This is a genomic window from Bradyrhizobium sp. SZCCHNR1017, from assembly GCF_032381375.1.
Lineage (GTDB): Bacteria > Pseudomonadota > Alphaproteobacteria > Rhizobiales > Xanthobacteraceae > Bradyrhizobium.
Genome location: NZ_JAUHIR010000019.1, coordinates 55,824 through 113,494, shown reverse-complemented (window position 1 = coordinate 113,494; position 57,671 = coordinate 55,824). Strand labels below are relative to the sequence as shown.

At 65.5% G+C, this 57,671-nt stretch carries 45 protein-coding genes (2 of these 45 cut by a window edge); 16 read left to right on the top strand and 29 right to left on the bottom strand.

The annotated features are described in order from the left end of the window. Positions 1-4,675, top strand: partial view of a hypothetical protein gene (locus QW863_RS31605; protein WP_315769688.1) — the 3' portion only. The gene continues 866 nt to the left of window position 1, outside the view; the window shows 4,675 of its 5,541 coding nt (coding positions 867-5,541); its start codon lies beyond the left edge, outside the window; the stop codon is at positions 4,673-4,675. A gap of 308 nt (positions 4,676-4,983) precedes the next feature. On the opposite strand, the gene QW863_RS31600 is transcribed toward QW863_RS31605, so the two are convergent. Next, positions 4,984-5,487, bottom strand: a complete 504-nt coding sequence (locus QW863_RS31600) for a hypothetical protein (protein ID WP_315769686.1) — start codon at positions 5,485-5,487, stop codon at positions 4,984-4,986. Between the two features lie 141 nt (positions 5,488-5,628). Between QW863_RS31600 and QW863_RS31595 the strand changes: the two genes are divergently transcribed. Then, entirely contained in the window at positions 5,629-5,859 is a 231-nt protein-coding gene (locus tag QW863_RS31595; RefSeq protein WP_315769684.1) for a helix-turn-helix transcriptional regulator, read from the top strand. A 158-nt stretch (positions 5,860-6,017) separates the two neighbouring features. On the opposite strand, the gene QW863_RS31590 is transcribed toward QW863_RS31595, so the two are convergent. From QW863_RS31590 to QW863_RS31575, 4 genes are all read right to left on the bottom strand, one after another. Beyond that, positions 6,018-7,259, bottom strand: coding sequence for a tyrosine-type recombinase/integrase (locus tag QW863_RS31590; protein WP_315769682.1), 1,242 nt, complete (start codon positions 7,257-7,259; stop codon positions 6,018-6,020). A gap of 120 nt (positions 7,260-7,379) precedes the next feature. Continuing rightward, positions 7,380-7,982 (bottom strand): RadC family protein, encoded by a 603-nt coding sequence (locus QW863_RS31585; protein ID WP_315769707.1) that lies wholly within the window; start codon positions 7,980-7,982, stop codon positions 7,380-7,382. A 70-nt stretch (positions 7,983-8,052) separates the two neighbouring features. Next, positions 8,053-8,220 carry a hypothetical protein gene (locus QW863_RS31580; RefSeq protein ID WP_315715306.1) on the bottom strand — a complete coding sequence of 56 codons (168 nt, stop codon included), beginning with the start codon at positions 8,218-8,220 and terminating at the stop codon, positions 8,053-8,055. Between the two features lie 36 nt (positions 8,221-8,256). Further along, the gene (locus QW863_RS31575) at positions 8,257-9,807 is read right to left on the bottom strand and encodes an alpha/beta fold hydrolase (RefSeq protein WP_315715307.1); all 1,551 of its coding nucleotides are present in this window, start codon (positions 9,805-9,807) and stop codon (positions 8,257-8,259) included. 148 nt (positions 9,808-9,955) lie between these two features. Between QW863_RS31575 and mddA the strand changes: the two genes are divergently transcribed. Together mddA and QW863_RS31565 are read left to right on the top strand one after the other, a co-directional pair. After that, positions 9,956-10,735: a methanethiol S-methyltransferase gene (gene mddA, locus QW863_RS31570; protein ID WP_315715308.1), complete on the top strand. Its 780-nt coding sequence runs from the start codon at positions 9,956-9,958 to the stop codon at positions 10,733-10,735. Positions 10,736-10,945: 210 nt separating this feature from the next. After that, positions 10,946-12,136, top strand: a complete 1,191-nt coding sequence (locus tag QW863_RS31565) for an MFS transporter (protein ID WP_315715309.1) — start codon at positions 10,946-10,948, stop codon at positions 12,134-12,136. Here the strand turns inward: QW863_RS31565 and QW863_RS31560 are convergent, their stop codons facing one another. The 3 genes from QW863_RS31560 to QW863_RS31550 form a co-directional block, all read right to left on the bottom strand. Next, complete coding sequence (locus QW863_RS31560) at positions 12,137-12,940, bottom strand: intradiol ring-cleavage dioxygenase (protein WP_315715435.1); 804 nt, start codon at positions 12,938-12,940, stop codon at positions 12,137-12,139. It lies immediately after the preceding gene. Positions 12,941-13,036: 96 nt separating this feature from the next. Continuing rightward, positions 13,037-13,861 (bottom strand): type I methionyl aminopeptidase, encoded by an 825-nt coding sequence (gene map, locus QW863_RS31555; protein WP_315715310.1) that lies wholly within the window; start codon positions 13,859-13,861, stop codon positions 13,037-13,039. Between the two features lie 97 nt (positions 13,862-13,958). Then, positions 13,959-15,278 carry a mechanosensitive ion channel family protein gene (locus tag QW863_RS31550; protein WP_315715311.1) on the bottom strand — a complete coding sequence of 440 codons (1,320 nt, stop codon included), beginning with the start codon at positions 15,276-15,278 and terminating at the stop codon, positions 13,959-13,961. 209 nt (positions 15,279-15,487) lie between these two features. Between QW863_RS31550 and QW863_RS31545 the strand changes: the two genes are divergently transcribed. Further along, positions 15,488-17,281 (top strand): potassium/proton antiporter, encoded by a 1,794-nt coding sequence (locus QW863_RS31545; protein WP_315715312.1) that lies wholly within the window; start codon positions 15,488-15,490, stop codon positions 17,279-17,281. A 3-nt stretch (positions 17,282-17,284) separates the two neighbouring features. Here the strand turns inward: QW863_RS31545 and QW863_RS31540 are convergent, their stop codons facing one another. Both QW863_RS31540 and mepA read right to left on the bottom strand, forming a co-directional pair. Then, positions 17,285-17,803: a hypothetical protein gene (locus QW863_RS31540; RefSeq protein ID WP_315715313.1), complete on the bottom strand. Its 519-nt coding sequence runs from the start codon at positions 17,801-17,803 to the stop codon at positions 17,285-17,287. A gap of 173 nt (positions 17,804-17,976) precedes the next feature. After that, positions 17,977-18,918: a penicillin-insensitive murein endopeptidase gene (gene mepA / locus QW863_RS31535; RefSeq protein ID WP_315715314.1), complete on the bottom strand. Its 942-nt coding sequence runs from the start codon at positions 18,916-18,918 to the stop codon at positions 17,977-17,979. 394 nt (positions 18,919-19,312) lie between these two features. Between mepA and QW863_RS31530 the strand changes: the two genes are divergently transcribed. Further along, complete coding sequence (locus tag QW863_RS31530; protein WP_315715315.1) at positions 19,313-21,532, top strand: putative bifunctional diguanylate cyclase/phosphodiesterase; 2,220 nt, start codon at positions 19,313-19,315, stop codon at positions 21,530-21,532. Here QW863_RS31530 and ftrA read toward each other — a convergent pair. After that, a complete protein-coding gene (gene ftrA / locus QW863_RS31525) occupies positions 21,506-22,537 on the bottom strand; it encodes a transcriptional regulator FtrA (RefSeq protein WP_315715316.1) in 1,032 nt (343 codons plus the stop codon). The two genes, QW863_RS31530 and ftrA, sit on opposite strands and share 27 nt — an antisense overlap. A gap of 99 nt (positions 22,538-22,636) precedes the next feature. On the opposite strand from ftrA, the gene QW863_RS31520 reads away from it, so the two are divergent. After that, the gene (locus QW863_RS31520) at positions 22,637-23,035 is read left to right on the top strand and encodes a rhodanese-like domain-containing protein (protein ID WP_315715317.1); all 399 of its coding nucleotides are present in this window, start codon (positions 22,637-22,639) and stop codon (positions 23,033-23,035) included. A gap of 125 nt (positions 23,036-23,160) precedes the next feature. Here the strand turns inward: QW863_RS31520 and QW863_RS31515 are convergent, their stop codons facing one another. Together QW863_RS31515 and lepA are read right to left on the bottom strand one after the other, a co-directional pair. Beyond that, on the bottom strand, positions 23,161-25,128 hold the full coding sequence (locus QW863_RS31515; RefSeq protein WP_315715318.1) for a methyl-accepting chemotaxis protein: 1,968 nt from the start codon (positions 25,126-25,128) through the stop codon (positions 23,161-23,163). A gap of 151 nt (positions 25,129-25,279) precedes the next feature. Then, on the bottom strand, positions 25,280-27,091 hold the full coding sequence (gene lepA / locus QW863_RS31510; protein ID WP_315715319.1) for a translation elongation factor 4: 1,812 nt from the start codon (positions 27,089-27,091) through the stop codon (positions 25,280-25,282). Positions 27,092-27,207: 116 nt separating this feature from the next. Between lepA and QW863_RS31505 the strand changes: the two genes are divergently transcribed. Then, entirely contained in the window at positions 27,208-28,812 is a 1,605-nt protein-coding gene (locus QW863_RS31505; RefSeq protein ID WP_315769676.1) for a glycosyltransferase family 39 protein, read from the top strand. Between the two features lie 47 nt (positions 28,813-28,859). On the opposite strand, the gene QW863_RS36050 is transcribed toward QW863_RS31505, so the two are convergent. The 6 genes from QW863_RS36050 to QW863_RS31480 all read right to left on the bottom strand — a co-directional run bounded on the left by QW863_RS36050 (position 28,860) and on the right by QW863_RS31480 (position 33,593). Next, positions 28,860-29,393 (bottom strand): putative immunity protein, encoded by a 534-nt coding sequence (locus QW863_RS36050; protein WP_409998353.1) that lies wholly within the window; start codon positions 29,391-29,393, stop codon positions 28,860-28,862. Between the two features lie 89 nt (positions 29,394-29,482). Further along, positions 29,483-29,812 (bottom strand): HPr family phosphocarrier protein, encoded by a 330-nt coding sequence (locus QW863_RS31500; protein WP_315715321.1) that lies wholly within the window; start codon positions 29,810-29,812, stop codon positions 29,483-29,485. Continuing rightward, positions 29,809-30,210, bottom strand: a complete 402-nt coding sequence (locus QW863_RS31495; protein ID WP_006611446.1) for a PTS sugar transporter subunit IIA — start codon at positions 30,208-30,210, stop codon at positions 29,809-29,811. The genes QW863_RS31500 and QW863_RS31495 overlap by 4 nt, the downstream gene beginning before the upstream one ends. Before the next feature lie 195 nt (positions 30,211-30,405). Beyond that, positions 30,406-30,867 (bottom strand): HPr kinase/phosphatase C-terminal domain-containing protein, encoded by a 462-nt coding sequence (locus tag QW863_RS31490; protein ID WP_315715322.1) that lies wholly within the window; start codon positions 30,865-30,867, stop codon positions 30,406-30,408. Next, positions 30,864-32,669 (bottom strand): sensor histidine kinase, encoded by a 1,806-nt coding sequence (locus QW863_RS31485; protein WP_315715323.1) that lies wholly within the window; start codon positions 32,667-32,669, stop codon positions 30,864-30,866. The genes QW863_RS31490 and QW863_RS31485 overlap by 4 nt, the downstream gene beginning before the upstream one ends. Positions 32,670-32,891: 222 nt before the next feature. Further along, positions 32,892-33,593, bottom strand: coding sequence for a response regulator transcription factor (locus QW863_RS31480; RefSeq protein ID WP_006611449.1), 702 nt, complete (start codon positions 33,591-33,593; stop codon positions 32,892-32,894). Between the two features lie 217 nt (positions 33,594-33,810). Between QW863_RS31480 and QW863_RS31475 the strand changes: the two genes are divergently transcribed. Next, positions 33,811-34,536 carry a HugZ family protein gene (locus QW863_RS31475; RefSeq protein WP_315715324.1) on the top strand — a complete coding sequence of 242 codons (726 nt, stop codon included), beginning with the start codon at positions 33,811-33,813 and terminating at the stop codon, positions 34,534-34,536. Between the two features lie 680 nt (positions 34,537-35,216). Beyond that, entirely contained in the window at positions 35,217-36,830 is a 1,614-nt protein-coding gene (locus tag QW863_RS31470; RefSeq protein WP_315715325.1) for a phosphoenolpyruvate carboxykinase, read from the top strand. A gap of 254 nt (positions 36,831-37,084) precedes the next feature. Here the strand turns inward: QW863_RS31470 and QW863_RS31465 are convergent, their stop codons facing one another. The 3 genes from QW863_RS31465 to QW863_RS31455 all read right to left on the bottom strand — a co-directional run bounded on the left by QW863_RS31465 (position 37,085) and on the right by QW863_RS31455 (position 40,983). Beyond that, complete coding sequence (locus QW863_RS31465; protein WP_315715326.1) at positions 37,085-37,903, bottom strand: thioesterase family protein; 819 nt, start codon at positions 37,901-37,903, stop codon at positions 37,085-37,087. 105 nt (positions 37,904-38,008) lie between these two features. Beyond that, positions 38,009-40,516 (bottom strand): glycogen/starch/alpha-glucan phosphorylase, encoded by a 2,508-nt coding sequence (locus tag QW863_RS31460; RefSeq protein WP_315715327.1) that lies wholly within the window; start codon positions 40,514-40,516, stop codon positions 38,009-38,011. A gap of 218 nt (positions 40,517-40,734) precedes the next feature. Next, on the bottom strand, positions 40,735-40,983 hold the full coding sequence (locus tag QW863_RS31455) for a hypothetical protein (protein ID WP_315715328.1): 249 nt from the start codon (positions 40,981-40,983) through the stop codon (positions 40,735-40,737). Between the two features lie 139 nt (positions 40,984-41,122). Here QW863_RS31455 and QW863_RS31450 point away from each other — a divergent pair, with 139 nt between their 5' ends. Then, complete coding sequence (locus QW863_RS31450) at positions 41,123-41,554, top strand: hypothetical protein (RefSeq protein ID WP_315715329.1); 432 nt, start codon at positions 41,123-41,125, stop codon at positions 41,552-41,554. Between the two features lie 95 nt (positions 41,555-41,649). On the opposite strand, the gene QW863_RS31445 is transcribed toward QW863_RS31450, so the two are convergent. Together QW863_RS31445 and pyrE are read right to left on the bottom strand one after the other, a co-directional pair. Beyond that, positions 41,650-42,471, bottom strand: a complete 822-nt coding sequence (locus tag QW863_RS31445) for a DUF2865 domain-containing protein (protein WP_315715330.1) — start codon at positions 42,469-42,471, stop codon at positions 41,650-41,652. 188 nt (positions 42,472-42,659) lie between these two features. After that, entirely contained in the window at positions 42,660-43,217 is a 558-nt protein-coding gene (gene pyrE, locus QW863_RS31440) for an orotate phosphoribosyltransferase (protein WP_315715331.1), read from the bottom strand. A 168-nt stretch (positions 43,218-43,385) separates the two neighbouring features. Here pyrE and QW863_RS31435 point away from each other — a divergent pair, with 168 nt between their 5' ends. Continuing rightward, complete coding sequence (locus QW863_RS31435; protein WP_315715332.1) at positions 43,386-44,012, top strand: glutathione S-transferase family protein; 627 nt, start codon at positions 43,386-43,388, stop codon at positions 44,010-44,012. A gap of 129 nt (positions 44,013-44,141) precedes the next feature. On the opposite strand, the gene QW863_RS31430 is transcribed toward QW863_RS31435, so the two are convergent. The 4 genes from QW863_RS31430 to QW863_RS31415 all read right to left on the bottom strand — a co-directional run bounded on the left by QW863_RS31430 (position 44,142) and on the right by QW863_RS31415 (position 51,058). After that, positions 44,142-44,777 carry a LysE family translocator gene (locus tag QW863_RS31430; protein ID WP_315715333.1) on the bottom strand — a complete coding sequence of 212 codons (636 nt, stop codon included), beginning with the start codon at positions 44,775-44,777 and terminating at the stop codon, positions 44,142-44,144. Between the two features lie 84 nt (positions 44,778-44,861). Further along, on the bottom strand, positions 44,862-46,061 hold the full coding sequence (locus tag QW863_RS31425; RefSeq protein ID WP_315715334.1) for a glycosyltransferase family 87 protein: 1,200 nt from the start codon (positions 46,059-46,061) through the stop codon (positions 44,862-44,864). A 1,004-nt stretch (positions 46,062-47,065) separates the two neighbouring features. After that, complete coding sequence (gene polA / locus QW863_RS31420) at positions 47,066-50,134, bottom strand: DNA polymerase I (protein WP_315769671.1); 3,069 nt, start codon at positions 50,132-50,134, stop codon at positions 47,066-47,068. Positions 50,135-50,206: 72 nt separating this feature from the next. Next, positions 50,207-51,058 (bottom strand): LysR family transcriptional regulator, encoded by an 852-nt coding sequence (locus tag QW863_RS31415; RefSeq protein WP_315715336.1) that lies wholly within the window; start codon positions 51,056-51,058, stop codon positions 50,207-50,209. A 99-nt stretch (positions 51,059-51,157) separates the two neighbouring features. Between QW863_RS31415 and QW863_RS31410 the strand changes: the two genes are divergently transcribed. Next, positions 51,158-52,126 carry a quinone oxidoreductase gene (locus QW863_RS31410; RefSeq protein WP_315715337.1) on the top strand — a complete coding sequence of 323 codons (969 nt, stop codon included), beginning with the start codon at positions 51,158-51,160 and terminating at the stop codon, positions 52,124-52,126. A gap of 8 nt (positions 52,127-52,134) precedes the next feature. Here the strand turns inward: QW863_RS31410 and QW863_RS31405 are convergent, their stop codons facing one another. Next, positions 52,135-53,187 (bottom strand): acyltransferase family protein, encoded by a 1,053-nt coding sequence (locus QW863_RS31405; protein WP_315715338.1) that lies wholly within the window; start codon positions 53,185-53,187, stop codon positions 52,135-52,137. Between the two features lie 151 nt (positions 53,188-53,338). On the opposite strand from QW863_RS31405, the gene QW863_RS31400 reads away from it, so the two are divergent. The 3 genes from QW863_RS31400 to QW863_RS31390 all read left to right on the top strand — a co-directional run. Continuing rightward, positions 53,339-54,658: a UDP-glucose/GDP-mannose dehydrogenase family protein gene (locus tag QW863_RS31400; protein ID WP_315715339.1), complete on the top strand. Its 1,320-nt coding sequence runs from the start codon at positions 53,339-53,341 to the stop codon at positions 54,656-54,658. 116 nt (positions 54,659-54,774) lie between these two features. Further along, positions 54,775-57,249 carry an ATP-dependent helicase HrpB gene (gene hrpB / locus QW863_RS31395; RefSeq protein ID WP_315715340.1) on the top strand — a complete coding sequence of 825 codons (2,475 nt, stop codon included), beginning with the start codon at positions 54,775-54,777 and terminating at the stop codon, positions 57,247-57,249. A gap of 161 nt (positions 57,250-57,410) precedes the next feature. Next, a protein-coding gene (locus tag QW863_RS31390) for a TIGR02281 family clan AA aspartic protease (protein WP_315715436.1) crosses the window boundary here: on the top strand, positions 57,411-57,671 show its 5' portion. It continues 240 nt past the right edge of the window; only the first 261 of its 501 coding nucleotides appear in the window; the start codon lies at positions 57,411-57,413; the stop codon falls past the right edge of the window.

The following is a 57,671-nucleotide window of genomic DNA, read 5'->3' as shown; positions in this document are numbered from 1 at the left end:
TCGCCACACGGTCTACGAATTTCGACGCTCGCCCAATTGGGTAAGAAGAAAGAGCTCGAGAGATGGCGCTCGCGGCCTAAACATGTCTCTTGAGCGAGCGCTGGGCGCCGACCGCCCAACGCGTGTCCTAGTTCTTGCGGAAGCCGGAAATGTCATCGACAAACGGACCGGTGGCCCAGCACGTTGGCTGACCGACTACGACTTGCCGACCCCAATCGTGCTGACACCAAACCGGACAGAAAACTGGGGTGCCGCCGAGGCATCGGCTACCCGAGCCGGCATCCTGGTGCTTCCGGCGGATCCGGACGGGCTTACGAGCCTAGCGCATCGTGTGCAGCTCGACGACCCCGGCCCGACGTCGGTCTCGTCAGCGAAGGAGATTCAGTTCGAACGGTGGCAGGCTGAGCGATTTACCTGGCTGTCTCAGACCAAGCCCGAGCCCGCTGCTCGTGCGGAGCTTCTGAGGATCATCAGATCCCTACTCGCACCGAAGGAATTCCGTCTGCTTGTCGGGGTCGCGGCGTTCCCAGAAGTGCGTCTCGACTTGATGTCGACTCTCGATCGTTACCTCCATCCGGTAGACCTTGCGAGCGAGCAGCGTTCCCGCCTCCTCGCTATTGGTCGACTGGTTTGGTTGAAGGAAAGCTTTATCCCGGACTGGCTCCGTGAAGATCTCATGGGTGCTTCGTCGGCTCGCGAGATGCGCGGTCTCCGCGAGGCCTGGACGGCCCTGCTTACGAAGATCCCGGCACCTGACGAGCAACGATCGACGTTGGAAATACATTTCGCCGCAGATGGGCTCGCGTCAGGCGCACGGGCCGACGGCTTGTTTCTCGATTTTATGCGAGGCAAGTACGATCTTCCAGCGCCACTCAGATGGGGAGGTCTCGCTGCTCTGTGGCGGGCTCCCGATCGGACTGAGCTTCTGGTCGCGGCTCTCGGCGTGCTTCTGGTGATTGGCGCACTGTTCGCTGAGGTGGAGGTTGGTGCGTACCTCGAGCTTGCGCTACGTGGTTGGTACCGCTTCATTGCCCGAGCCAAGGACCTTCTTCCCTGGTCAACCGCATGGCTTATATCGGCCGCTTCTCTGCCGGTCGTCTCGGCCACAGTGTGGTTCGGCATTGTACTTCGTGGGAATGTGAAACCAAGCGGATTTCCACGTCACGCCCTCGCCGCTACTATTGCAGGGCTGCTGACGTTGGCAGCTGGTTGGTTAACCGTCGGCTCTGCGACGGACTTTCGCCTCTCCAGCGCTATATTGGACTTCGCAGGTCCCCTCGTCCTTGCGGTATCGGTTGTGCTGCTGATCCTGCGGCCGCTTCGGCCACCAAAGCAAGCGGTACAAGGATTGCAGGACCTGGTCCAGACCGGCCGCGGAACCGGATTGTACGATCTAGCGACCATGCTTGCGCTGCTATGGCTATTCTGCGCGGGCGTGATACTCGGCACCCTTGTGCCGTCATACACGGGTTGGTCGCCGCACGCGGCCGCATGGTGTGTAGCATTGGCAACGCTTGGCTTCATGCGAGCGGCGCTGATATCGGCATCAGGAGCAGGGCTTCAATCATCATCGCCCCCTCCGTCACCGATCTGGCGCGATGCCGCCGTGGGTTTGGTGCTCGGGCAGGCTTCCGGCGCTCAACTAGCCTGGATGTTGTTACAGAATGTTCCAGCGTGGTCGCTGGAACAACAAGCCAGCCATTTCGGTGCCTGGTACCTCGCTTTGGGCTTCATGCTGTTTGGCTCGGCGGTCGGCTTCTCGGCGGCTCTACGGACGCACGGGATCGTCAATCACATCGGAGGTTACGCGCTTTGCTCAATTCCACTCCTTCAGGGGATTGTAGCGGCTACAACATTTGCTCTGCTAGGACCCGAATATCAATATTCGCCTTTCGCGCTCCTGGTCGGATTGTTCCCATCGTTATTGGCAGGTCTTATCATTCCATTCGTTCTGGCGCGCCGCACCGCCGACCGCCCGGGAGTGTTGGTTGCGTTGCTCGTATTGAGTCTGCCGGGATTCATTGTCTTCGCTCTAACATTCGTCGGCTATGTTCCGAGTGGCATTTTCGAATGGATTATTCCGCTTCCGTTGGTCGCCGCAGTCGCTGCGACATGGCCACTTATTCAGCGCCTTGTAACTAATGAGCCGTCGGTTACCAATGAGGCTGGGGAGTGGCGTCCGCGGCCGGTGTCAACTTGGCTATGGGTATGTGCGCCGCTGGTATGGCTCACCGTCGTGCAGTTTTCAGCGGGCCCCGTAGTCATCGACCTGCCTAGCCTAGCAGTACCACTTTCAATAGTCCTTGCTTGGCGCTTCGGCTTGCGGGGCTTTCGTACAGCAGTCCTAATTGAACTCGCGGCATTCTGGTACTACGTGCCGGATCTGTTCACCCTAGCGCTTTTAGCGCCGTTGGAGATTTTTCTGCCTGCTAAGTCGCAATACGGTCTACCGCCATGGGTCGCGACAATTACACTGGATGTTGCAGCGACCGTTTTATTCATAGCGCTACTAGTCTCGCGTCCGTCTCTATTTCGAAGGATACGTGCCACGTCGCAGCTGCCACGATGGAGCGTTGTAGTCTTGATTCTGCTGCTCTGCTTTCAGGCCGGGAAATCCGACCGCCAAGCGGCACAGAAACAAACTGCCAAGATTCATTTTGAAGAGAGTCGCCCAGGAGCGCAGAATTCAACGATTATGAAGGCAGAGCTCCGCGATCTTATAGTGTTGGTGGCGGATGAGCCGCGAAGCAGCAAGCCCCCGCAAAGACGTCCAAACAACGCGGGATTCGACAGACCGGTCGACAGACAGCAAGGCAACAACAACGCCAGTGGGCCAAGCGACGCGCTCCAAACAGACAAGAATATCGAGCGCCAAAATCTTCCGGATGGTGGGAACAATCCCAATAGGCCGGTCGACAAGATCCCTGATGCAGAGTTCAATAGACCGGTCGACAGGCTGCACGATAACAACAGCGGGCTCAACGAGGTTGACAGTCCCCAGACGCCCGATGCGGATGGGCCCGCTGGTCAAGGCAGGAGTGAAAGCGGCGCAATTAATGAAACTCTAAGCGCTTCGGCCGAACGAGCAAGTGACCTCAACCGTCCCTCAGGCCCAGCCTCAAGCTTTGGACTCAAAGCCCCGCTGGGCTGGTCGCCGGGCACACTAGCGGTTCTGGTACTATTTCTCCTAGCGATTTCCGGCGTTCGAAAACGGGCGTATATTGTTGTGAGCGCGGTTTTTGCTTCCGGTGTGGCATCGGGTGCGCTATGGCTCGCCGGAGTAGGTCCGATGTCATTCTCGCCACTGTCTTTTGGCGCCGCGGCCGGAGCGTTGGCGGCCTACAGTGTTGGACGTTATTTCGATCGGGTCTCGCTCATAATTCCTGGAACGGAGCGAGCCGTACCCTCCGGACTGCCTATGCCGCGGTTCAAAGTCCTTGACTACACGGTCGTGTTCGGACTCGTGCTCTTGGCGTCCCTCCTCTCGATTGATCGTTTCGCTCCAATGAACCTGTCGGACCAGACATTCACCGATACACGTGCGGCGGTCTTTGCGCTTACAATGCTGTTGTCTTGGGTCGTAGGAGTTCGCTCGGGTACCAATAGATCAAGAGTTGCTTTGATTGGAGCCGCACTTTTCACTATCAACGCTATGAGTTGGTTGGGAGTGTTAATGTTCACAAGTCGAGCAGCCATGCTTCTCGGTCCCCTTTTGCCCCTGATGGTTTTCATCGTTGGCATTAATTGCGGTAACGCACTGTTCAAGCCGATGGAAGCCATGGCGGTTGGTCAAAGTGGCCCGCTCAGTAACAGCTGGCTGGCGTCCGCACGTCGCTGGTTCACACCGATGGCTGATTATGCTGATCGCGTACTGGGGCTCGCGCGCGACCGTCTGAATTCCATGACATCTCCGATCCAACTGCAGGAATCGAGCGATCCGTCGAATACAGCCGCCGTCTCCCGAGGGACTATCGCCGGACAAGCGATCGTGGCTGCAATCGCGGCGGCGAGCTCGCGCTCATCAGAAGCGATTCAGAACGAAACCCGTCCCGTTTCTCCAAACAATCCCTGCCCGTTCTTGCGAGCCCTCGTTGCCGGCGGCTACGTCGACGATCACGTCGTACCGGTTGCAACGCTCGCCCGGATAATCGCGAGAGCGGGAGGTAGCGACAGCCTCGGCACAAGGGTGAACAGCTATGTCGTTGCACTGATTGGAAACGGCCTTAGTCCGCGGCGTCTTTTGCGCACCGGATGGTACGGCGTGGAACTCGATTCGCTGCGGAATGGTCCGTTGGACAAGCAAGGAGTAGGTTCACGCATTTTAGATGGTCAAGCAAATGTTGAGGAGGCGGAACTCGATCGTCTCGCGAGTTTTGCCAGGCAGTGCAGAGATACCGGAGGCTCTCTCGAGCTTGGACTCAGGCGGGGGGATTTGGAAAGATATATAGCCGCGAACATTGAGCGAACGAAGGACAGAGTTCGGTGGTACGACTCGCTCCTCATGAAAGGCGAATTTCCCGCGCTGTTTGACCTTATGCAGAAGGAAGGTCACACTCCTTATCTTAGCGTTGATGAGGTTCGTACGCTGTTCGTAGAGCGACGACTGCCGGATCGCATTTCCGAGCGACTAAAGGTAATGCGGCGGGTCGAGGCTCTGGGGAGAATCCGAAGCTAAGTAGTCATAGCTTGTGCTTCGCTGCGGATGAGAGGATCGAGAAAGGTCTAGGAGACGTGGCATCGAGACGCTGGACCTAGGCCGAAGGCACCGACCCTAAGGTAGCGAGCGAGTGAAATGACCCGGGGAAATGATAATGGGCGCACTGGCCGATCATGACCTCGCCGGCGGCTAGTCGGTCGCGCCAATTTGTGACGCGAATGCGGCGACAGCTGCATCGTATCGGCGCTGAACTTCATTTCGCTCCAGTGCTGGACCCCGACAGCATCGCCCAGAACGCCTGAGACGCCTACGGAATGCTTGCAGCATTAGGGCGAGACTTCGGTTGCAACTTCACAGCCCGGCACTGGTATCTGAGCGACCCCGCAGACCGCTTCAATTAATAGACGCGTCGCTCGCGCATCCCAATCGATCTGCTCGATAGGTTGCTCCCAGTAGTGGGACATCACATAGGCCGCATGTCGCGCCTTGACGCCCAATCCCTTGATCGTGCGCGCTGGGGTAGTCATGATTGCTCGCTCAATCGGGTACAGACGAGCTAAGACGGCCTCCGTCTTTTTCGATCGTTCTTCGTGACCCGTGTAGGACTCGAGTCCAACTTGAACATCGTGCCCGTCGCGCGACCGGCCGTCAGGATCAATTGCTGTTTTGTTGCTTGCGTTCTGTGCAGCAAGCAATTCTGCGACAAGTCTGTCAAATTGAGCCTCAAGGGCGAGGAGACCTGCGTCGCTGTCCGTCGGCGGGGGAAGCGAAGGTTCGGGGTGCGGCGAACTGAAGATAATGCCATCTTGGGAAAATTGCTTGTCCTGCATCTTGACCCTCCCGGTTCGATAACGCCTGCCAAGCGCACCGGCATCGTGGTTCAGTCCGTTCACGTTTCGGACCTTCCGTGCCGGCTATTTTTGTCGGTTTAAAGCGGTGGGTCAATAACAGACATCGATGTTGTCTAAGACATGGATTATCGCCATGTCTTCGCCACAAACCTCCGCCGTTTCCGGACTGAGAAGGGATATTCTCAGGAAGCGTTGGCGCATGAGGCGGGCGTAAACCGGACCTATATGAGCAAGTTGGAAACGGGCGGTAGCTTCGTGGGTCTCGAACTTATGGTGAAGCTCGCCAAGGTGCTTGAAGTCGAGCCTGCAGACTTCCTACGAGTTCCTTCGCGCAGATCGCGCAGAAGCTAGTCCAGCCGACCAAGAAAAGCGTCGTCCGATGGACGTCGCCGGGTTTAGAAGTCCGGCAACAAATCAACAGAAGTTGTTGCCAAGCGCCACGATGGTAATTGGGGGCTGATGGCGTAGGCTGCCTTGAGCGATCGCGGCACACCCATGTCTCTCAACCTCTAGGCTGCCGGGCGGTGCGCTTTTCTCTCGAGCAGCGAGCGGATGAAGCGGTCCCATTCGGCCATGCCGGCACGCTTCTCGCGCATATAGTTCCAGCGATCATAGCTCTTTGAGCTAACATCGTGGAGCGCATGATTCTGAATGCGATCGCGGATCTCTTTGGGCACTCCGGCCTTGCCGGCTAGCGTCTTCCAGGTGCGCCTCAAGTCGCGATTGGTGACGATCGGGATTACCTCCCGCCCCCGCTGCCTCCACATGAACGAGTACAGTGTACCTGCACTCACGGGTCTTGTCGGATCCATCGCGGACGGGAAGAACCAACCGTGTTCATTCGGTGCGATGCTCTGGATAAGATCAGCAGCCACCGAGGGAACGGGGATAGCGTGTGACCTTCCGTTTTTCGTTCTGGACCAATCGATGATGAGTTCCTGCGCGTCCCACTGATGGACATGCAAGCGCGCTATCTCGTCCACGCGCTGTCCGGTAAGCATGATTATGCGGACTGCCTGCGTGTACGGCCGGTGTACTGGCGCGTCAGGACATTCGAGCCAGCGGTACAGCCGCAGAAATTCATCTTCGTCGAGCCAGCGCGTTCCGGCGACCTTTCGCTCAGTCGGTATAGCGACGGCAGGATTTGACACGAGATTGAACCGGCGCGGCGACGAACTCCGATAGTCGTGCTCCGACTTGAGCGCCCAGGAGAACGAGGCTCGAATATAGCAGCGGACATGATCAGCCATAGATCGCTTGCCGCGCGCGTAAATCGGGCGGAGTACGGTGAGCACGTCGTCAGGCGTCACCTCGCGGGCCAGCACATGGCGCCCAATAACATCGGCCGCCTTATTGAGCTGCTGCTCCACGTCGGACCACGACGATTTGCTCTCGCTCTTCAGATACGAAACGTAGCCAGCGAAGAGATCGGCAACGGTACCGGGGCGCTTATCTCTCGCGACCTTGACGCTACGCCCGTCAAGGATGAGTTGAGCATAGTCACGATCGAAGATCGCTCTTGCATCGGCGAGAGACATCGCCGGGTACCGTCCAAGCGTCGTTTTGATCCTGCGGCCATCGCGCCACTGTTGTGCCATCCAGGTTGCCGTGACGCGGGTAGGCATTGGCTTGAGGATGAGAGCCAGGCGGCCAGTGCCGTGGCCCTCGCCATCGACTAGCAGCCGCTGCTTGCCCGTGCGCCCTACTTCCTTCAGCGCACGCCGAATGATGCTCTCGGTGATGTTCGCCATCTCGCGTCGTACGCTCCGGACTGGGGACGGTAAGTGGGGACGGTTACGTTCTCGTTCCGCTCACCAAAGGTACTGCGGCCCAGAACCCGCAATCAAGAAATATACAATGATTTTAAGTGATTAAGCGTGATCGAACATGCACGTGGAAACGTGAGTGGGATGGTTGTGCACCAGGATGATCGCAGTGGCCGACAATTCGAGCGCGCGCTTGATCACCTCGCGCGGATAGACCGGCGTGTGATCGACGGTGCCGGTCTGCTGCACCTCGTCGGCGATCAGCTGGTTGCGCTTGTCGAGAAATAACAGCCTGAACTGCTCCTTGTCGGCGAACGCCATGCTGGTGCGGCAATAGGTGATGACGTCCTGCCATGACGCCAGCGCGTGCTTCTGCCGCACCTCGCCCTTGGCGATGCGGTGCGCGGCGGCGGCGATCAGCTTGAGCTGGGTGATCGAGGCGTCGCCGACGCCGTCGATCTCGCGCAGCCGCGGCTCCGGCGCGTGGATCACCTCGGCGAACGATCCGAACGTCTTGAGCAGCGCCTTCGCCAGCGGCTTGACGTCGCGCCGCGGCAGCGCGGCGAACAGCACCATCTCCAGCAGCTCGTAGTCGTTGAGCGCGTCGGGACCGGCGCTGTGAAAGCGCTCGCGCAGCCGCTGACGGTGGCCGTGATAGTGCGGCGTGTCCGGCGGCGTATCGTTGGGAGGAGGGGCTTTCTCGGGCATCGGCGTCAGCATGCCGTGACGCCGCATTTTTGCAACCTCGAAGTGCTCGCGCCCCGCAGGGCGCGCCTTGCTAGGCCGCGCGTCCGGTCAGCACGATGGCGAGGCCGACGATGAGAGAAAACGCGGTGGGGTAGAAGGTGAGCGCAAAGCCGAAGGCGCGGCCCGCGCCGCCGCTGGCATAGCCGAGCCAGAACAGCACCCGCCCGAGGCCGAACAGGATCACGAGCGTGAGCAGCACCGGACGACGTCCTTCTCGTCCGTCGGGCGATCCTGCTTATGGCTGCAGACTGCCGATGAAGGCGTCGATGCTGGCGAGGGCCGGCCTCTGGTCGCCGGCGAACATCCAATGGTCGGCGCCGTCGAGCTCGACGAAGCGCGCGTGACGGATATGGCTGGCGAGATGCCGCCCGGCCCCGACGAGCACGGCGCGATCGTGGCGACGGTGCAGCACCAGGGTCGGTGCAGCGACCCGGGCGAGCAGGTGGCGGACGTCCGTATCCCTGAAGGCTTCGAGCAGGCCCTTGATGGCGCCGGGGCTGGATGCCGCGCGAAGCAGTCCGGCCCACCAGGCGCGCGCCTGGGGATCGCCAGCCAGACTCGGTGCGAATGTTTCGATGCCGGCGGGGCCGCCCCATTCGGCCACCAGCTGCCGCAGCCAGATGCCGTACTGGCTGGCCTGCAGCGCATGCGGATAGCCGGGCGCGGCGCTGCCCTTGGCGAGCGAGGCGAACAGGATCAGCCCGGCGACTCGTTCGGGATGGTCGGCCGCGAAGGTGATGCAGGCCGGTCCGCCCTCGGAGGCGCCGAGCAGCACCGTGCGCCGGCTGCCGGCGGCGTCGAGCACGGTCGCGATGTCGCGCGCCGTCGCCTCCACGCTGGGGCTGAAACCGACCCGGTCGGAGAGCCCGATGCCGCGGCGATCGAACAGGATCAGGCGGCCGATTCTGGCGAGCGCGGACAGCAAGGCCCGGCAGTGCGGCTCCTCCCAGATCCGCTCGACATGCGAGACGAAGCCGGGCAGCAGCAGAATGTCCTGCGAACCTGTGCCGTAGGTCTGATAGGCGAGATGAACGCCGCCGCCCAGGACATAGCGCGTCGGCGGTGCGCTGTCGCCTTGCGCCGCAACGCCCTGCGCCAGCAGCGCCAGCGTGTCGGTTTCGGGAGCGACACCGAGCTCGTCGCGCAGGCGCTGCGTCAGGGCGTCGAGATGGCGCTGGGCGGCGGCGCGGTCGCCGGCCAGCATCAGGCTGCGGATCAGGGCGCGGCCATAGACCTCGCTGAGCGGGTCGAACGCGACGAGGCGTCCGGCGTGGACCGCAGCCGCGGCATGGTCGCCGGCCGCGCTGCGATCCCGCACCACGCGCTCCAGCGCCTGGACCGCCCGGCCGCGCAAGGCTTCACGCCGGAAGAACGCCCATTCCTCGAACTGCGGACAGTCGCCGGGCGCGAAGCCGTCCAGGAAGTCACTGGAATAGAGGCGGCAGGCCAGCTCGAATTCGCCGCGGTCGCACGCCGTTTCGAAAAGCGCCGATTGGACCTCCAGCTCGACCGCTTCCGCCCACCGAATCGTCGCGCGATCGATGGTGAGGCAGCCGTCGCCGAGTGTGAGCTGGAGCCGGTGCAACAGGCGGCGCAGCCGCGCCCGCGCGACCTCCTCGGAACACTCCGGCCAGAGCATCGTCGCCAGGACGTCCCGCGCGACAGGGCCTTTCGCCTCCGCCAGATAGACCAGCAGAGCGAGGCCCTTGCGCAGCGCCAGCGGGCACGGCTGGCCGTCGCGATGCAGCTCGGGAAAGCCTAATGTCCGGACGCGGAACTGAACCATCGGGGGTGCGACCTGGGTGGCTGCGTTCGGGGGACGCTCGGGGGACGGTCGATTGGTAAGGGCTCAGGCTCGCGCGAGACGCGACCGATCCCAGGATCGGGCGTCTCGATCAACGCCACGCCGTCCTCGCAGCAACAAGGAAACCTTCATGTCCGGGCGTCTCCTCATCATGCTCTACGCCGTCGCGAGCTATGCCGTCTTTCTTGGGTCGTTCGTGTGGGCGGTCGGTTTCGTCGGCAATTACAACTATCTCACGGCCAAGTCGATCGACGTGGGCGTGTCCAGCGCCGTGACCGAGGCCGTCGTCGTCGACGCGCTGCTGCTGGCGCTGTTCGCGATCCAGCACAGCGTGATGGCGCGGCCGGCGTTCAAGCGCGCGTTGACGCGCATCATTCCGGCGGCGGCCGAGCGCAGCACCTATGTGCTGCTGTCCAGCCTGATCCTGCTGCTGCTGTTCTGGCAATGGCGTCCGATCCCGAGTCCGGTCTGGCACGTCGAGGGTGTCGCAGCGGGCGTGCTGACCGGCGTGCATTGGCTCGGCTGGCTGATCGCGCTCTCCTCGACCTACATGATCGATCATTTCGATCTGTTCGGCCTCCGCCAGGCCGTGCTCGCCCTCCGCGGCAGCGCCGGGACGGCGCAGCCTTTCAGAACGCCGCTGCTGTATCGGCTGGTGCGCCACCCGCTGATGCTGGGCTTCCTGCTCGCCTTCTGGGCCACGCCGGAGATGTCGGTCGGCCACCTGCTGTTCGCCGCCCTCAGCACAGCCTACATCCTGGTCGGGCTGCAGCTCGAGGAGCGCGATCTGATCGCCCAGTTCGGCGACACCTACCAGCGCTACCGCCGGCGGGTGCCCATGCTGCTGCCGCGACTGATCGGCGGCCGGCGGACCGCCGAGACGGAGACGGAGGCGCGCGGCGCGCCGTAGCCGGCGCGGGCTCGACGTCCGCAGGGCTCGTCGGGCACGCTCGCTTTTGATCACGGCTTGCCCGGTGCCGAGCCCACGTAGACGTGAATTGGGGCCGGGGACCTCAGCACCTATGTCAGGCTTGAATGCTGCGATGCAAAATCACAGCTCGACAGCCTCTGTTCTCATAAGGCCCTATGGCCTGCCGTTTCCGCCCGAGAGAGATCCGCGTTGACCACCATCACGTCCGATTCCGGCGACTCGCTGTCCGCCTGGATCACGCTGCTATTGGCCTTTTCCTGCGGGCTGATCGTCGCCAACATCTATTACGCGCAGCCGCTGATCGGGCCGATCAGCGCCGACCTCGGGCTGCGGCCGCAGCTTGCGGGACTGCTGGTGACGATGAGCCAGATCGGATACGGCGCAGGTCTCTTGTTCGTGGTGCCGCTCGGCGATCTCATCGAGAACCGCAAGCTCGTCATCATGACCATCATCGTCGGCGCGGCCGCGCTCGGTTGTGCGGCCCTGGCGACGAGCCCGTCGACATTCCTGCTCTCGGCGCTGCTGATCGGCTTCGGCTCGGTCGCGGTGCAGATCCTGATCCCCTATGCCGGGCACATGGCGCCGGAGGCGATCCGCGGCCGCACCGTCGGCAACGTCACCACCGGCCTGATGCTCGGCATCATGCTGGCACGGCCGCTCGCGAGCTTCGTCGCGGCGCATGCCTCCTGGCACGTGATCTATGCGGCCTCGGCCCTCGCCATGGTGATCCTGGCCGGGGTGTTGCGCCTCGCCCTGCCACCGCGTGAGCCGCAGGTGCGGCTGAGCTACGGCCAGCTGCTCGGCTCGATGGTCGAGCTCTATCGCGACACGCCGGCGCTGCGCCGCCGCGCGCTCTACCAGGCCGCGCTGTTCGGCGGCTTCAGCGTGTTCTGGACCACGTCCCCGCTGCTGCTGGCCGGGTCCGATTTCCGGATGTCGCAGACCGGCATCGCCCTGTTCGCGCTGGCCGGCGTCGCCGGCGCGATCATGGCGCCGGTCGCCGGCCGCATCGCCGATCGCGGCTGGACGCGACCGGCGACCGTCGCATCGATGCTGATGTGCGCGATCGGCTTCGCGTTGACGCTTTCGGTTCCACTCGGAACGAACGGCTCGCTGGCCACGCTGGTGATCGCCGCCATCGCCATCGATTGCGGCGCGCAGCTCAGCCTCATCCTCGGCTATCGCGTGCTGTTCGTGCTCGGCGCCGGCCAGCGCAGCCGGCTGAACGGGCTCTATATGACCACCTTCTTCGTCGCCGGGGCGGCGGGTTCCGGCCTCGGTGCCTGGGCATATGCGCATGGCGGCTGGACGGCCGCCGCCGCGCTCGGCACGGCGCTGCCGCTCGCGGCGCTGGCCTATCAGTTCACCGAGCCGAAATGATCAGAACGGGCTGCGCTTGAGCCCGGGCACCAGCGCCGCCAGCCGGTCCTTGATCCAGGGTGCGGGTGGCAACTTGCCAGTGGGCATCTCGACCGCGGCGGCCGGGTTGCGGCTTACGGCCAACGTGAGGGTCGCCAGATAGTGATCGCGCTCCTCCTTCACCGCGCAATGCGCGCGGTGATCGGGATCGGCCTCGGTCGCGACGCGGTCATTGGCATTGATGACCAGTCGCTGCTTGGGCCGTCCGGTGTAGTCGGGCACGTTGGTGTAGATGAACTCGTTCAGCGCCTCGGGAAAGAAGGTTTGTCCGGTCAGCACCGTGGCCTCGTCGACAAACACCCTGAAGTGGATGTGGGTGGCGCGGCCGGCATACCAGCCGGGATAGATGGTCCTGAAGCCGGCCCAGCCGGCGGCGTCGGCCATCTGCGTGCCGCGCAGGAACGTCTTTCCGCTCTGGTCGAGCTTGTGAGTGTCGCTCTGGCCAGGATAGCCCGAATAGATGCCGCGGGCATCGCAGTGCCAGATGTCGACGCGCGCGCCGGGGAGTGGCGCGCAGGAGCCGGCCTCGATGACGCGAAGGCGCAGCCTGAGCGGCACGCCCGGCCGATCCTCGGCGATCTCGGCGCGCACCAGCTTGGGATCGAGATAATAGGGACCGGATTCCGACTGCGGCGTCAGGATGCAGGCGTCGTCGGCATTCGCCGATGCGGGAGCTGTCTCCGACGCTGCGCGCGCCGGCGGCGTCAGCAGCGCTGCGCCCGCCGAGAGCAGGCCGAGAACGCCACGGCGTGTTGCGTTGGTCAGAGCAGCCTCCCGCAGTCGCATGCGACGGAAGCGGCAGTCGATCAGCCGGGCATGGCAACAATCGGACGCCCGGCGGCCATTCGGCCAGGAGCCCGCTCACACCTGCGTCAGCGGCTTCTCTCCATGGCGCTCCGAGAGCGTGAAGATCTCGACGCCGTCGGCGGTGACGCCGACCGAATGCTCGAACTGCGCCGACAGCGAGCGGTCCCGCGTCACCGCGGTCCAGCCGTCGGACAGGATCTTCACATGCGGCTTGCCGAGATTGATCATCGGCTCGATGGTGAAGAACATGCCGGGCTTGAGCAGCACGCCCTCGCCGGGACGGCCGACATGGATGATGTTCGGCTCGTCATGGAACAGCCGGCCGAGACCATGGCCGCAGAAGTCGCGCACCACGCTCATGCCCTGCGGCTCGACGAAGCTCTGGATCGCGTGGCCGATGTCGCCGGTGGTGGCGCCGGGCTTCACCGCGGCGATGCCGCGCATCATCGATTCGTAGGTGACCTCGATCAGCCGCTCGGCCTTGCGCGCGATCGGGCCGATCGCATACATGCGGCTGGAATCGCCGTACCAGCCGTCGACGATGAAGGTGACGTCGACATTGATGATGTCGCCTTCCTTCAGCGGCCGGTCGTTCGGCATGCCGTGGCAGACCACGTGGTTGATCGACGTGCAGGTCGAGTAGCGATAGCCGCGATACATCAGCGTCGCCGGATAGGCGCCGTGGCTGAAGGCGAAGTCCCGGACGAAATCGTCGATCCGCGAGGTCGGCACGCCCGGCTTGACGATGTCGGTGAGCGCATCGAGGCACTTCGACACCAGCGCGCCGGCCTTGCGCATGCCGGCAAAGCCGCTCGGGCCGTGCAGCTTGATCTGGCCGTTCTTGCGCGCAGCGGTGTCGGTCGCTTCGATATAGTTCATGGGCCTGTTTCGTTCTCAGGGGTGTCGCGGGGTGATCGCCTAATTTAATGATCGTGCCGGCCGGTGCAAGCCGGGTGTGCACGGCCGGATCTGCCGCCTAGCCGGTCGGCACCTCCAGCGTGGTCTCCACCGGCAGCGCACCTCCGCGAACGCGAAGCTCTCGCACCGGATACGGCACCCTGATGCCCTCGCGCTTGAAGGCCTCCCACAGCGCCAGCATCACCTCGCTCTTGACGCTGTCCATGTAGCTGGGGTCGGCGATCCATGTGGTCAGCGAGAACTTCATGCCGGCCTCGGTGAACTCGGTCAGCAGGCAGTTCGGCGCCTTCGATTTCAAGGTGCGCGGCGTCTCGGCCGCGATCTCGGTGGCGAGCTTGCAGACGACCCGGGGATCGGCGTCGTAGTTGGTGCCGAAATTGACCTTCACCAGCGTGTTCTTGTCGGTGTAGGTCCAGTTGGTCACCTTCTGGGTGACGAGGTCCTCGTTCGGGATCAGGAACTCGCGGCCGTCGCCGGCGGCGACCGAGATATAGCGCGTGTTCATCGCGCTGATGCGTCCCGAGCTGTCGCCGATGGTGACGAGATCGCCCGGCTTCACCGATTTGTCGGCCAGCAGGATGATGCCCGCGACGAAATTGGCGACGATGCGCTGCAGGCCGAGGCCGATACCGACACCGGCGGCGCCGGAGAAGATCGCGAGCGCCGACAGGTTGATGCCGACGGCGCTGATCGCAATCGCGACGCCGAGGATCATCAGGCCCATGCGGACCATCTTGATCAGGAGCACCTGGATCGACGGCGTCAGGTCCGTCGAGCGCGTGATGCGGCTCTCGACGAAATTGCTGGCGATGTTGGTCAGCCACAGCACCGCGAGCAGCAGCACGCCGAGCTTGATCACCAGCAGCGGCGTCAGCCTGAGGCCGCCGAGCACGACAGAGATGGAATCGAGCGCGTCGACGACGTTGTCGAGCTGGCCGATGATGCTGAGCGCGGCCACCAGCCAGGCCGAGATCGACACGATCTGCACGATGAAGGTGCTGCGGATCACCGAGGTGATCAGCCGGATCACGAGCCAGGCGAGCGCCAGCTTGAGCGCGACGGCGAGCAGGTAGCTGCGGCTCGGCCAGGTCCACAGCAACATGCCGGTGCGGGCGATCCGCATCAGGATCACGAACACGACCGTGGTGACGCTCTCCAGCAGCACCCGTAGCAGCTGCCGCAGCGGGCCAGGCCAGCCCATCGCCAGCGAAGTCAGGTCGATGCGCGCACGCACGGCGGCGCTCGCCGCAAAGGCGATGCCGGCGCCGCTCAGCACCAGTCCGAGTTGAAGATAGAACCACGGCGAGGTGACCTCGGCGCCGATCGAGCGGCCAACGGTCTGCAGGAAGTCGAGAACGTCTTTCAGGTCGAGGTCCATCAGCGGGGTCTCGGAGGGGAACAGTGGCGCGGGTTGGCCGGATCAGCGGAATTTAGTTCGTTTTCGTCACAGGCGATTGCCGCGAAATATACCCCGAACGCGGGCAAGGATGGAAAAATGGGCATATCGCCGCGATAAGAGCAAATCCGGTTGGCGTGCAAGTGTGGCGACGATAAGGATGTAAAACTCGGATCCATCAACGTTTTTTCATGTCATCCCTCGACGCCGTCAGCATTGCGATCCTCCTCGGTGCGGTCCTCGTGATGGCCGGCATCCTGTCGAGCCTGCTGGCGTTGCGCTTCGGCGCACCGCTGCTGCTGGTGTTCCTGGTGATCGGCATGCTGGCGGGCGATTCCGGCCCTGGTCATATCGAATTTCAGGACGTCCGTACCACCTATCTGGTGGGCTCCGTCGCGCTGGCGCTGATCCTGTTCGACGGCGGTCTGCGTACGCGCTTCCAGAGCATCCGCACCGTGCTGGCGCCCTCGATGGTGCTTGCGACCGTCGGCGTGCTGATGACCGCCTTCATCACCGCGCCCGTGGCGAAATATGCCCTCGACCTCGGCTGGACCGAGGCGATGCTGGTCGGCGCCGTCATCGCCTCGACGGATGCGGCGGCCGTGTTCCTGCTGGTCCACGCCCAGGGCCTGCGGCTGCGCCCGCGTGTCGGTGCCACGCTGGAGGCGGAGTCCGGCAGCAATGATCCGTTCGCGGTGTTCCTCACCCTGATGCTGGTCGAGCTGATCTCGGTCGGTCACGGGTCGTTCGGACATTTCGTGTTCGAGCTGATCCGCGAGGCGGTGCTCGGCACGCTGTTCGGCATCGTCGGCGGCCGCCTCGTCGTCATCGGCCTCAACAAGGTCGCGCTGCCGCAGGGCCTCCACGCGCCGTTCGTGACCACGGCCGCGCTGGTGATCTTCGGCATGGCGCAGATCGCCCACGGCTCCGGCTTCCTCGCGGTCTATCTCGCCGGCCTCATCGTCGGCAACCGGCCGACCCGCGCGCACAACTCTGTCGTCACCTTCCTCGACGCCGCGACGTGGCTCGCCCAGATCGTGATGTTCGTGCTGCTCGGGCTGCTGGTGTCGCCGCAGCGGCTGCTCGACAGCCTCCTGCCGGCGATTGCTGTTGCGCTGATGCTGATGCTGGTGGCGCGACCCGTTGCGGTGTTTGTCTGCCTCTATCCGTTCCGCTTCAACTGGCGGGAGAAGGCGTTCATCGCCTGGACCGGCCTGCGCGGCGCGGTCGCGATCTTCCTCGCCTCGATCCCGCTGCTGGTCGGCCTGTCCAGCGCCTATCTCTATTTCGACGTCGCGTTCGTGGTCGTGATCATCTCGCTGCTGGCGCAGGGCTGGACGCTCGGCGTGGCCGCGCGCAAGCTGCACGTGGCGCTGCCGCGCACGGATCGGGGCCCGCGCCGCATCGAGCTCGATCTGCCCGGCCAGCTCGAGCAGCAGCTGGTCGGCTATTCGATCCGCTCCAAGAGCCTGTACTTCCGCCGCGGCCTGATCCCGTCCTGGTCGAAGCCGACCCTGGTGATCCGTAACGAGCAGATTCTGTCGCCGCCCGAGGCCGAGCCGATCGCGCCGGGGGACTATCTCTATCTGCTGGCGCCGCCGGAAAAGGCCGAGTCGCTCGACCGCTTCTTCGTCGACATGCCGCCGTCGGCCGCGCCCGACCCGCATCTGCTCGGCGACTTCATGGTCTCGGCCGAGCATACGCTCGACGAGGTCGCCGGCATCTACGGCGTCAAGCTCGGCGAGGGCGAGGACAAGCTGACGCTCGCCGACTATTTCGACATCCATCTCGACAACGCGCCGAAGGAAGGCGCGACCGTGGCGCTCGACACCATCGTGCTGGTCGCCCGCTCGATCTCCGGCGGCCGCGTCAACGTGGTCGGACTGCGTCTGCCGGAGGACGAGGAGGATGTGCCGGTGCTGACGCGCAAGGAGCGGATGAAGCGCAAGCTGGCCAGTGTCTGGTCGTCGGTCGCAGGGGTGTGAGCGTCATTCTGCCGCCGGCAGGACGGCGATCGAGATCGCATTCTCCGGCGCGCCGCTGACCTGCAGCACGAAAGGCTTTGATCCCAGCTCGTACTTCATGGTCTTGCGAATGCCGTCGCAATCGGTGGCGCCGCTGAAGCCGGCCGGCTTGAGGATCTTGCCGTCCTGCACCACGTCGATCCAGGCCGCGGCCGACAGGCTGATGGTGTAGACGCCGGCCTTGGGCGCTCCGGCGATCCGCGTGAGGCCGGCGAAGCTGCCGTCCCTGGGCGCGCGCTCCGGCGGCATCGCCAGCTTGGCGTCAGCCGTCGGACGCAGCTCCAGCACAATCCCGGTCGCGGGAATAACGGCCATCTCGGCGCCAGATACGAGCTTCTCGCGGTCGGCTGCGGTCAGCGCGGCGTGCTCGCGCGCGATGTCCCATTTGAACTTGTCGCAGCCGCTCGGTTCGGCGGCAACCGCAGCCGAGTTCGCGGCCACCGTAACGAGGAAGGCGGTCGTGGCGGGACGGATCAGGATCATGACGGACTCGCGACTGTTACGCCGCGCAGCGGCGCGCGGCATCTTGATACCGCGATAACAGGAGGTGGAGGGACCGTCATCCCCTTCGATCGCCGCGCTGACGGCGCGAGCAATATCATCCTATGGCAATCGTCCCGCCGCTGCGACTCCCAATCACGGCAGCGTCGGCCGAATCAATTCTTGGCGTCCGGCGCATGCAGCACCGCTCGGCAGCCAGGCGGCAGTTGCGCCATCGTCAGCGGTTGCGGCGGCTTAGGGGGCTCTTTCGGCGGCAGCGGATGCAGCACCGCATCCGAGAACCAATAGTCGAGGTCGCCGCAGCCATCGCCGCCCTCCTGGTTGGTCTGGCCGTGGCAGTCCGGATTGCCCGGCGGGCACACCATGCGGATGTGGAAGTGATAGTCGTGGCCCCACCACGGCCGCACCTTGGTGAGCCAGCTACGGTCCCCCCTCGCGTCCCGGCACAGCGCCTTCTTGATCGCGGCGTTGACGAAGATGCGCTGCACCGACGGCTCCTGGGCCGCGGCGCGGATCACGGCGACGTGGCCCTTCGTGAACACCCGCGGATCGACATCGAGGCGATCAGGCCGAACCATCATGACCGCCGACATCTCCTCGCGCTCGTTGCGCGACAGCCTGTGGTCAGGCATCGGCGTCAGCCAGATGTCGGCGTCGAGCCCGATTTGATGGCTGGCATGGCCGGACAGCGCTGGTCCGCCGCGCGGCTGGCCGATGTCGCCGACCAGGATGCCGGGCCAGCCGGCATCCTTGTGCGCGCGGGTCGCCAGCCGCTTCAGCAGCGCGATCAGGTTGGGATGGCCGAAATTGCGGTTGCGCGACAGCCGCATCACCTGCCAGCCCTCGCCGTTGACCGGCATTCGCTCGGCTCCGGCGATGCAGCCGCGATTATAGGTGCCGATCACCCTGGTCGGTTGCGCCGACGGCAGGATCCTCCGGGCGAACAGCTCCTTGGCCGGCGTATTCGGATCGTCCGGATGCGCCAATGGCGGCAGGGCCTTTGGCTCGACGCTGCCCTTGTCCTGGGCATGGGCCGGGGCCGCCACGGCAATGACGGCCGAACTGATGATGGCGACCAGAATCAGGCGGACATGCATGGCGCCAGTGTAGCGTCTGCCGACCGGCCGAGTTGCCCAATTCTACGTCAACAGCGGGTCATTCGGGCCGTTTTAACCTGGCTCTAACCCTGCTGCCGGATTGGCGGAACCGGCTGAACACGGCTCAATTGCGTGAGTTCGTTCGGTAAATGAACAATAAGCGCAGGGCCATTGCACGGTATGCGGGTCTTTTCTGGCCCGTGGCAACCGACGTCACTTATCGCTGGTTGTACAGCAGCCCTTGGTTGATCCTCCGCGCAAGTCTCAACTCTCCAAATGCGCGAGTGCATCCACCTGTTCCCGTAACCAGTGGCTGTCGCGCCCTGCATCAAGATACCATTTTTTCAGAAACGTGGCCGAAAACTGCCGTTCGAGAAGGAGAGTGAGGCACGCGATGCGGCCCGTTCGGCCACCCACGGCAAAAAAGCGCAATCGCGTGCCAAGCGCCCGCGATGCAGTTCACCCGGTCAAGCCAAGCCCGAGATTGCGTCGGCACAATTTGCGCAAGCTCGCCCCCGTCGATGAGATCGGCGGCAAGTGCGCCGAAGCGGCGATGGCCGAGGCGAAGAAGGCGCATGATCGGCTCATCGAAGCGATCGACATTCTTCCCGAGGGGATCGTGTTCCTCGACGCCGACGGCCGCTACATTCTCTGGAACAAGAAATACGCCGAAATCTACAACCGCAGCTCGGACCTGTTCGAATCCGGCGCCCGGCTGCAGGATACGATCCGGATCGGCGTTGCCCGCGGCGACTATCCGGAAGCCGCGGGCCGCGAGGAGGAGTGGATCGCCGAGCGGCTCGAAAAGCTGTTCCATCCGAGCGGTCGCCACGAGCAGAAGCTGTCGGACGGCCGTACCATCCTGATCGAGGAGCGTCTGACCGGCGATGGCGGCATCGTTGGCCTGCGCGTCGACATCACCGAATTGAAGCAGCGCGAGGAGTCGTTCCGCCTGCTGTTCGACGGCAATCCGGTGCCGATGATCGTCTGCGCGACGGATGATGGGCGCGTGCTCGGCGTCAACGAAGCGGCGGCCCAGCATTACGGCTATAGCCGGGACGCCTTCGAGCGGCTCAGCATCCGCAGCCTGCAGGCCTATGATAGCGAGCCGCCCTGGGCAGGCGAGCAGTCCAGCGAGGACCAGGCGGCGCGCACCTGGAAGCATGTCCGCGCCGACGGCGCCCTGATCGATCTCGCGATCTATTCGCGCCATCTCGTCCACAATGCCCAGCCCGCGGTGCTGCTGGCGCTGATGGACATCACCGAACGCAAGCGCGCCGAGGCGCGGCTCGCCTTCCTGGCCCAGCACGACGCACTGACCGGCCTGCCGAGCCGCAACCTGCTGCGCCAGAAGATCGATGACAAGCTCACCCAGATGCGGCGCGGCTCCGAGAAGATCGCCGTGCTGGTGCTCGGCCTCGATAATTTCAAGTCGATCAACGATACCCTCGGCCACGCGGTCGGCGACCGGCTGTTGCGCGGGGTCGGCAAGCGGCTGCGCTCGGTCCTGCGCCAGGAGGACATCGTCGCGCGACTGAACTCCGACGAGTTCGCGGTGGTGCAGGGCGGGCAGGCGCGGCCGGAGGATGCGGCCCAGCTCTGCCGCCGGCTGCTGGAGGCGATCGCCGATCCCTATCTCATCGACGGCAACTCGGTGACGATCGGCGCTACGATCGGAATCGCCATGGCGCCGAACGATGGTGACGACGCCGAAAAGCTGCTCAAGAATGCCGACATGGCGCTGTCGCGCGCGAAGAACGAGACGCGCGGCTCCTTCAGCTATTTCGAATCCGGCATGGATGCGCGGGCGCAGAGCCGGCGTAAGATCGAATCCGAGCTGCGCGAGGCCATCCAGCGCGACGTGCTGCAGCCGCATTATCAGCCGCTGATCGACCTCTCGACCGGACGCATCACCGGTTTCGAGGCGCTGGCGCGCTGGCCGCATCCAGAGCGCGGCATGATCCCGCCGTCGGAGTTCATCCCGGTCGCCGAGGAGACCGGCCTGATTTCGGCGCTCGGCCGCGCGATGTTGCGGCACGCCTGCAACGACGCCGCGAAATGGCCGGACGACGTCCGTGTCGCCGTGAACATGTCGCCGCTGCAGTTCCGCGTCGGCAACGTGCTGTCGCTGGTGATGGACGTGCTGAAGCAGTCGGGCCTGCCGCCGAGCCGGCTCGAGCTCGAGATCACCGAGACTCTGGTGCTGGAGAAGAGCGGCCAGGTCCTGGCCACCCTGCATGCGCTGCGCGCGCTGGGCGTGCGCATCTCGATGGACGATTTCGGCACTGGCTATTCCAGCCTCAGCTATCTGCGCAGCTTTCCGTTCGACAAGATCAAGGTCGATCAGTCCTTCATCCGCGGTCTCGCGGCCAATCGCGAGGCGCAGGCGATCGTCCGCTCGATCGTCAGCCTGGGCAAGGGGCTCGGCGTCATCATCACGGCCGAGGGCGTCGAGACCGAGGCGGAGCTGCGCTGTCTGCGCGCCGAGGGCTGCCATGAAGGGCAGGGCTATCTGTTCAGCCGGCCCCGGCCCAATGTCGACATCGTCCGGCTCTTGCAGGCGCAGCGGGATGCCATGGACGGCACCTCACCCGGCAACGCGCTGGTGGCTTGAGCGAGCGACGTTGGCCGCTGTTGGACGCGCCTCGAAGCGCCGCCGATAGGCCGCGGGCGACGTTCCGACGATGCGCCGGAAAGCGACGCGAAACGTTTCGAGCGACCGGTAGCCGCACTGCGCCGAGATGTCCGCCAGGGAGAGCGTCGCATTCTCCAGCAGCTCCCGCGCCCGCGTCATGCGCTCCTGCTGCAGCCAGGCCGCAGGGCTCGCGCCCGTGCTGTCCTGGAACGCCCGCAGCAAGGTCCGCTCGCTCATCCCGGCGCGTTTTGCCATCGCGTTGACCGCAATCGGCTGCGCCAGTCGCGCCCGTGCCCAATCCATGACGTCGCCGATCGTCCGTCCCGGGCGGGCCTGGACCGGTGCGACGACGTATTGCGCCTGCCCGCCGTCCCGGTGCGGCGGCATCACCAGCCGCCGGGCAACGCTGTTCGCAACCTTGCTGCCGAAATCGCGCCGGACCAGATGCAGGCAGGCGTCGATGCCCGCCGCGCTGCCGGCTGAGGTGATGACATTGCCCTCGTCGACATAGAGCGTGTCCTCTTCGACGCGAATATTCGGATAGAGCCGCTTCAGGTCGGGAATGTGCCGCCAATGCGTGGTGGCGCGCCTGCCGTCGAGCAGGCCAGCGGCGGCCAGAACGAACACGCCGGAGCAGATCGACAAGCACCGCGCGCCGCGCGCGGCCGCCTGCGCGATGGCGCGCAGCAGGCGCTCGGGCGGCCGCTCGGTGCGGTCGCGCCATCCTGGAACGATGATCGTGCTGGCCTGCTTCAGGCGTGACAGGGGCGCGCCGGCCTCGACGACGATGCCGCCGGTCGCGCGGGCACGCCGCGCTTCGGCAGAGACCACCGTGAACCGGTACCAAGGGAAGTCGAACTCCGGCCGCGGCAGCCCGAAGACTTCGACCGCGATGCCGAACTCGAACGTGCACAGCCCGTCATAGGTGATGACGGCGACCAATCCCGGATTCGGGTGTGGAGCATGGGTTGCGGCGCGGGGCATTGGCGGAAACTTACCGAACTTTGTCCGATCCGTCACTTGGGTCGCCCCGGGTAGCGCGCGAGATTGGAGGAGCTCACGCAACGTCGCAGGAGAGAGACGATGACGACCCATGTCACCGAGGTGCCCGCAGCCCCGTCAGCCCAGGCGCTCGCCCATTTCGAGGCGATGCTCTCATTCGAGACCGATTGCTGGGACGTGCACGAGAGTCTGCATGCAGCAGCTCCGGACTTCATCCTGGTGGATGTCAGGGGCCCGGCCTCGTTTGCCAAGGGGCACATCACCGGCGCCATCAACATCCCGCACCGGACCATGACCGCGGACCGGATGGCCGAGTACGCGAAGGACAGGCTGTTCGTGGTCTACTGCGCCGGCCCGCACTGCAACGGCGCCAACCGCGCCGCGATCCGGCTTGCGCGGCTGGGACGGCCCGTGAAGATGATGATCGGCGGCATCACCGGCTGGCTCGACGAGGGCTTTGCGCTCACGACCGGCGATTGAAGCGGGAGCCCGGCTGTTACCTCATCACCAGCGTCGTCCCCGCGAACGCGGGGACGACGACGATTTTGGAGCTCGCCGCGTCGGAAGGCTGCGAGCCAAGAGGGCGGGATGGCGAAAGTCGCCTGCTACGCCGCCCTGCGCAGGCCGGCGAGGAAGGTGTCGACGCTCTTGAACAGGTCGTTCGCACGCTTGCCGAGGTCGCGCGTGGCGACCATGACGTGGTCGGCGAGCTCGCGTGACTGCTCGGCGGCGTCACTGGCGCCGACGACGTTCTGCGACACCTCGTTGGTCCCGGACGCCGCCTGCTGGACGCTGCGCGCGATCTCGCGCGTCGCCGAGTCTTGCTGCTCGACAGCGGCGGCGATGGTCGCGGCAATGCCGCTGATCTCCTGGATCGTTGTGCTGATGCCGCCGATGGCGGTCACGCAGTCGGACGTCGCGGCCTGGATCGAGGTGACCTGGCCGGCGATCTCCTCCGTCGCCTTGGCGGTCTGTCCGGCCAGCTCCTTGACCTCGGCTGCCACGACCGCGAAGCCGCGGCCCGCCTCGCCGGCACGCGCCGCCTCGATGGTCGCGTTGAGCGCCAGCAGGTTGGTCTGGCTCGCGATCGCGTCGATCAGGCGCAACACGTCGCCGATCCTCTCGGCGGCTGCGGCGAGGCTGCCGACCATCTCGGTGGTCTGGCGCGCCTTGACGACCGCGGCATCGGCCACCTTGCTGGAATGCGCGACCTGGCGGCCGATCTCGGTCACCGAGGAGGCGAGCTCCTCGGAGGCCGCAGCGACGGTCGACACGCCGCTCGAGGCTTCCTCGGACGCGGCAGCGGCGGCCGCTGCGCGCTGCGAGGTGCCGTTGACGCTGACCGTGATCTCGTGGACGACGCGCTCCATGTCCGCCGTGGCCTTGGCAACCGAGGACACCACGCCCTTGACGTCGGCCTCGAACCGGTCGGCCATCTGCCGCTGCAGCGCCTGCTTCTCCTGCTCGGCGCGGTGTTGCGTCGCCTCCTGCGCCTCGCGCAGGCTGGCCGTCTCGATCATGTTGCGGCGGAACACGTCGACCGCCTGCGCCATCGTGCCGAGCTCGTCCTTGCGCTGGCCGCCGGGGATCGCGACCTCGGTGTCGCCGCTCGACAGCCGGTGCATGACGGCGGTGATGGCGACCAACGGGCGCGAGATGCCGCGGGCGACGAACAGCGCGACGATGACGGCGAGCAGCAGGATTACGACCGTGCCGATGATCAGCTGCTGCTGCGCGCTGCTGGCTGCGGCCTCATAGGCGGTGGTGTCCTTGATCAGCTCCAGCACGGCGATCGGGTCGCCGGCGTAGTTCCTGATCTGGCCGGCATAGACCGCGGCGGGCTTGCCGGCCAGGGTGGCATCGCGCAGCAGCGCCGTGCCCTTGAACACCGCGAGCACCTCGTCCGGGGTGGCGACGGTCTCGTCGCCGAACGTCGAGGACAGCCGCTTCGGCTGGCCGTCGTTGATCCAGTAGACGGCGAGATCGATGCCGAAGCGCTGCTTGGCGCGCTCGACGAATTCCTTGCCGAAGGCGGCGCCGACGTCGACGGTGGCGATCACCTTGCCGTCGCGCACGATCGGGGTCATGCCGAAGATGCCGAGCGACAGCCGGCTCTGCTCGACGCCGGCGATCAGGCGGCCGGTCTGGTTGGCCTGCACCACGGTGATGCGGCGCTTCGAGGTGTCGTCGCCGAACACCTTGGGCTCATGCACGCGATAGAAATTGGTGGCCGGCGGCGCCCATACGTTCACCAGCGGAATGCCCTGCGCCTTCAGCGACGTCATGGCGCCGCCGAGCAGGGCGCCAAGCGCGTCGCGGTCGCCCTTGAGGTAGGCGTCGGCGATCGGGGGCAGCGCCGCCAGGGTGGAGCTGACCGCCAGCGCGGCGCGGCCTTCATAGTCGATGCCGGCCGACACGCTGTCGAACTGCAGCTTGAGCTGCTGCTCCAGCGCCAGTCGGGTCAGAGCGCGCTGCTGGATGACGGAGAAGGTGCCGAGCACGGCACAGGCGATGGCGACGGTCAGCGAGAGTGCGATGATCAGGCGGGCGGAGATCGACCGGAGGCGGGACATTCGGGGCATTCCTTGCTTTGCAGCAAGGGTCCCAGGATACCATTAAGGAACAGATACCGTAGTTGCACGGGAGCGCTGGTTCCGCTTTGGAATCCGGATTTTCTTCAGCCTATCGTGCTGATGAAACCAGGAGAGGGGGCGGGCCCGCGCCTCAGCTATCCACCTTGAGGGCGGCGATGAAGGCTTCCTGCGGGATGTCGACCTTGCCGAACTGCCGCATCTTCTTCTTGCCTTCCTTCTGCTTCTCCAGAAGCTTGCGCTTGCGGGTGATGTCGCCGCCGTAGCACTTCGCGGTGACGTCCTTGCGCAGCGCGCGCACGGTCTCGCGCGCGATCACCTTGCCGCCGATCGCCGCCTGGATCGGGATCTGGAACATGTGCGGCGGGATCAGGTCCTTCATCTTCTCGACCATGGCGCGTCCCCGGCCTTCGGCGCGGGTCCGGTGCACCAGCATCGACAGCGCATCGACTGGCTCGTTGTTGACGAGGATCTGCATCTTGACGAGATCGGCCGGCTTGTAGTCGGTCAAATGATAGTCGAACGAGGCGTAGCCCTTGGAGACCGATTTCAGCCGATCGTAGAAGTCGAACACCACCTCGTTGAGCGGCAGGTCGTATTTGACCATCGCGCGGCTGCCGACGTAGGTCAGCTCCTTCTGATTGCCGCGGCGGTCCTGGCAGAGCTTGAGCACGCTGCCGAGATATTCGTCCGGCGTCAGGATCGTCGCCTCGATCCAGGGCTCCTGAATCTCGGCGATTTTGACCACGTCGGGCATGTCGACCGGGTTGTGGATCTCGATCTCCTCGCCGTCGGTCAGCTTCATCTTGTAGATGACGCTCGGCGCCGTCGCGATCAGGTTGAGATCGAACTCGCGGGAGAGACGCTCCTGGATGATCTCCAGATGCAAGAGGCCGAGGAAGCCGCAGCGGAAGCCGAAGCCGAGCGCGGCGGACGTCTCCATCTCGAACGAGAAGCTGGCGTCGTTGAGCCTGAGCTTGCCCATTGCGGCGCGCAATGTTTCGAAATCATCGGCGTCGACTGGGAACAGGCCGCAGAACACGACCGGGATGGCCGGCTTGAAGCCCGGCAGCATCTCCGAGACGGGCTTGCGGTCGTCGGTGATGGTGTCGCCGACGCGGGTGTCGGCCACCTCCTTGATCGCGGCGGTGATGAAGCCGATCTCGCCGGGCCCGAGCTCGTCGACCTGCGTCATCTTCGGCGTGAAGAAGCCGACGCGCTCGACGTCATAGGCGGCCCCGGTGCCCATCATCCGGACGCGCTGGCCCTTCTTCATCACGCCGTCCACGATGCGCACCAGCACGACGACGCCGAGATAGACGTCGTACCAGCTGTCGACCAGCAGCGCCTTCAGGGTCGCCTCGCGGTCGCCCTTGGGCGGCGGCAGGCGGGTGACGATCGCCTCCAGCACGTCGGGAATGCCGAGGCCGGTCTTGGCGGAGATCATCACCGCGTCGGAGGCGTCGATACCGATCACGTCCTCGATCTGCTGCTTGATCTTCTCGGGCTCGGCCGCCGGCAGGTCGATCTTGTTGAGGACCGGGACGATCTCGTGATTGTTGTCGAGCGCCTGGTAGACGTTGGCGAGCGTCTGCGCCTCGACGCCCTGGCTGGCGTCGACCACCAGCAGCGAGCCTTCGCAGGCCGCCAGCGACCGGGAGACTTCGTAGGCGAAGTCGACGTGGCCGGGCGTGTCCATCAGGTTGAAGATGTAATCCTTGCCGTCCTTGGCATGGTAACGCAGGCGCACGGTCTGCGCCTTGATGGTGATGCCGCGCTCGCGCTCGATGTCCATCGAATCGAGCACCTGCTCCTTGCCCGCCATCTCGCGGTCCGACAGCCCGCCCGTCATCTGGATCAGGCGGTCGGCCAAAGTGGACTTTCCATGGTCGATATGGGCGACGATGGAGAAGTTGCGGATGTTGGGAATGGGGGCGGTCGTCATGGGTCGCGCAGATAGCACCCCAAGCCCCTCACCAGCAACCATATTGCTGAATTTCCAGGGGCTTTCTTCACGGCAAGCTGATTCCCCGCGCCGCCAAAACAGGCTACCGAGGGCGGATGTCGAGTACCTCTCTTCCGCCTCTCGCGGCGCGCATGCGCGGCCGTCTCGGACCGCGGCGAATCTCCGCCTGGCTGGTGGCGCGCGCCACGGCGCCGGCAACGTCGATCTGGGTCGTCGTCACCTTCGCGATCGTCCATGCCGTGCTGTGGACGGCGATCCTGACCAATCTGAAGGCGGCGCAGGACGTCCATATGGACGTCGCCGAGGCCTATGCCTGGGGCAGCCGCTTCCTGCTCGGCTACGGCAAGCATCCGCCGCTGTCGGGCTGGATCGCGGGGCTGTGGTTCGCGGTGTTTCCGGTCAAGGACTGGGCGACGTATGCGCTGGCGATGGCCGTGAACGGCAGCGGCCTCGTCATCGTCTGGCTCGCGAGCCTCAAGGTGGTCGACCGCCGCCGCGCCTTCTTCGTCGTGGTGATGGTCGCGCTGTACCCGATCTTCAATTTCAAGGGCTTCAAGTACAACGCCGACCTGGTCCAGCTGCTGACCCTGCCGCTGCTGGTGCTGGCCTATCTCAACGCGTTCGAGAAGCGCAGCGCCGCCTCCGGCCTGTGGCTCGGCCTCGCCGGCGCGGCGGCGCTGATGACCAAATATTGGGTGCTGACCATGATCGGCGCCATCGGCCTTGCGGCGCTGCTGCACCCGGAACGGTTGCGCTTCCTGGCGTCGCCCGCGCCGTGGGTCGCGATCGTCACCATGCTGGTGGCGATGATCCCGCATCTGGTGTGGCTGTGGCGGGTCGATTTCGTCGCCATCACCTATGCCGGGGATGTCTATACGCTGTCGGATCGCGGCCGCGCCGCCGAGCTCGTGCTCGGCTATGTCGGCCACAATCTGGCGCTGCTGGCCTTGCCGGTGGCGCTGGCAGCGCTGGTGATGGCCTGGCCGCCGCGATTCGCCTTCCGCAACTGGCGCGGCGGTCCCAATCCTGGCGTGAATGTAAGCCAGGCGATCAATGTTTGGCTGGTGCAGGCGATCGTTGCCGTCGGGCCGCCGCTCGGCGGCCTCGCCTTCACGATCTACATGAAGACCGATTGGGGCATCTCGCTGTTCTTCCTGGTGCCGCTGGCGCTGGTCGCAATTCCCGCGCTGCGGCTGCGATCGGTCATGCTGCCGCGGCTCGCCGCCGTCTGGCTCGTCCTGTCGCTGCTCACGCTGATCGCCTCGCCCTGGATTGCCCGGCGCGAGATGGCCGCCAATCCGAACGGCGCCACCGGCTATGGCGCCCGTTCGGAGCTGGCGCGGGAGCTGACCAAGGCCTGGCATGGCCGATTCGGCTCGCCCTGGCCGCTGGTGGCCGGCTTTGCCGAGATGAACACGCCGATGACCTTCTACAGCCCGGACCACCCAAGGCCGTTCACGGTGCCCACCACGGCGGAGGAGACCTGGAGTTCCGGCCTGAGCGCGCTGGAGGACCTCAAGCGCGAGGGGTTCATCGGCATCTGCGACACCACCGACAACCGGATCGCGGCCTGCGAGGCCTGGATGGCCAAGGAGGCCCCGAAAGCCGAGCCGCTGGTCATGACCACGCAGCGCTTCTTCCACGGCCAGGCGGGCCCTGCAATCGTTTGGAAGGTGTATATTCAGGCATCGGGGGGATAGCTCCGCGGTCGTCCCGGCCAAGCGCTCCTGCGCGCGAGGCCTCCCGATCACCGGAGCAGGGAATCGAGCTGGCGGATCAGCTCTCCGACCCGGCCTCCTCCGGGCGGCGGACCAGGATAACGCCTGAGGACGTCCACGACCTCTCGAGAAGCAAGGAGCCGTGATCGCGCGAGGTAGTCAGCGCCGACGGCGGGAACGTCTCCGGCCGAGATTTCGAAAGCTCGCGCCGCGTGGCCGGCAGCTCCGAGGATGTGCTTGACCTGGGAAGGGTTCGCGAGGGGATGAAGGAAGCCCGCGCCCGCCGCGGCGAGGGCAGCGCGAGCGGCCTCATAGGCCGCGCGCAACCCTTCATCGCGGGCTTCGATTGCCGCCCGCTGCGCCGCCCACGCGCTATCCCGTAGGGATTTGCTCCGACTCCCGCCGCTCGCAAAGCTTCGGGCGGCCTGTATTGCGGCTCGTGCACGAAGATCATCCGGTCGGTCGCGTTCGAAGATCGCCAGCGCCGGATGTGCAGAGAGGGCGGCGTATTCAGCCACGGCTCGCAGGTCTGCCTCGCTCAGCCGAATAGTGCTACTGGACATGCCATCCTTACCGCGTCGCGATGCGAGGATAGGCGCAAATCGGGTAGAATGCCCCATTGCGGCATGGCGAAACGCGTTTCGGGAGGCCCTTACACGCCTTCTTCGTGGAACTTGTCGTTCACCAGGTCGGTGATCGCCTGCAGCGCGGCCTCCGCCTCGGGCCCCGTGGCGGAGACCAGGATCTTGGTTCCCGGCGCCGCCGCCAGCATCATCAGGCCCATGATCGAGCGGCCGCCGACGGTCTCGCCGCCGCGCGTCACCCAGACCTCGGCCTGGAACTTCTCGACCATCTGCACGAATTTCGCCGAGGCCCGCGCATGCAGGCCGCGCTTGTTGGTGATCAGCAGCTCTCGCGAGATGGCTCCGGCAGGGACAGCCGGGCCGGCGACGTTGTCCTGCTGAGCATCCTCGTCGCTCATTTGCCGGCGAGCACCCGGCTGGCGATGGTGACGTATTTGCGTCCCGCCTCCTGCGCCATGGCGATGGCGTCGGGCAGCGAGCGCTCCTCGCGCACCTTGGCGAGCTTCACCAGCATGGGCAGGTTGATGCCCGCGAGCACCTCGACCTTGGGCCGGCTCATGCAGGAGATGGCGAGGTTCGACGGCGTGCCGCCGAACATGTCGGTGAGAATGGCGACACCGTCGCCGGTGTCGACGCGGTTCACGGCTTCGATGATGTCGCTGCGACAGAGATCGGAATCATCGTCGGCGCCAATCGTGACCGCTTCGATTTGTTTTTGAGGACCCATGACGTGTTCCAGCGCCGCCCTGAACTCGTCGGCGAGGCGCCCATGGGTCACCAGTACCAGGCCAATCATCGGATACTCCTCGCGGGCGCCTTGGGTGCACCGCACGAACGCGCCACTTTGACCATCCGGAGCCCTCGCGCAAGAGGGCATATTCGCGAGTCTCCCGGATTCTGGCATACAGAATGGGAGGGGGCGGCGGTCTACTCGGTCGCGATAGTGGGGCTGATATGGTTACCAATTTGCCCCACACAATCGGCCGAAAGATTACCGGAACATGAAAGCTTGAGTGGTAATTAGTTCCGCTACAACCAACGGGAGGGGTGAGAAGCCCGGGCCGACAGGTATCCGTGGCAATTCGATACCGTTGAGATGAATCCGAAGCGATTCGGCGTTCGGCAGGCGGGCAGCGTCCTCGGCCATCAGGTCAACCACAAGCCCAAGTTTCGCCTCCGACGCATGGTCGCAGGCGCGGATTCCAAGGCCGCGGATCTCGATCAGCCCGGCCAGAGCGGGCGCGGGGCTCACCCACATTTCCCCGCCGCGTGTGGCGAGATGAACACGGTCGTCGCCCACCAGAACCGTTGGCGGCAGCTGTCCCGCGCGTCCGGCGAGGATCAGATCGAAGGCGAGTCGGGATTTACCGGAACCGGAGGGGCCCCGGATCAGGACGGCCTGCTCCCCAACCTGGACGGCAGACGCATGGATGCTCGCCGTTTCGTTCGTCACGACGCCGGCAGCCGGACGACGAAGCGAGCCCCGGCCGAGGTCGGATGTCCGTCGGCGTCAACAGGGCCGGGCCGGTTCTCGGCCCAGATCCGCCCGCCATGGGCGTCGATGATCTGCTTGGAGATCGACAGGCCCAGCCCGGAATTCTGGCCAAAGCCCTGGTGCGGCCGGTCGGTATAGAACCGCTCGAAGATGCGCTGCAGGGCGTCCTCGCGAATGCCGGGGCCGTCATCATCGACGGTGATCTCGATCTCCGAGCGCACGCGCCGGCAGGTGATGCGGACCTTGCCGCCGGCCGCGGAGAACGATTGCGCGTTCGACAGAAGGTTGGAGATCACCTGGCCGAGCCGCGAATCATGACCGGGCACCGAGAAGGTGTCGTTGGCGCCGCGGCCCTCGAAGCGGACCTCGACGGTGACGTCGGTGCCGAGCTTGGTCTCGTTGGCGACCGAGGTCAGCGTGTTCAGCAGCCGGCGCAGATCGACCAGGGTCATGTCCTGGCGCTGCAGCTCGGCATCGAGCCGGCTGGCGTCGGAAATGTCGGAGATCAGCCGGTCGAGCCGCTTCACGTCGTGCTCGATCACGGCGAGCAGGCGGGCGCGGCTGTTGTCGTTGCGCGCCAGCGGCAGCGTCTCGACCGCCGAGCGCAGCGAGGTCAGCGGGTTCTTGAGCTCGTGGGCAACGTCGGCGGCGAACATCTCGATCGCCTCGATGCGGTTGTAGAGCGCGTCCGTCATGTCGCGCAGCGCCCCGGAGAGATGGCCGATCTCGTCGCGGCGGCGGGTGAAGTCGGGAATCTCGACGCGGGTCTTGATGCGGCGGCGGACCCGCTCGGCACTGTCGGCGAGCCGGCGCACGGGTCCGGCGATGGTGCTGGCGAGCAGCAGCGACAGCACGATCATGACGGCGGAGGCGACGCCGCCGACCTTCAGAATGGCAAGACGCTCGGCGGTGACCATCTGGTCGATGTCGTCGCCCTGTGTCGACAGCATCAGGGCGCCGTGGATGGTGCGCGAGCGCTGCACCGACACCGCGACCGAAACGATCACTTCGCCGCGCGAATTGACCCTCACCATGCTGCGCTTCTGGCCCTTCAGCGCGTCCGCGACTTCCTCGTAGCCGTTGCCGTTCTCGGGGCCATATTCGCGGTACAGCGGCAGGTCGCCGCGATTGAGCCAGGTGCGGACCGAGATCAGCGCACGCTCGACGAAGCCGGGCTTCTCGCTCGACGGCGGCGGCAGGTCGAAGCGCAGCACGTTCTCCAGGTTGCGGCTGTCGAGCAGGAGCCCGCCATTCGGATCATAGATGCGCGCGCGCGTCTTGGTCGGCGAGATCAGCGTGCGCAGCACCGGCGCGACCCGTTCCGGATTGATCGGGAAGTCGAGCGGCGAATATTCGTCCGGCGCGCCGTAGCTCTCGCCGGGCTTGAGATCGAGCAGGCGCTCGGGATCGATGGTGATGGTGTTGGTCTGTACCGTGGCCGAGGCGGCGATGGCGCCGGCGATGATCTCGGCCTGCACCAGGAGGCTCTGCGCGCGCGCGTCGATCAGGCCGGCGCGGAACTGCGACAGGTACAGGATGCTTGCAACCAGTGCGAGCAGGCCGGCGATGTTCAGCGAGACGATGCGGCGGGTGAGGCTCGAGAACGATAGCGCGAACAGGAACTGTCCGGCGCGGCGCAGCCAGCTCAGCGGACGCTGCCAGCCGGAGACCTGCGGGGTCTCGTCCGCCGCCTCGGACGCGATCGCGGCGGCGGCGTCGTGGGCGTCCACGGCTGGGTCAAGCTGCGTGCGATCGAGCAATGTGAGTGCTCCGATTCCGAATTTCGTAGGGGTTGTGCGGCGAATTCCCGTGAGAACTCGACTTGCCGCACCCGAATTCGCCGCAACAATGGCCCCGTTCCGGCATCTGCGCTCGGACAAACGCGCAGGAGGCGTAGCCTATCCAATCGAGACCGCGACGTCAGCGCGCAATTTCGCATGACGTCGCGCAAGGCAATGCTTCAGGTCCCTTGCCGCAGGGCTTCAGGTTTCCTTGAAGCGATATCCGACGCCGTAGAGGGTCTCGATCATCTCGAACTCCTCGTCGACCATCTTGAACTTCTTGCGCAGCCGCTTGATGTGGCTGTCGATGGTGCGGTCGTCGACATAGACTTGGTCGTCATAGGCCGCGTCCATCAGCGCATTGCGGCTCTTGACCACGCCCGGACGCTGCGCCAGCGCCTGCAGGATCAGGAACTCGGTGACGGTCAGCGTGACCGGCTCGTTCTTCCAGGTGCAGGTGTGACGCTCCGGATCCATGCGCAGCAGGCCGCGATCGAGCGCCTTGGCGTCGTTCTCCTTCGGCAGAGCCGTCGGATCCTTCGGCTGCGAGCGGCGCAGCACGGCCTTGACGCGCTCCACCAGCAGGCGCTGCGAGAACGGTTTGCGGATGAAGTCGTCCGCGCCCATCTTCAGGCCGAACAGCTCGTCGATCTCCTCGTCCTTGGAGGTGAGGAAGATCACCGGCAGGTCGGACTTCTGGCGCAGCCGCCGCAGCGTCTCCATGCCGTCCATGCGCGGCATCTTGATGTCGAGGATGGCGAGATCAGGCTGGCTGGTCCGAAAACCGTCGAGCGCCGACGCACCATCGGTATAGGTCATGATCCGATAACCCTCGGCCTCGAGCGCGATGGAGACGGATGTCAGAATGTTGCGGTCGTCATCGACCAAGGCGATTGTGGGCATGAGCCTGCTTTCAGAGTCTGGTTACGCCGAGACTTCGAGAATCAAGATAAGGGCCGCGTATTTGGGCTTCGAACATGGTCAACGAGCAATGCAAGCTGGGCTGAAGTGTGACCGAGTTCCACAAATACCATGGCAAAGTCTTGTGCCGCGCCCAGGTTTGTGGCCCGTTTAGCCGAAAAAAGGCCTTCATTGCAACTGGATGGACGAGGGAAAGACGATGTCTGCGAGCTTTAACCCTAACCGCGTGACGCAATCCCTGCTGCGCCGAAGCCGGCAGGGCGCACTTGCGACCTTGATGGTTGGGACGGGCGATCCCTACTGCTCCCTCGTCAACGTCGCCACCGCGTCCGATGGTGCTCCGATCATCCTGATCTCGCGATTAGCTGTACACACCAGGAATGTACTAGCCGATTCGCGCGTATCGCTGATGCTCGACGAACGGGCGCCGGGCGATCCGCTCGAGGGAACTCGCATCATGCTGTCGGGCAAGGCCGAGCAGGCCACCGACGACAATCGCGAGATGCTGCGCCGTCGGTATCTCAATGCGCATCCGTCCGCTGCGGACTATGCGGATTTCGCCGACTTCTCGTTCTTCGTGATTCGTCCGTCAGGCGCGCATCTCGTCGCCGGGTTCGGCCGCATCGTCGATCTCAAGCCCGAGCAGTTTCTCACGGATATCTCCGATGCTGACGAACTGATTCTAGCAGAGCAGGGCGCCGTCGATCACATGAACGAAGATCACCGCGAGGCGCTCGCCCTCTACGCGACGAAGCTGCTCGGCGCCGAAGCCGCGGAGTGGCGGTGTAGCGGCTGTGACCCGGAGGGATTGGATCTGATGGCCGACGGCAAGACGCTACGGCTCGAGTTTCCCGAGCACGTAACCACGCCCGGGGCGTTGCGCAAGATGCTTGTGCGGCTTGCTGACGAGGCACGCGCGAAGTGAGGTGTAGTTCGAGCCCGCTTTGATGGCTGTGCTCATCCTCGCGTGACGAAAGACGACGAAGTTCACGCATGAACGCAGTTGCGGTGAAGCTCGATGTGCACGCTCCCAGTCCAGCAGAAGGTGAGCGCCGCGCAAACCCATGGCGTGGGCGCGAGTGAGCTCATTGACGTCGCGGCCGGGAGAATCGGATTAAGTGATCCCGCAAGCGCGAGGCAATCGTGAACGGAAGCTGGCTGATCGGGTGTAGCGGCGACACGGCTGATCACCGACGCATTCCGTCGGCTCGGGCGGCGTCCCTTGATCGGTTGCAGCGATGCGCTGCGACGGGCGTTGGCCGGATGCTCGGTCTTCGCCTTGGTCTTCGCTTGCCCGCGCGAATTCGTCGATTTGAGCGTCGTTCGTCGTTCTCGTGAAACCCAACCGCGCTGATATATCTGTTGCGTTGCAGCAACTCCGCGGGGCGCAGGCGGCTGCTGCTGGAATGTGCATGGCGCGGCAAAACATGAGCTACGTACATCACGGTTTGCCAATAACCAATTGGGCCGGATCGTCTTGGCAAGACCAGCGTTGATCAGTATTAGGTCGGCGACCGCGCTTCGATAAGGCGATGTAACGGCAACGGTCACCGCGCAACGCGCGCGACTGCGCGCAACAGATGCGGGCTCTCAGGAGGGATCTTCGTGCAAGAGACGGGTATTCGCAACGGCGCCTTTGGTGCCGACAAGTTCGGCTTAAAGAACCTCAAGCAGGTGCACTGGAATCTCGGCGCTCCCCAGCTCTATCAGTATTCGCTGGCGGCGGGCGAGGCGGTGCTGTCGGCCGACGGGGCGCTGTGCGCGGATACTGGCGAGTTCACCGGCCGCAGCCCGAAGGACAAGTTCACGGTGCGCGACGCCTCCACCGAAAAGATGTGGTGGGCGGGCAACCAGGCGATCACGCCCGAGCAGTTCGAGGCGCTGCATCAGGACTTCATCAAGCACGCCGAAGGCAAGACCCTGTTCGCGCAGGATCTCTATGGCGGCGCCGATCCGAGCTTCCGCATCAAGACGCGCGTCTTCACCGAACTCGCGTGGCATTCGCTGTTCATCCGCACGCTTCTGATCCGCCCCGAGAAGATCGAGCTCGACACCTTCGTGCCGGAGCTCACGATCATCGACATGCCGAGCTTCCGTGCCGACCCGAAACGCCACGGCGTGCGCTCGCAGAACGTCGTCGCGATCGATTTCGCCCGCAAGATCGTCCTGATCGGCGGGTCCTATTATGCCGGCGAGATGAAGAAGAGCGTGTTCACGACGCTCAACTACTACCTGCCCGAGCGCGGCGTGATGCCGATGCACTGCTCGGCCAATGTCGGGCCGAACGGCGACACCGCTGTCTTCTTCGGCCTGTCCGGCACCGGCAAGACGACGCTGTCGGCCGATCCGAACCGCACCTTGATCGGCGATGACGAGCATGGCTGGGGACCGTCCGGCGTGTTCAACTTCGAGGGCGGCTGCTACGCCAAGTGCATCAAGCTGTCGCAGGAAGCCGAGCCGCAGATCTATGCGGCGTCGACCCGGTTTGGTGCGGTGCTCGAGAACGTCGTGCTCGATGAGGATACGCGCGTTCCCGATTTCGACGACGGCTCCAAGACGGAGAACACCCGCTCGGCCTATCCGCTCGACTACATCCCGAACGCCTCGCGCACCGGCCGCGCGCCGCATCCGAAGAACGTCGTGATGCTCGCCGCCGACGCCTTCGGCGTGCTGCCGCCGATCGCAAAGCTCTCGCCGGCGCAGGCGATGTACCACTTCCTGTCCGGCTACACCGCCAAGGTCGCGGGCACCGAGCGCGGCTTGGGCTCCGAGCCGCAGCCGGAATTCTCGACCTGCTTCGGCTCGCCGTTCCTGCCGCTCGATCCGTCCGTCTACGGCAACATGCTGCGGCAGCTGATCGCCGAGCACAATGTCGACTGCTGGCTGGTCAACACCGGCTGGACCGGCGGCAAGTATGGCACGGGCTCGCGCATGCCGATCAAGGTGACGCGCGCGCTGCTGACGGCGGCGCTCGACGGCAGCTTGCGCAACGTCGAGTTCCGCACCGACAAATATTTCGGTTTCGCGGTGCCGACCGCGCTGCCGGGCGTGCCGACCGAGATCCTCGACCCGGTCAACACCTGGAAGGACAAGGCCGAGTTCGACAAGACTGCGCGCGCGCTGGTCGGCATGTTCCAGAAGAATTTTGCCAAGTTCGAAGCCCAGGTCGATGCTGAGGTCCGTAACGCCGCGCCGGATCTGAAGCTGGCGGCGGAGTAGGGCTGCAAACGTCAAGGGGGCGGTCGCGTTGCGGCTGACCCCACATTTTCCCGCTCCGCCCCGTTCAATGCACGAGAGGCGCGAGCTCAAGCCATACCCACAGCTGTCGTCCCGGCGAACGCCGGGACCCATAACCACAGGACGGAGTGGTTGAGGCGTGCGGGTCGCCCCAGCCTTCCAAAACTGGCGACGGTGGCTATGGGTCCCGGCTCAAGGCCGGGACGACGCCGTTTTCTTGGCTTGCGTCCCGGCCCTCACGCCTTGAAATACGCAATCTGCGTCGTCGTCGCGAGCAGCCGGCCGGACGGCGACCACAGCTCGCCATGCTGGTCCTGATAGCTGCGGTTGAAAATCTTGGCGTCGGCGGTCGCGAGCACGTGCGTGATGTCCTCGGCCGCGAGCTCGTCCCGGCTGACGTGGAAATAGGTCGTCAGCGACACCGTGCCGAACGGCACCAGCTGGCCGCGGGCGTGGAAGACGCGGCCGAAGAAGGCGTCCGACATCGATAGCACCGACAGGCAGTCGAGCTTGCGCGGCTTGCGGTCGGAGATCCACAGCCGGGAATAGCTGCTGTGCGGCTCCCCCGACGACGATGCACCAAACGTTGGACGGCCCTCGATGAAGCGGAAATCGTACTGCTTGGTCCAGGACATGTTCGTGTCGGGATGTCGCTTGACCTGATCGAACGGCGGCGCCTCGGGCTTTGTGGCCGGCTGATGCGACCAGGACGGCCGGCGCTCGGCGAACACGGCGGTGGCGAGCGTCGCCGCGTCAGAGTCGCCCTGGCTCAGCTCGACGCACCAATGCTGCGAGGAGCGGTTGGCTTTCACCAACCGCACGTCGAGATCGAACGGCCCTTCCGCGATCGGCGCGCAATAGTTCACCGTCATCGCCAGCGGATCGCCCTGAATTTGCGGATGCTGGATCAACGCGCGCAGCACGGTCGCCGCCGTGACGCCGCCAAACGGGCCGACGAACGCCCAGTAATCCGGGCTGGTACTTCCCTGCCAGCGGCTGTCGCCGGCGGTGACGCCGGTGGCCTCGTCGAACAGGTGAGCTGGCGGTTCGGTCATGCATTCCTCCCGACGGTCATCGTATGATGGCCGTCAGGTGAAACGCAATGGAAGGCCTCTGCAATGACGTCATGGGTCATTGCTGAAGGTGAGGGGAAGGGCCCGTCACGCCCGCTGCGCTTGCACCGGCGCCATCGCCAGCCCGACCGGCACGTTCCAGATGTCGTCGGCATATTCGCGGATGGTGCGGTCGGAGGAGAACCAGGCCATGCGCGCGACGTTGAGGATCGAGGCGCGGGTCCAGGCCGGCACGGTCTGCCAGCGTGCATCGATGCCGCGCTGGGCCTCGTAGTAGGAATCGAAATCGGCCGAAACCATGTAGTGGTCGAGATGGCGCAGCGCATGGGCGATCGGCTCGAACCGGCCGGGTTCGTCCGGCGAGAACGCGCCGGACGCGATCGCATCGATCGCGCGCGCCAGCCGCGGTGACCGGTGGATCACGTCGGACGCGTCCAGTCCCTGCTTGCGGCGGAGCATGACCTCGTCGGCCTCCATGCCGAAGATCGCGATGTTGTCGGCGCCGACATTGTCGCGGATCTCGATATTGGCGCCGTCCAGCGTGCCGATGGTAAGCGCGCCGTTCAGCGCCAGCTTCATGTTGCCGGTGCCGGACGCCTCCATGCCGGCGGTCGAGATCTGCTCGGACAGGTCGGCGGCGGGAATGATCGTTTCCGCCAGGCTGACATTGTAGTCGGCCATGAACACGACCTTCAGCTTGCCGCCGATCGCGGGATCGTTATTGACGACCTCCGCGACGTCGTTGATCAGCTTGATGATCAGCTTGGCATAGCGGTAGCTCGCCGCCGCCTTGCCGGCGAAGATTTTCACCCGCGGCACCCAGTCGCGTTGCGGGTCGTCCTTCATGTCCAGATACAGCGCCACCGCTTCGAGGATGTTCAGGAGCTGGCGCTTGTATTCGTGAATGCGCTTGATCTGCACGTCGAACAGCGCGCCCGGATCAAGGCGCACGTTCATGCGCTCGCCGATCAGACGCGCCAGCAGAACCTTGTTGTGGTGCTTCACCGCGCGGAACTTCTGGTGGAAGCCGGCGTCGGCGACGTAGCTCTCGAGGCTCGAGAGCAAGGTCGGATCGTCGACGACGGCGTCGCCGCAGGCCTCGCGCAAGAGGTTCGTCAGCTTGGGATTGGCCAGCATCAGCCAGCGGCGGAAAGTGATGCCGTTGGTCTTGTTGGTGATGCGGCCGGGATAGAGATGATTGAGATCGTGGAACACGGTCTCCTTCATCAGGTCGGAATGCATCGCCGAGACGCCGTTGATGCGGTGCGAGCCGACGAAGGCGAGCTGGCCCATGCGCACGCGGCGGCCGCTCTTCTCGTCGATCAGGGACACCGAGGCGCGGTAGTCGATGTCACCCGGTGCGCGCTGCTCGGCGAGCGCGAGATGCTGCGCATTGATGCGATAGATGATCTCGAGATGGCGCGGCAGCAGCCGCTCGAACAGCTCGACCGGCCAGGTCTCGAGCGCTTCGGGCAGCAGCGTGTGGTTGGTATAGGACAAGGTCGCGATGGTGATCTTCCACGCCTCGTCCCAGCGGAAATTGTGCAGGTCGACCAGGATCCGCATCAACTCGGCCACGGCGAGCGAGGGGTGCGTGTCGTTGAGCTGCACCGCGGCCTTCTGCGCCAGGCTGCGCAACTGGCCGTCGGAGCCGAGATGGCGCTTGACGAGATCTTGCAGCGAAGCCGAGACGAAGAAATATTCCTGGCGCAGCCGCAGCTCGCGTCCCGCCGGGCTCTCGTCGTTCGGATACAGAAACTTGCAGATCGCCTCGGCGCGCGCTTCTTCTGCCGAGGCGCCGAGATAGTCGCCGGAGTTGAACACGTCGAGCTTCAGCGGATCGGGCGAGCGCGCCGACCATAGCCTGAGCGCATTCACGTGCTGGCCGCGCCAGCCGACGATCGGCGTGTCATAGGCCACCGCCTGCACGGTCTCGCCGGGATGCCAGATCGCGCGGGCCCGGCCCTTGTCGTCGATGTGCTCGACGCCGCCGCCGAAATGAACGTGATAGACCACCTCGGGGCGCTGGAACTCCCAGGGATTGCCGAACGACAGCCAGACGTCGGGATATTCGTGCTGCCAGCCGTCGACGATGACCTGGCGGAACAGGCCGAAATCATAGCGGATGCCGTAGCCGATCGCAGGGATCTGCAAGGTCGACATGCTCTCCATGAAGCACGCCGCGAGCCGTCCGAGGCCGCCATTGCCGAGCGCGGCATCGGGCTCGCATTTGCGCAGGTCCATCAGGCCGACGCCCAGATCGCCGAGCGCGGTCTCGAACACCTTCATCAGGCCCATGTTGTTGAGCGCGTCGGTGAACAGACGGCCGATCAGGAATTCGAGGCTGAGATAATAGACCCGCTTGCGCCCGGCGTCGTAGCTCTCCTTGTCCGCGGTCAGCCAGCGATGCACGATGCGGTCGCGCAAGGTCAGCGCCGCGGCGTGGTACCAGTCCTGCTGCGTCGCCTGGCTCGCCTCCTTGCCGATGGCGAGGCGAAGCTTGGCCAGGATGTCGCTCTTGATCTCCGCGACCGCCAATTCGTCGACGGGCTGGCCGGTGCTTACGAAGCTGCGCTGGGACGGCTGATCTGTCACCTTGGAAACCTGTGATGCTACGAGGAACCGGTAAAAGCATACGATGGTTGCGCGCGGTCCGAAACCCGGGGAAAGGCTGGTCCGCACAGCAAGGTGATGGAAAATGATGCAAAAACGGGGCCGGAGTTCCGGGGGCGGAACGCGCTAGGATGGTGCAGGTGCGTCGTGGAGTTGAGGGCTCTCCCCATCGTCATCCCGGCGAAAGCCGGGATCCAGACTCACCTTGTGAGGCGAGCGACGAACATCTGCTCGATCCGACGGCGCCAATCCGGCTCGTATTCCGCGTTCATGCCTTCGGCCCGCAGCACGGCCGCGGCGAACGCCTGCGGAGAGGGCGGTTGGCCGTCCAGCATCAGGTCGTCCGCGGTGAGGCGGCTGCAAAAGCCCCAGTCCACACATAGGTCGCGCAGCAGCCAGTCGAGACGCTTGCGCAGGGCTGCATCGGTTTCGGTGTTGGAATTCTCCATGAGAGCGGCGCGCCTCCTTTGAGAAGGGATGGACAATCGGCTAGGAACAAATTAAGAACAATTTAGCAAGCGATCGTTTATCCTCTCAGCGATTCGATCCGCCAGCCCCCCGGCATCAGTGCATCCCGCGAGGACACCCATGTCCAATATCGCCTTCGATCCCCTGGCCCTGACCCGCATTGCCGACTTCGCGCGCAGCCTGACGCGGCTGCACAAGGCCGCGCGGCGGCGGGCCGTCGACGACGACCAGATCGACCGCGCCTTCAACGCCGTCTGCATGTCGGTCTGGGGCTACACCACCGACGACATTTCCGACGATCTGTTCTCGGCCACCGACCACACCTTCCTCGATGGCCTCGACGAGGCGCGGGCGCGCATCTTCGCCGCCGAGCAGGGCTACGACCTGGTCGACGACGAGGGCATGCTGACCGATTGGTGGGGCTTCTGCTGGATGATCCTGGCCGAGAAACGCGGCCTGCTGACGCCGGACAACCGCGCCGCCGCGCGGGCGGCGATCGAGGAGAAATATCTGGAAGCGCCGAACGTCATCGGCGTGATCGTCGCGCGCTAGGTCAGCATTCCGTCATTGCGAGCGCTGCGAAGCAATCCAGGGTGGTGTGCGGGACTCTGGATTGCTTCGCTGCGCTCGCAATGACGAGTCCGGGCTCAATCCACATCCGCGCGCTTGGCGCGGCCGGTGGCCGGCTTCGGCGCGATCGTCAGCGGCGGCGCGACGCTGACATTGCTGGCGCTGGCCTCCGGCGGCGGCATCGCGGCGAGCGCATCGGCCGCCAGCATCTCGGCGCGCACCGGTGCGACCTTCATCTCGCTCAGCTTGGCCCGCATGTCCGAGTTCAGCCCGGGATAGGAGGCGACCGGCTTGAAATCGGCCGGCTGGCCGCCGCTGCCGCGCGTGCCCGAATAGGCGACGAGGCCGTCGCTGGTGGCGACGACGTCGCCGGGGCGCAGCGAGGTGTCGAGCGACAGGTCGACCGGCGCCAGCCCGGCCGGATCGCGGCCGTTGCAGGTGCAGTCGGCGCGCAGCGCCTGGCGATAGGCGAACGCGTTCTCGCTGTCGGCATAGCGCTCGCCGTTCGCCGCCGTGGCGTAGTCGATGTTGGAGCCGAAATAGATCCTGGTCGGGCTGGCCGGGCAGAACGCCTGGCACATCTGGGCCGGCGAGGCGAGGCCCCGCGTCAGCGGAAAATAGCGGCCGTCGCAGGTGCGCACGCAGAACGCTGCGCCCGATCCGCCGCTCGCGGCGCGCGGCTGGGCGGAGGCCTGCGGGTTGGTGCCGAACGGATCGGCGAAGAAGCCGCCTTGCGCCGGCCGCTGCGATTGCGGCTTGTTGAAGCCGCCGAACAGGAAGTCGAACAGGCCCTGGGCCGACGCCATTCGCGGCGCCAGCGCGCCGGCCGCGACGAGGCCGACCGTCGCCGCGACAGCGACGTGGCGGGACCTCCGCCGAAACGACAACACGCTACGCAACGCCCGCTCCATCGCCAGGATCTTCACCGCAAAGCCACGCCGTGACGCGGCAACCCGCGTCGCTCGATCATGTGCGATCGAACGCGCCTTGCCCAAGGCATGGCGTCATCAGCTTTGCGGTAACCTTAACGGGCGTTGGTAAATGAGCGGTATGCGCGGGCGGCGAATTGCGCCGCGCGCCAGGCACCTCAGAGGAATTCGTGCGCCTTGTAGAGCGCCTGGAACGGCAGACCGGCCTGGGCGAAGGTCTCGGCGGCGCCTTCCTCGCGGTCGACCATCGTGAACACCAGCGCCACCTCGGCGCCGGCCTCGCGCAGGGTTTCCACCGCCTTCATCGCCGAGCCGCCGGTGGTGGTGACGTCCTCGACCACGACGATGCGTTTTCCCGCCAGGGTCTCGTCCCGGGTCAGGCCCTCGATCGCGAGCCTGGCGCCGTGCTCCTTCGGCTTCTTGCGCACGAAGAAGGCCGCGATCGGATGGCCCTTGATCCAGGAGATCTGGGCGATCGCGCCGGCGAGCGGCACCGCGCCCATCTCCAGGCCGCCGATATAATCGAAGCCTGCGTCCTTCAGCGCCTCATAGGTGAGCTCGGCGAGCAAGGTGGCGCCCTCCGGGTCCATCATGGTTGGCTTCAGGTTGAAATAGAAATCGCTCTTGCGGCCGGAGGCCAGCGTGACCTCGCCACGGCCGAACGAGCGCCTGCGGATGATCTCGAGGAGGCGGGCGCGGGAGGCGGATTTGGACACGGCGTTTCCCCTGAGGGTGGATTCTTGAGTGGCGCAATCTATCGGGGGCGGGCGGCGGAGACCAGCCGCCACGATGTCCCATCAACAACGGTACGTTTGAAGCCGGATGCAGTTTCGAGCTAATGGGAGCCCGCGACCAAGCAAGGACGGTTGGGAAGGATGCCCCGCATGACGATCGAGCTGTACACCTGGAACACCCCAAACGGGCGCAAAATCTCGGTCGCGCTGGAGGAGATGGGGCTGCCCTACCGCGTCGTTCCGGTCGACATCACCAAGGGCGCCCAGATGGCGCCGGAATTCCTGGCGATCAGCCCCAACAACAAGATCCCGGCGATCGTCGATCCCGACGGCCCCGACGGCAAGCCGGTCAGCGTGTTCGAATCCGGCGCCATCCTGCTCTACCTGGCTGAGAAGACCGGCCAGTTCCTGCCGAAATCCCTCGCCGAGCGGATCCCGGTCTATGAATGGCTGATGTGGCAGATGGGCGGTTTCGGCCCGATGCCCGGCCAGGTGCACCATTTCATCGCGCTGACCAACGAACAGGACCGCGCCTACGGGCTCAAGCGCTACATGGCCGAGACGGTCCGGCTCTATGGCGTGCTCGACCGCCGGCTGGCGCAGCACGAGTTCGTCGCAGGCGCTCTCTCGATCGCCGACTTCGCCATCGTCGGCTGGGCCTGGCGCCACCCGCGCCACAAGGTGGATCTCGCCGACTTCCCGAACGTCAAGCGCTGGTACGATACCCTGATGGCCCGCCCCGCCGTGAAGCGCGGCATGGAGGCGAAGCTGGACTGAGAAGCTCATCGGCCGTTCCTTGCCGACGATGACTTCCGAGATCTTTCCGCACGCGCGGTGCCCCCTCTCCCGCTCTCGTCCGCCTTTGCCGAGAGGCTTCGGCGGACAAGGTGGGGGGGCCGATGGAAATCACCCCCGCCGCGCCTCCAGCGCCATGCGCACCGCAAGTCCCGCGAGCACCGTGCCCATCAGATAGCGCTGCACGAGCGCCCAGCTCGGCCGTGTCGCCAGGAACAGCGCGATCGATCCCGCCGCCATGGCGATCATGGCGTTGACGCTGACGCTGATCACGATCTGGATCGCGCCGAGCACCACCGACTGCGTCAGCACGCTGCCGACAGCGGGATCGATGAACTGCGGCAGCAGCGCCAGATACAGCATCGCGATCTTCGGGTTCAGCAGATTGGTGGCGAGCCCCATCAGGAACAGCCGGCGTGGGCTGTCGATGGCGAGCGTCCTCACCTGGAAGGGCGAGCGTCCACCCGGCTTCACCGCCTGCCACGCCAGATAGAGCAGGTAGGCAGCGCCGGCGAGGCGCAGCGCGTCATAGGCGAACGGCACGGCAAACAGCAGCGCCGTGATGCCGAACGCCGCGGCCAGCATGTAGACCAGAAAGCCGACAGCAACGCCGCCGAGCGAGACCAGGCCCGCGACGTGACCCTGCGTGATCGCGCGCGAGATCAGATAGATCATGTTCGGCCCTGGTGTCAGCACCATGCCGAGCGAGACGAGGGCGAAGGCGAGCAGGGATGATGTGTGCGGCATCACTGGTTCGATGATCGGGATCTCTGCCGCTGCTTTAGCGCGGACGATCACGCATCGTCATCCGGTCAATTGCACCGAGAGCAATCAGCCCGCCGCCGGCGGCGCGACGTCCAGCGCAGGCAGCGGTCTGCCGGAGCGGTCGAACACACCGGCGATGCTCAACGCCAGCAGGACCAGCAGAATGGCCGCCGCGAACGGCACGGAGTGCCCGATCATGGCGAGCAGGCAGGCTCCCAGCGCGATCACGAGGCCGATCTCCAGCGGCGCGATCGGCTCGCCGGCGTCGCTCCGCGCCTTCCAGTGGATCGCAATCCCCGCCGCCACCATCGGCATGTCGTAGATCATCGCATAGGGCGTGGCGATGATGCTGCCGACCGCGACCAGCGCGATCGCCTGCTGCGTTGAGCCGCGTCGCCAGGCATCCCAGACCATCACGACGATGGAGCAGGACAACAGGAGCTGAACCAGGTAGCCGATCGGCGGCAGCGCGCCGAGCGCGTGCAAGCCAGCGATGACCGTCGGCATCATGTGATCGAGGCTGACCTGGTTGGCCTGCAATTGCGCCTGATAGCTCGGAAACTTCACGATCCATTCGAGCCAGATCCACGGATCGAGCGCAGCGCTGGTGACGATCGCGACGATCACGGTCGTGGCGATGGCCGAGAGGATGGCGCGCCAGTTGCGTGACGCCAGCAGCACGACCGGCATCAGCAGCACGAATTGTGGCTTGTAGGCGAGCAGGCCGAGCAGCGTGCCGGCAACGATCGGGTGGCACGCGAGCAGGCGCAATCCGCCGATCAGCAAGGCCGCCGACAGGAAACCGTTCTGGCCGGTGATCGCGTTGATGAGCGTGGTTGGCGCCGCGAGCAGCGCCAGAGAGGTTAACGAGCGCCAATCGCGCCCCAGCGTCGCCAGGCCATAAAGCGCGAAGGTGACCGAGATCCAGCAGACATAGGCTACCGGCAGCGCCAGCATGCCCAGGGGTATCAGCACCAGCAGGAAGGTCGGCGGATAGGGATAGGGAAAGCCGCCGCCGCCCAACGTCGGATCCAGCATCTGCTGATAGCGCGCGAGCGCAACCGGATCGTAGATGCCGGCGCCGGACAGCGCGGCAAATCTGCCGAACGACCATAGCCCGAAGAAGTCGCCAAACGCCGGCTGCGGCGACGACAGCGCCCAGCCGACGAGATAGGCGCCGTTGTAGAGCGCCATCGCGACCAGCAGGATCAGCACCGCGCGCCGGTCGCGCGTCTTGGGGTGAGCTGCGGATGAGGTCGCGGTCATGGAGCTCTTCGTTCTGCGCCCTCGGCGCAGTCGTGGCATGGGGATGATCGGAGCTGTCAGCGATCGCTCGCGTGCGGTGCCTCTCCAACCTTGCCAGGGTGCGCTGCACGTCGTGTTACCGTCCGTCCATCCGGCCAGGCGCGATCTCATCGTGCCTAACGAGGGGTAAAATCGCCGCGTTCCGAGTGACCGTGAACAGGGGACGGCGTCATCGCTCCGCATCGGGCAACGCGCTCGTCAAGATTTATATTGCTATTTTTCCGAAATCGTGCTCTATTCAGCGCATCCCGTCCTCATGCAGAGGGGCGTACGCGTCGTCACGATACGTTGAGGCGGGGAGCGGTGGCCGCGGGCCTGTCAGGTGCTGATGCGCTGGACGATTGGCAGCTCGCGGACGTTCAAGCCGTGTGGTCCTGGCGCCCCGAAGCTGGCGCCAAGCCTGCGTGACATCACGTGTCGCGCTGGTGACGGGGGCAAACAAGCCGGTCCCCGGGGAGAGCGCGGAGCAGACGTTAAGCCCATCGCGCAGGGAGGGCCGGGTCTGTCCGGCTGAACCTGTGGTACCTGCCGCCTGCATTCTTTTGAGCAGGCGGGCCACGGGCCTCAGCCGAGGCCCGGCCTTCCCTGCGCCCTCTGCAAAATTCAGAGGGCGAACGACATGCATCCCTCGAGCAAATCATGCTGCGAGAAGGCTGAGGCATGTCTACGGCTCGCGTTGCAGCCAATGATCATCGTATCGGGGAGCATCAAACGGATGCGTATGAGGGCTGCGTTGCGAGGCACGCTGCCCACCCTCCCCTGGAGGGGGAGGGTGGCCTCTCATGAGCGCAGCGAATGGGAGGTGGGGTGGGGTGATCTCTCCACAGGCGCCGGCGCCCGCGGCTCACCCCACCCCGCTCGCCCGCTTTGCGTGCGATCGACCCTCCCCCTCCAGGGGAGGGTGGCATCTCGCTCGTGGACGGATTTCGGCGCTTGCGATGACGAAGAAGATCACCGCGATCAGCTCAATGCGCCTCGTCCCAATTGTCGGCGGCCCGCGCGTCGACATGCAGCGGCACCGACAGCAGCACCGCCGGGAAGGGGGCGTCCTGCATGACGTGCTGCACCACCGGCAAGGTCGCGGCGACCTCGTCGTCCGGCACCTCGAAGATCAGTTCGTCATGCACCTGCAGCAGCATCTGAGCCGACAGCTTCTTTTGTGCCAGGGCCTCCTCAACGCGGGTCATGGCGCGCCGGATGATGTCGGCCGCGGTGCCCTGCAGCCGCGCGTTGATCGCGGCGCGCTCGTTGAAGGCGCGCACCGAGGCGTTGGAGGCCTTGATCTCGGGGTAATGGCACTTGCGGCCGAACAACGTGGTGACATAGCCGTGCTTGCGGCAGAATTCCCTGGTCGCGTCCATGTAGTCGCGAATGCCGGGGAAGCGCTCGAAATAGCGCTTGATGTAGGCCGAGGCCTCCTCGCGGGCGATGCCGAGCTGGTTGGCGAGGCCGAAGGCGGAGATGCCGTAGATGATGCCGAAATTGATCGCCTTGGCGCGGCGGCGGACCTCGCTCGGCATGTCCTTGATCGGCACGCCGAACATCTCGGATGCCGTCATCGCATGAATGTCGAGGCCGTCCTTGAACGCCTGCTTCAGCACGGGGATGTCGGCGATCTCCGCGAGCAGCCGCAACTCGATCTGCGAGTAGTCGGCCGACACCAGCTTATGGCCCGGCGTCGCGATGAAGGCGCGGCGGATCTTGCGGCCATCTTCGGTCCGCACCGGGATGTTCTGCAGATTCGGCTCGTTCGACGACAGCCGGCCGGTGGTGGTCGCCGCCAGCGCGTAAGTGGTGTGCACGCGATGCGTCTGCGGGTTGACATAGGTCGGCAGCGCATCGGTATAGGTCGATTTCAGCTTCGAGACCTGGCGCCATTCCAGGATCTTGCGCGCGAAATCGTTGCCCTGCTCGGCGAGATCATCGAGGATGGAGGCAGAGGTCGACCAGGCGCCGGTCTTGGTCTTGGTGCCGCCCGACAGGCCCATCTTGCCGAACAGGATGTCGCCGATCTGCTTGGGGCTGCCGACATTGATCGGCTCGCCGGCCAGCTCCTGCAACTCGGCCTCGACGCGCGCCGCGGTCTGGGCGAAGTCGCCGGACAGGCGCGACAGCACCTGGCGGTCGATCGAGATGCCGCGCCGCTCCATGCGCGCCAGCACCGACACCAGCGGCCGCTCCAGGGTCTCGTAGACCGCGGTCATGCGCTCCGCCGTGAGGCGCGGCTTCAGCACGCGCCAGACCCGATGGATGACATCGGCGGCTTCGGCGGAATGCGCGGTCGCGCGATCGATGGCGACCTGCTCGAAGGTCAGCTTGTTCCGGCCGCTCCCGATCAGCTCACCTTCACTGATCATGGCGTGTCCGAGCACGTGCTCGGACAGCGAGTCGAGCTTCTGCGATCCACGTCCGGCATCCAGTGCGTAGCTCATCAGCTGCACGTCGTCGGTGTTGGTCAGGGTGATGCCGGCCTGCGCCAGCATCACGGCCGTGAACTTGATGTTGAAGCCGATCTTGAGCAGGCCGGCCGATTCCAGGATGGGGGTCAGGGCAGCGAGCGCCTCGCTGTCCCTGATCTGGCCAGGTGCGAGCCCGGCATCGAACAGGCCGCCGCCATCGCCGGCCTGGCGATGCGCCAGCGGGATGTAGCAGGCGTCGTTCGGCGCCAGCGCCAACGCGATGCCGCACAGGCTGGCCTGCATCGGATCGATCGAGCTGGCCTTGACGTCGATGGTGACCCGACCGAAGTCATGGACGCGGGCGAGCCACGCATTCAGCTCCGGTACGGTGCGCACGGTCTGATATTTATCGCGATCGATCCGCGCGCTCTTGGCCGCCTCGGCCCTGGACTCGGCGAGGCTGGCGGGGGTGCCTTTGCTCATCGCCGACTTGTCGGTGCGCGGGTCACCGCCTCTAGAGCTCCCTCCCCCCTTGGCTGGGGAAGGGGGGGCTGCGGCGGCACCGTTCGTGGGGCGCCCCCCTCCCTGACCCTCCCCCACAAGGGGGGAGGAAACAGAGGCAGCAGTGCCCGCACCACTCTTCAACTGTTCATCCGCCGACACGTCGGCCGGATCGATGTGCGAATACTCGGCGACGCGGCGCGTCAGCGTGGTGAACTCCATCGCCTTGAGGAAGGCGATCAGCTTGCGCGGATCGGGCTCGTGCACCGCGAGGTCGTCGAGTGGCACATCGAGCACGACCTTGTCGTCGAGCAGCACCAACTGGCGCGAGATCCGCGCCTTCTCGGCGTTCTCGATCAGCGCCTCGCGCCGCTTCGGCTGCTTGATCTCGCCCGCGCGCGTCAGCAGGCCTTCGAGATCGCCATAGTCGGTGATCAACTGCGCGGCGGTCTTGATGCCGATGCCGGGCACGCCCGGCACGTTGTCGGTGGAATCGCCGGCCAGCGCCTGCACCTCGACGACCTTCTCCGGCGGCACGCCGAACTTCTCGATCACCTCGGCGACCCCGATGCGTCGGTCCTTCATCGTGTCGTACATCGTGACGCAGTCGTTGACGAGCTGCATCAAATCCTTGTCGGAGGACACGATGGTGGTGGTGGCGCCGCGCTCGCAGGCAAGCCGCGCATAAGTCGCGATCAGGTCGTCCGCCTCGAAGCCCGACTGCTCCAGGCACGGCAGGTCGAAGGCGCGGACGGCCTCGCGGATCAGCGCGAATTGCGGGATCAGGTCGTCGGGCGCCGGCGGCCGGTGCGCCTTGTAGTCGGCGTAGATCTTGTTGCGGAACGTGACCTCGGACTTGTCGAACACGATGGCCAGATGCGTCGGTCGGTCGGTCTCGGGCATGTCGCGCAGCAGCTTCCACAGCATGTTGCAGAAGCCGAGCACGGCATTGACCTGCAGCCCGTCGGACTTGCGGTTGAGCGGCGGCAGCGCGTGATAGGCGCGGAAGATGTAGGACGAGCCGTCGACCAGGAACACATGGTCGCCGTTGGCCGCGCCCTTCGCCAAATTCTTGGCGGCGGTAGGCACAGGGGCGGCGGGCGTGGCGGCGGCTTTCTGGGGAGCTTTGGGCATGGCCGCAATGTAGGGATTTTCGCTCGCATTGACAGCCGTGACGACGCCATGCGCACCGGATTTTTCCGCCCCTCAGTCCGGTCGGACGCAGCGGGTCAGGAACTCCATGACGGCGCGAATGAGGGGTGTGCGCCTGAGGTCGCGATGAACGATGAGCCAGATGTCCCTGCTGATGGCCGCGCCGGCTTCGAAGCGGGTGAGGTCGGGATCATGATCGCCGAGAAAATGCGGCAGGGCGGCGAGCCCCAGCCCTGCGCGCGCCGCTGCGGCCTGGCTCTCGAGATCGCTGCTCCGAAACACGATCGGGCGCTGCCCGGCGACCGCCTTCAGCCATTGCTGCTGGGGTGCCGAGTCCATGCTGGCATCATAGGCGATGAATCCGAGCGCATGCTGCGGCGTCTGCTTGAGATAGTGCGGCGCGCCGTAGAGGTTGAAGCCGAAGCGGCCGATCTTGCGTGCGATCAGGCCGGGCTCGTCGGGACGGGACAGTCGCAGAGCGATGTCGGCTTCCCGTCGGTTGAGCGAGGCGCTGCGCTTCTCGCCGATGAGCTTGATGATGATGGCGGGATGCCGCCGGTGCAGCTCGACCAGCCGTGGCGCGATCAGCCTGTTGGCGAGCGTCGGCGGCGCGCTGACCGAGACCTCACCGGCCAGACCGGGACGCGATGCGACCACGGCGCGCTCGATCGCGAACGCGGCCTGCTCCATCGGGCCGGCGGCCGCGGCGAGGCGGCGGCCGTCCTCGGTCAGCTCATAGGCCCGCGCTCGGCGGTCGACCAGCTTCAGCCCGGTGGCCCGTTCCAGGGCCGCGACCCGGCGGGCCACCGTGACATGATCGACGCCGAGACCACGTGCGGCGGCCGACAGCGTGCCCTCGCGGGCCAGCGTCACGAAGTGGTGAAGGTCGGTCCAGTCGATCCGCATGTTCGAATATTCACAATAGGGGAGCCAAATTGGGCAATTCCGCAGAATGCCAACGCTGACCACACTGTCCGGATCAAGGCAAGATGTGTGGAGACGGGCATGGTTGCTATCGTTCGACTGAAGGCACCGGGTGGCGCGGAGAATCTGGTGTTGGAGAATGTTGAGCTGCCGGCGCCGGGCGCCAACGAGATCCGGCTGCGCCACACCGCGATCGGCGTGAACTTCATCGATATCTATCAGCGCAGCGGCCTCTATCCGCTGCCCGATGGAATTCCTGGGGTCGAAGGGGCGGGGATCGTGACGGCGAAAGGCGCGGACGTGACAGAGTTGTCCGTCGGCGACCGCGTCGCCTATGCCGGCGCCCCGGTCGGCGCCTATGCCTCGGAGCGAAATCTGCCCGCCTGGCGCGCGATGCCGCTGCCCGACGCCGTGTCTGAAGCGAGCGCTGCGTCGACCCTGCTGAAAGGCATCACCGCGGTGATGCTGCTCAATCGTACCTATGCCGTCGGAGCCGGAACGACGCTGTTGGTGCACAGTGCCGCCGGCGGGCTCGGCCAGGTGCTGACGCGAATGGCTCGGCTGCGCGGCGCGACCGTCATCGGCACGGTGAGCTCGGAGGCCAAGGCGGAGCTCGCGCGTGCCGCCGGCGCGCGCCATCTGATCGTCGGCCGGGATGCTGACTTTGTCGATGCCGTGAAGCGATTGACCGACGGGCGCGGCGTCGATGTCGCCTACGATGGCGTCGGCGGCAAGACGCTTGCGCAAACGCTCGCCTGCGTCAGGCCGTTCGGGACGGTCGCCAGCATCGGTCAGTCCGGCGGTCCAATTCCAAGCCTTGCCGTCGAGGAGCTGGGGCCGCGCCGCAGCCTGTCGCTGGCACGCCCGAGCGTGATGGCCCATGTCAACGATGTCGCCGACTATCGCAGGGATGCGGCGACGGTTCTCGCCGCGCTCGCCAATGGCGATCTCGTCGGCCACGGCACCGTGTATCCGCTGGCGCGGGTCGTCGAGGCCCATATCGATCTGGAGAGCGGCCGCAGCCGTGGCGCGCTGCTTCTGGTGCCCTGACGGTGACGCTACTCCGCCGGCTGCAACACGGCTCTTGGCTTCGGCGGCGCGATCCAGAATGCGATCGGGCGCTCGAACAGGAAGCGTGCGCCGAGGCGCAACGCGAGGCGCCAGATCGCGAGCGCGCCGAGCACGCCGGCGATGGTCACGAGCAGGGAGATCGTGCCGATGTCGGCGATGGCGCCCGTCTTCAGCAACAAGGTGCGGGTCGCCGCCATCGGCAGGAAGAAGGCGAGATAGATCACGATCGAATGCTCGCCGCAGAACCGCAATGCGTTGAGGAGCTGCGCGCGCGCCAGCAGCGTGCCGGCGACGATGATGGCGACGGCGCCGGCATAGCCGAGCATGAGGGAGGCAGCCGGCCATTCGCTGACACCGAGGTTCACCAGCGACTGGTTGATCACCGCCCAGGCGAGCAGGCCGACGATGGCGAGCATCGGCTGCGCCCGCGCGCGATCCGACAGCGCGAAGATGGCAGGCGCGAACAGATAGCCCGAATAGATGTAGACGAAGCGGGCGCAGAATTCGTCGATCACGGTCCAGCCGGTGACGATGTGCGCCATTTCGAGGCCGGCCGCGACGCCCCAGATCACCGGCGCCGGCAGCTTTCGTGTCAGTTTGATGACGACGAAGAAGATCGGCAGCAGATAGATGAACCACAGCGTGCCGAACGGCTCGATGAAGGATTCCAGGTACAGGTAGCCGGCGTGCGGCCAGCCGGACGCGGCGGCGAAGCCGGGCGCCTTGAAGCCGAACTGGATGGTCACCCACAGCACGTAGAAGTAGGCGAAATGCACCACCTTGCGGTCGAGATAGGTACGCCAGTCCCGGTCGATCACCAGTGGCAGAAACAGGCCGGAAATCAGGAAGAAGTCGGGCATCCGGAACGGCTTGGCGAAGGCGACGACGGCGTGCATGAAGCCGGTCTCGCCGGCGGCGAGCTCGACGCCGAGCACCGAGTGCATCATCACCACCATGATGATGCAGATACCCTTGGCGTAGTCCACCCAGTCGATGCGCGTCTCGGTTCCGGCCGTTTTCGGCGTACCATTCGCGGTCATGCTGTCCCTCTTTGGCGCGGAGCTGCCGCATTGTCGGGCAGAGCCGTTAATACTCCTCCTTGTCATCCAAACGTCATGCCGTTTTCTAAATTCCCCTTGAACCGCAAATGGTTTAAGACGCGAAAGTATTAACCTTGAAGGATGGGTTTCGATGCGAATTGCGATGATCGGCACGGGCTATGTGGGTCTGGTGTCCGGTGCCTGCTTCGCCGATTTCGGTCACCAGGTGACCTGCGTGGACAAGGACGAGAGCAAGATCGCCGCGCTGCATCGCGGAGAAATCCCGATCTTCGAGCCCGGCCTGGATGCGCTGGTCGCGGCCAACGTCAAGGCCAAGCGGCTCGATTTCACCACGGACCTCAAGCAGCCGGTCGCGGAGGCCGACGCCGTTTTCATCGCGGTTGGTACGCCGTCGCGGCGCGGCGACGGACACGCCGACCTCACCTACGTCTATGCCGCCGCGCGCGAGATCGCGGCCTCGCTCACCGGCTTCACCGTGGTTGTGACGAAGTCGACGGTGCCGGTCGGCACCGGCGACGAGGTCGAGCGCATCATCCGCGAGACCAATCCGACGGCCGATGTCGTCGTCGCCTCCAATCCGGAATTTCTGCGCGAGGGTGCTGCGATCCGCGATTTCAAATGGCCGGATCGCATCGTCGTCGGCACCGCGGACGAGCGTGGCCGCAAGGTGCTCGGCGACATCTATCGCCCGCTGTCGTTGAACCAGGCGCCGATGATGTACACCGAGCGCCGCACCGCCGAGCTGATCAAATACGCCGCCAATGCGTTCCTCGCCACCAAGATCACCTTCATCAACGAGGTCGCCGATCTCGCCGAGAAGGTCGGCGCCGACGTGCAGGAGGTGGCGCGCGGCATCGGTCTCGACAACCGCATCGGCTCCAAGTTCCTGCATGCCGGTCCGGGCTTCGGCGGCTCGTGCTTCCCGAAGGACACGCGTGCGCTGATCAAGATCGCGCAGGACTACGACACGCAGCTGCGCATCGTCGAATCGGTGCTGGCGGTGAACGACAACCGCAAGCGCGCGATGGCGCGCAAGGTGGCGCATGCCGTCGGCGGCAATCTGCGCGGCAAGACGGTCGCGGTGCTCGGCCTCACCTTCAAGCCGGAGACCGACGACATGCGCGAGGCACCGTCGATCCCGCTGGTGACCGGTCTGCTCGACATGGGCGCCAAGGTCCGCGCGCATGATCCCGTCGGCATCGAGCAGGCCAAGAAGGAGCTGCCGGAGATCGCCTACTACGACGATCCCTATGAGTGCGCGACCGGCGCCGATGCGATCGTGCTGGTCACCGAATGGGTGCAGTACCGCGCCATGGATCTCGATCGCCTCAAGGAGGTGATGGCGCATCCGGTCGTCGTCGATTTGCGCAATGTCTACCGCCCCGACGAGATGGCCGCTCACGGCTTCGTCTACGAGAGCATCGGCAGGCCATCGGTGAAGGGCGGTTGACATGGCATTGTCATACCCCGCGCAGGCGGGGTATCCAGTACGCCCGATCTTCGTGATCCGCGAGATTTGCGCTTACTGGATCATCCGCCTTCGCGGGTGATGACGGGTTACTGCTATTGCCCTTTCGCTTCGACACACCGCTGCCCATCGATGCCGTGCTGGACGAACTGTCCGGCGCGCTCGAACGCAGCAACACCGCCGTGCTGGTGGCGCCGCCCGGCGCCGGCAAGACCACGCGGGTGCCGCTGGCCTTGCGTGATGCGCCGTGGGTCGGGACTAAGAAGATCATCGTGCTGGAGCCCCGCCGGATCGCGGCCCGCGCCAGCGCCGAGCGGATGGCGAAGTCGCTCGGCGAGCGCGTAGGCGACACCGTCGGCTATCGCGTGCGGTTCGGCTCGAAGGTCTCGCGCGCGACCCGCATCGAGGTCGTCACCGAGGGCATCTTCACCCGGCAGATCCTCGATGATCCCGAACTGACCGGCGTCGCTGCCGTGCTGTTCGACGAATTCCACGAGCGCTCGCTCGACGCCGATCTCGGCCTCGCATTGGCGCGCGATGCGCAGCAGGGGCTGCGCGAGGATCTCCGTATCCTCGTGATGTCGGCGACGCTCGACGGCGCCCGCGTCGCCAGACTGCTCGGCGATGCGCCGGTGGTCGAGAGCGAGGGCCGCGCCTATCCGGTCGAGACCCGTTATGTCGGCCGCAAGCCGGATGCGCCGGTCGAGCGCCAGATGGCCGAGACCATCGCCACCGCGCTGCGCGCCGATGCCGGCTCCGTGCTCGCCTTCCTGCCGGGCGCGGCCGAGATCCGGCGTACCCAGACCATGCTCGCAGAGCGCGTTCATGATGCCAGCGTTGAGATCGTGCCGCTGTTCGGCGCACTCGATTCCGCCGTCCAGGACCGCGCCATCTCGCCCGCCCCGAAAGGGCAGCGCAAGGTGGTGCTGGCGACGTCGATTGCCGAGACTTCGCTGACCATCGAAGGCGTCCGCATCGTGGTCGATTCCGGCCTCGCCCGGGTGCCGCGCTACGAGCCGGACATCGGCCTCACCAGGCTGGAGACGGTGCGGGCGTCGCGCGCCGCCGTCGATCAGCGCCGCGGCCGCGCCGGCCGCACCGAGCCTGGCGTCTGCTACCGGCTATGGGACGAGCCGCAGACGGCCTCGCTGGCGGCCTATACGCAGCCGGAAATCCTCAGCGCCGACCTGTCCTCGCTGGTGCTCGATCTGGCGCAATGGGGTGTCAGTGACCCCTCCGCGCTGAGCTTCCTCGATCCGCCGCCGCAACCGGCTTGGAAGGAGGCAAGGGACCTGCTGCGCGAGCTCGATGCGCTCGATGCCGATGGCAGGCTGACCAACGAGGGCCGGCGGCTGCGGGCGCTGGCGCTGCCGCCGCGGCTGGCGCGGATGATCGTCGATGCCGCGGACCACGGCGCGGCGGCGCAGGCCGCCGACATCGCCGCCATCCTGACCGAGCGCGGGCTGGGCGGCGACAGCGTTGATCTCGAGGTGCGGCTCGATCAGTTCCGCCGCGACCGCTCGCCGCGCGCGCAAAGTGCCCGCGATCTGGCGCGGCGGTGGGCGCAGCAGGTGTCGTCCGCGTCCGCCCGCGCCGGAGACGCGGACATCTCCACCGGCCTGATGCTCGCCTTCGCCTTTCCCGACCGGGTCGCGCGCAATCGCGGCAATGGCAGCTTCGTGCTCGCCAATGGCCGCGGCGCCGCCGTCGACCCCGCCTCGTCGCTGGCGCGCGTGCCCTATATCGCGGTCGGTGAGCTGACGGGAACGGCGGCCAGCGGCCGCATCCTGCTGGCGGCGCCGCTGGCGATCGAGGATATCGAGCGGCATTTTGCTGCACATATCGAAGCGAGAGACGAGGTCAGCTTCGATCAAAACGCGATGGCGTTGCGGGCGCGCCGCCGGCGCAAGCTGCATGCGATCACCATGGCCGATGCGCCAGTCGCGCTGACGCCGTCGGAGGAGACCGCGCGCATCTTCGCGGAGGGGATCTGCGCGGCTGGGCTCGACCGGCTGCCCTGGTCGAAGGCCGCCAGGCAGTGGCGTGACCGCGTCACCTTCCTGCGCAAGGCGGAAGGCGACAGTTGGCCGGACCTGTCGGAGGCGGGCCTGGCCGAGCGGCGCGAGGACTGGCTGGTGCCGCTGCTCGCCGACAAGACCTCGCTCAAGGACATATCGCCCGGCGACGTCTCCGACGCCGTGATGGCGCTGCTGCCCTGGGATCTCCGCGCCCGGCTCGATCGGGAGGCGCCGACCCATTTCGAGGCGCCGACCGGCACCATGCTGGCGATCGACTACGAGGCCGAGCAGGGGCCCACCATCGCGGTGCGGCTGCAGGAGCTGTTCGGCCTGAACGTCCATCCCTCGATCGCGCGCGGCGCGGTGCCCCTGGTGCTGGAGCTGCTGTCGCCGGCGCAGCGGCCGGTGCAGGTGACGCGCGATCTGCCCGGCTTCTGGCGCGGCTCCTATGCCGCGGTCCGCACCGACCTGCGCGGCCGCTATCCGCGCCATCCTTGGCCCGACGATCCGGCCCATGCCGAGCCGACCCGGCGGGCCAAGCCGCGGGGGACGTAGCTCATGCAAATTGTACCGCCGCCGTCGTTGTCGTTAACGCTTCACTCATCGTTTTCGCCAAAATGGCGGCGGCAGCCGGTCACTCGCAGTCGCCCGTCAGCGGCTTTGATGGTCAAATCGGTTGCGGGGTAAAGTCGGGCGTTTGCGTCATGCGTAACATAATGATCTTCGCGGCCGTTCTCGTCGGTCTCGGCACCTTCATGGCGCAACTGGCCGATCGCCTGACCCCCGCGTCGGCATCCGCGACGCCGTCCGCGCGGGTTGCCACGGCGGAACCGCCTGCTGCGGGCCAGCGCAGCCTGAGCATTCCGACCGACCGCCGCGGTCACTTCCGCGCCGACGGCCGCATCGACGGCCAGCGCATCAGCTTCATGGTCGATACCGGCGCCTCGATGGTCGCGCTGAACGAGAGCTCGGCCGCC

What these genes read in the sequence shown, in the direction of transcription:
- QW863_RS31600 (WP_315769686.1), bottom strand. Translation starts at nt 5,487, where the DNA reads ATGCAGGACAAGCAATTTTCCCAAGATGGCATTATCTTCAGTTCGCCG.
- QW863_RS31595 (WP_315769684.1), top strand. Translation starts at nt 5,629, where the DNA reads ATGGATTATCGCCATGTCTTCGCCACAAACCTCCGCCGTTTCCGGACT.
- QW863_RS31590 (WP_315769682.1), bottom strand. Translation starts at nt 7,259, where the DNA reads ATGGCGAACATCACCGAGAGCATCATTCGGCGTGCGCTGAAGGAAGTA.
- QW863_RS31585 (WP_315769707.1), bottom strand. Translation starts at nt 7,982, where the DNA reads ATGCCCGAGAAAGCCCCTCCTCCCAACGATACGCCGCCGGACACGCCG.
- QW863_RS31575 (WP_315715307.1), bottom strand. Translation starts at nt 9,807, where the DNA reads ATGGTTCAGTTCCGCGTCCGGACATTAGGCTTTCCCGAGCTGCATCGC.
- mddA (WP_315715308.1), top strand. Translation starts at nt 9,956, where the DNA reads ATGTCCGGGCGTCTCCTCATCATGCTCTACGCCGTCGCGAGCTATGCC.
- map (WP_315715310.1), bottom strand. Translation starts at nt 13,861, where the DNA reads ATGAACTATATCGAAGCGACCGACACCGCTGCGCGCAAGAACGGCCAG.
- QW863_RS31550 (WP_315715311.1), bottom strand. Translation starts at nt 15,278, where the DNA reads ATGGACCTCGACCTGAAAGACGTTCTCGACTTCCTGCAGACCGTTGGC.
- QW863_RS31545 (WP_315715312.1), top strand. Translation starts at nt 15,488, where the DNA reads ATGTCATCCCTCGACGCCGTCAGCATTGCGATCCTCCTCGGTGCGGTC.
- QW863_RS31540 (WP_315715313.1), bottom strand. Translation starts at nt 17,803, where the DNA reads ATGATCCTGATCCGTCCCGCCACGACCGCCTTCCTCGTTACGGTGGCC.
- mepA (WP_315715314.1), bottom strand. Translation starts at nt 18,918, where the DNA reads ATGCATGTCCGCCTGATTCTGGTCGCCATCATCAGTTCGGCCGTCATT.
- QW863_RS31530 (WP_315715315.1), top strand. Translation starts at nt 19,313, where the DNA reads ATGCGGCCCGTTCGGCCACCCACGGCAAAAAAGCGCAATCGCGTGCCA.
- ftrA (WP_315715316.1), bottom strand. Translation starts at nt 22,537, where the DNA reads ATGCCCCGCGCCGCAACCCATGCTCCACACCCGAATCCGGGATTGGTC.
- QW863_RS31520 (WP_315715317.1), top strand. Translation starts at nt 22,637, where the DNA reads ATGACGACCCATGTCACCGAGGTGCCCGCAGCCCCGTCAGCCCAGGCG.
- QW863_RS31515 (WP_315715318.1), bottom strand. Translation starts at nt 25,128, where the DNA reads ATGTCCCGCCTCCGGTCGATCTCCGCCCGCCTGATCATCGCACTCTCG.
- lepA (WP_315715319.1), bottom strand. Translation starts at nt 27,091, where the DNA reads ATGACGACCGCCCCCATTCCCAACATCCGCAACTTCTCCATCGTCGCC.
- QW863_RS31505 (WP_315769676.1), top strand. Translation starts at nt 27,208, where the DNA reads ATGTCGAGTACCTCTCTTCCGCCTCTCGCGGCGCGCATGCGCGGCCGT.
- QW863_RS36050 (WP_409998353.1), bottom strand. Translation starts at nt 29,393, where the DNA reads ATGTCCAGTAGCACTATTCGGCTGAGCGAGGCAGACCTGCGAGCCGTG.
- QW863_RS31500 (WP_315715321.1), bottom strand. Translation starts at nt 29,812, where the DNA reads ATGAGCGACGAGGATGCTCAGCAGGACAACGTCGCCGGCCCGGCTGTC.
- QW863_RS31495 (WP_006611446.1), bottom strand. Translation starts at nt 30,210, where the DNA reads ATGATTGGCCTGGTACTGGTGACCCATGGGCGCCTCGCCGACGAGTTC.
- QW863_RS31480 (WP_006611449.1), bottom strand. Translation starts at nt 33,593, where the DNA reads ATGCCCACAATCGCCTTGGTCGATGACGACCGCAACATTCTGACATCC.
- QW863_RS31475 (WP_315715324.1), top strand. Translation starts at nt 33,811, where the DNA reads ATGTCTGCGAGCTTTAACCCTAACCGCGTGACGCAATCCCTGCTGCGC.
- QW863_RS31465 (WP_315715326.1), bottom strand. Translation starts at nt 37,903, where the DNA reads ATGACCGAACCGCCAGCTCACCTGTTCGACGAGGCCACCGGCGTCACC.
- QW863_RS31455 (WP_315715328.1), bottom strand. Translation starts at nt 40,983, where the DNA reads ATGGAGAATTCCAACACCGAAACCGATGCAGCCCTGCGCAAGCGTCTC.
- QW863_RS31450 (WP_315715329.1), top strand. Translation starts at nt 41,123, where the DNA reads ATGTCCAATATCGCCTTCGATCCCCTGGCCCTGACCCGCATTGCCGAC.
- QW863_RS31435 (WP_315715332.1), top strand. Translation starts at nt 43,386, where the DNA reads ATGACGATCGAGCTGTACACCTGGAACACCCCAAACGGGCGCAAAATC.
- QW863_RS31430 (WP_315715333.1), bottom strand. Translation starts at nt 44,777, where the DNA reads ATGCCGCACACATCATCCCTGCTCGCCTTCGCCCTCGTCTCGCTCGGC.
- QW863_RS31425 (WP_315715334.1), bottom strand. Translation starts at nt 46,061, where the DNA reads ATGACCGCGACCTCATCCGCAGCTCACCCCAAGACGCGCGACCGGCGC.
- polA (WP_315769671.1), bottom strand. Translation starts at nt 50,134, where the DNA reads ATGCCCAAAGCTCCCCAGAAAGCCGCCGCCACGCCCGCCGCCCCTGTG.
- QW863_RS31415 (WP_315715336.1), bottom strand. Translation starts at nt 51,058, where the DNA reads ATGCGGATCGACTGGACCGACCTTCACCACTTCGTGACGCTGGCCCGC.
- QW863_RS31410 (WP_315715337.1), top strand. Translation starts at nt 51,158, where the DNA reads ATGGTTGCTATCGTTCGACTGAAGGCACCGGGTGGCGCGGAGAATCTG.
- QW863_RS31405 (WP_315715338.1), bottom strand. Translation starts at nt 53,187, where the DNA reads ATGACCGCGAATGGTACGCCGAAAACGGCCGGAACCGAGACGCGCATC.
- QW863_RS31400 (WP_315715339.1), top strand. Translation starts at nt 53,339, where the DNA reads ATGCGAATTGCGATGATCGGCACGGGCTATGTGGGTCTGGTGTCCGGT.